Raw genomic sequence first — 54,844 nt, forward strand, 5'->3', positions numbered from 1 at the left:
GGGGGGCTTTCTAGCCTTCCAGCTGGGGAAACGTGGCCCGGCGCGGAGTTTCGACTCCGTGGCCGGGCCGTTTCCGTCGCGGGTCGCGCGGCACCTGTTCCGCCGCGTGCGGCCCGGCTGGCGCCCTACTCCGCCGCGTGCGGCCCGGCCACGACAACGTCGTCAGCCGCCCGGTGCACGTGGATGCAGTCGCCCGGGCACTCCTTGGCGGCGTCGATCACGTCCAACTTCAGGTGATCCGGGACACCTACTCGCACTCCGGGGTCGAGCTGCAACTCTCCGCTGTCATTTTTCACGTAAGCGAGGCCGTCGACGTCGAATTCGAAGACCTCCGGCGCGTACTGCACGCACAGGCCGTCACCCGTGCACAGATCCTGATCGACCCATACCCGCAGCTCTGACATCGCGCATCCTCCCCCTCGGCCAGGCCCCTGGCCATACGGACCCAACCTACCGCGCCGTAACGCGTCGGGAATCGCCGGATCAGGGGGATCGATTTTGCCTCCGCAACCGTTAGTGTGGAGAACACGACGTCAAGCCCGGGGAGGTGGGACGTGGCACGAAACGAAGATGCTGACGCGCGCGCCGAGCGGTGGGAGCAGGAGGCGCAGGACCTCTCCACGCAGGTCGAGTTCCTCCAGGAGGAGCTCGCGCTACTACGGCGCAAGCTGACGGATGGTCCACGGCACCTGAGGCTCCTGGAAGAGCGGCTCGCCGCCACCCAGGCCCAGTTGCAGCGGTCATCGGAGCAGAACGAGCGACTGGTCGCCACGCTCAAGGACGCGCGCGAACAGATCATCACGCTCAAAGAGGAAATCGACCGACTGGCCCAGCCACCCAGTGGATACGGTGTATTCCTGGGTCGATACGACGACGACACGGTGGATGTCTTCACCGGCGGCCGCAAACTCCGGGTCGTGGTCTCACCGTCCATTGAGCTCGACAAACTCCGTCGCGGGCAGGAAGTCCTGCTCAACGACGCCCTCAACGTCGTCGAGGCGCTCGGTTTCGAGCGTGCCGGCGAGGTCGTGTCCCTCAAGGAGATCCTCGAGGGCGGCGACCGTGCGCTCGTCATGTCGCACGCGGACGAGGAGCGGGTGGTCCACCTCGCGGAGACCCTGATCGGTACGCACCTGCGTCCCGGCGACTCCCTGCTGGTGGAACCGCGCGCGGCCTACGCCTACGAGCGGGTGCCCAAGAGCGAGGTCGAGGAGCTCGTCCTCGAAGAGGTCCCCGACATCGACTACAGCGATATCGGAGGCCTCGACCGTCAGATCGAGATGATCCGCGACGCCGTCGAGCTGCCGTTCCTGCACGCCGAGCTGTTCCGGGAGCACCAGCTGCGCCCGCCGAAGGGCGTTCTGCTCTACGGGCCGCCCGGCTGCGGCAAGACCCTGATCGCCAAGGCGGTGGCCAACTCGCTGGCCAAGAAGATCGCCGAGCTGCGTGGGCAGGAGAAGCACACCAGCTTCTTCCTGAACATCAAGGGTCCCGAGCTGCTGAACAAGTACGTGGGCGAGACCGAGCGGCACATCCGGCTCATCTTCCAGCGGGCCCGCGAGAAGGCCAGCGAGGGTACGCCGGTGATCGTGTTCTTCGACGAGATGGACTCCATCTTCCGTACCCGTGGAAGTGGCGTCTCCTCCGACGTGGAGAACACCATCGTCCCGCAGCTGTTGAGCGAGATCGACGGCGTCGAGGGCCTGGAGAACGTGATCGTGATCGGTGCCTCCAACCGCGAGGACATGATCGACCCAGCCATCCTGCGCCCCGGCCGGCTCGACGTGAAGATCAAGATCGAGCGTCCGGACGCCGAGTCGGCCAAGGACATCTTCTCGAAGTACATCCTGGACACGCTGCCGCTGCACGACGAGGACCTCGCCGAGCACGGCAACGCCCGCAACGCCACCGTCGCCGGCATGATCCAGGCCGTCGTCGAGCGGATGTACACCGAAACCGAGGAGAACAGGTTCCTCGAGGTCACCTACGCCAACGGTGACAAGGAGGTCCTGTACTTCAAGGACTTCAACTCCGGCGCGATGATCCAGAACATCGTTGACCGGGGCAAGAAGATGGCCATCAAGAACTTCCTGTCCTCCGGCAAGAAGGGGCTGCGCCTGCAGCACCTGCTCGACGCCTGCGTCGACGAGTTCCGCGAGAACGAGGACCTGCCCAACACCACCAACCCCGACGACTGGGCCCGGATCTCCGGCAAGAAGGGCGAGCGGATCGTCTACATCCGCACGCTCGTCTCCGGCGGCAAGGGCGCCGACGCCGGCCGTTCCATCGAGACGGCCAGCAACACCGGTCAGTACCTGTAGCACTCCCGCGGCGGCCCGGTCACCCAGGTGACCGGGCCGTTCGCCGTTGTTCCCGGGGCCTGGCGGGGCGGATGCGGGTCCCGGCCGGCCAGCCCCGCCCTTCGGGGGCAGGATTCCGCCCCGCCGACACACGGCTTCCGCGACGCGTCGGCTGAGCCGGGCCCCCGTGTGGCCGTACCGGGTCGTGCTGAGCGGCTCCCCGACGCATCGACGGAGCCCCGACGGGGCCCGCGGATCTGTGGACACGGCGGGCCGGCGCCCCGGCGATCCCGGCCATCCGGCAGCATGAGCCTCATGTCCGCCATTGACCCCGTCGAGATCGTCGCCGGGAACATCCAGCTCAGGCCGCCGCACGCGCCGGAGGGGCCCGCCGCCTGGCGGATGCTCCAGGACCCGGGGGTCGAGCCGGCCCCCGGCGTCACCGACGAGGCCACCGCCACCGCCTGGTGCCAGGGGCTGGGGGACTGGTCCGCCGGACATCAGGTCACCTTCTCGATCCTGGAGATCACCGAGGGGAACCTGCTCGGCATGGTGCACCTCAACCGCATAGACCAGACGTGGGGTACCGCCAAACTGGGCTTCCGGATCGCCCCCTGGGCCCGCGACCAGGGCATCGAGGTCGACGCGATCGGGGCCGTCTCCCGCTGGGCGTTCGGAGCCCTCGGCCTGGAACGGATCGAGTTCCTGCACCTCGCCGGCCGTGCGGCCGACTGCCGGGTGGCGGACCGCGCCGGCTACGTCCTGGAGGGCACCCGCCGGGGCGGCTCCCGCGACGACGGCGGGGTCCGGCACGACGACCACCTGCACGCCCGCCTCGCCACCGACTGACCTGCCCGGAGACGCCACCGAGGGCCGAGCGGCGGCCTGCGCCCCGGGCCGGCAGCCCGACCTCGGGGCCATTCGCCAAGCCGCGCCCCCGGCGCCCGGGCCCGTGGACCTCTCCGGACAGGTCCACCCGACCTGAGCCGTCCACCAGGGGCCGCACCCCGACCTCCCCGGCGACCCGGTCTCAGGGGAAACCCCGATCCGTGTCCGACCTAGGTCGTACCCCGCGGAGTGGGTGTGGTCCGACCTGGGCCTGATGCCGGACGGCCCGTACCGCGCCACCCTGGAGGTACCAGAGACAAAGGGGTGCGTGATGAGCGACCTGCGACAGATGTTCCGAGCGGTGGGCACGGCACTGGCCGGGGTGGTGGCGACCGACACCACGGCGGCCCCGCCGGCCGACCCCGACGTCGTGCACGAGATGTTGGCCGAACTCGGCCTCCCCGGTGATGACGACGCGGCCCTGCGCCGGTTCCAGGCAGAGGCCGGGCTGACCGTCGACGGTTTCGCCGGCCCCGTCACCACCCACGCCCTGGTCACGGCCGTCCGGGACCGGCATCACTGGGACCTCGCGGCCTGACCCGCGCTAGTGTTGCCGGCATGACGACCACGCCGGGCCACGACCGTGGGTCCGAGGCCGCCCGGATCGCGTCCCCGGACCAGCGGGAAACGAGTTCTGTGTCGGCGCGGCAGGGTAAGGCCCAAAAGCCCTACGCTGTGAAGCTTGTCCGCCACTACGAGCTTATGGAATCTCCTAAATCCCCGTAGGCTTCAGCGTAGAGTCGGCCGATTGAGGGGCGGGGTGTGCGGATGAGTGTGCGTCGCGTGATGGGTACCGAAGTGGAGTACGGCATCTCGGTGCCGGGACAGCCGGGGGCCAACCCCATGGTGACCTCCTCCCAGATCGTCAACGCCTACGGAGCCCGACCCGAGCTGACCCGCGGTGGCCGCGCCCGCTGGGACTACGAGGAGGAGTCGCCGCTCCGCGACGCCCGCGGCTTCAGCTACTCCGGCGCCCTCTACGACCCGGCCGAGGCGCTCGCCGACGAGGATCTGGGCCTGGCCAACGTCATCCTCACCAACGGCGCCCGGCTCTACGTCGACCACGCCCACCCGGAGTACTCGACCCCCGAGGTCACCGGCCCGCGCGCCATCGTGCTGTGGGACAAGGCCGGTGAGCGGGTGATGGCCGAGGCCGCGCGCCGGGCCGCCACGATCCCGGGCGCGCCGCCGATCAACCTGTACAAGAACAACACCGACAACAAGGGTGCCAGCTACGGCTCCCACGAGAACTACCTGATGAAGCGGTCCACGCCGTTCGCCGACATCGTGGCGTACCTGACGCCGTTCTTCGTCACCCGCCAGATCTACTGCGGCGCCGGCCGGGTCGGCATCGGCCAGGACGGCTCGGGCACCGGTTTCCAGATCACCCAGCGCGCGGACTTCTTCGAGGTCGAGGTCGGGCTGGAGACCACGCTCAAGCGGCCCATCATCAACACCCGGGACGAGCCGCACGCCGACGCGGACAAGTACCGGCGGCTGCACGTCATCATCGGCGACGCGAACCTGGCCGAGATCGCCACGTACCTCAAGGTGGGCGTCACCTCCCTGGTGCTGGCCATGATCGAGGACAAGGCGCTCGCGGGCGACCTCGCCATCGCCGACCCCGTGGGCGAGCTGAAGGCGATCAGCCACGACCCGACCCTCACGCACCGGGTGCGCCTGCGCGACGGCCGCCGCCTCACCGCCCTCGACATCCAGTGGGCCTATTACGAGCGGGTCCGCAACTATGTGGACGCCAAGGGCACCGACGAGGAGACCGAGGACGTCCTCATGCACTGGGAGGACATCCTCTCCCGGCTCGGTTCCGACCTGATGAGCTGCGCGGACACCCTCGACTGGGTGGCCAAACTGCGACTCCTCGAGGGGTACCGGGAACGGGAGGACCTCACCTGGGCCTCCCCGAAACTCCAGCTCGTCGACCTGCAGTACTCCGACGTGCGCCTGGAGAAGGGTCTCTACCACCGCCTGGTGGCCCGTGGCTCGATGAAGCGGCTGTTCACCGACGAGGAGGTGGCCCGCGCGGTCACCGAGCCCCCGGAGGACACCCGGGCGTACTTCCGGGGCCGCTGCCTCGCGCAGTACTACTCCGAGGTCGTCGCCGCCAGCTGGGACTCCGTCATCTTCGACGTGGGCCGCGAGGCGCTGGTCCGGGTGCCGATGCTGGAGCCGGAACGGGGCACCAAGAAGCACGTCGGTGCGTTGTTCGACCGGTGTGCGAGCGCCAAGGATCTCCTGGAGGCGCTGACCGGTAAGGGTTCGGCGTAACAGTTCAAGTCTGAACGTGCCGGGGGACTGTTTTGTCACACCGGCGCGTTAGGGTGAGTGACGCTTCTCAGGAGGGAGATCACCGATGGCTACACGTGACACCGGTGGGCAGTCGCAGTCGGGGAAGAACCGCAAGGACGACGAGGTCGACACCCCGCCACCAGCCGTCAACCCGGAGGCCGCCGAGCGCCGGGAGAAGATGGGCGAGGACGTCGACGACCTGCTGGACGAGATCGACTCGGTCCTGGAAGAAAACGCGGAAGAGTTCATCAGAGGATACGTGCAAAAAGGCGGACAGTAGACGCATATGTCCGATTCCGTATCGGACGGGAACGGTCCGGGCCCCGCTCGCGGTCGTTCCATGCGGAACTCCTGTGCCGACCTCTGCGTGAGCGGTCATCGCCCATCCGGCGGGGCCGGCCACGGCGGGTCCCGTGACGACGGGCACGCCACGGCCGGCCGTGTGGAATCGCCGGAGCGACAGGGCGCGTCATCCGGCGGCCCGAGCGGCCGCCGACCCGTTCCCCCAACGACTTCCGCGAGCGACCGCGCCCTGCCGGTGGAGCAGGGTGGACGGTCCGCGACCCGCGGTGTGCCGGCCCCCGAGCACGTTGACCACGATCATGAATTCGGTAACGTACGTGGCAACCTTTGTTTCCAGTGCAGTGGTGGGCTCGGCCAGTTCCAAGACAACGTCGGCAGCCTTCGCAAGGCGATCGAGTATCTGAAGGAGACCACGTGGCATCGGGATTTGATTCACCCGGGCGTCTTCCAGCTTTCTTCACCACTCCGGGGTCCTCGTCGTTCACCGAGTTCCTGAGCGCCGCCGCCCCGGAGATGCTCCCGGGCGGGCGCGCGCTCCCGCCGGGCAGCGCGGCCGACATGGCCCCGCACGCGACCACGATCGTCGCGGTCGCGGCGGCCGGCGGGGTCGTGCTCGCCGGTGACCGCCGCGCGACCATGGGCAACCTCATAGCCAGCCGTGACATCGAGAAGGTCTACCCGGCGGACGCGTACTCGCTGATCGGCATCGCCGGTACCGCGGGCGTCGGCCTGGAAATGATCAAGTTGTTCCAGGTCGAGCTGGAACACTACGAGAAGATCGAGGGCACCCCCCTCACCCTGGACGGCAAGGCCAACCGGCTCGCGACGATGATCCGGGGCAACCTGGGCGCCGCGATGCAGGGCCTCGTCGTCGTGCCGTTGTTCGCGGGCTTCGACCTCGACGCGGTGGACCCGGCGAAGGCCGGCCGGATCTTCAGCTACGACGTCGCGGGCGGCATCTACGCCGAGCGCGACTACCACGCGATCGGCTCCGGCTCGCTGTTCGCCAAGTCCTCCCTGAAGAAGCGGTACACGCCGGGGGTGAGCATCGCCGACGCGCAGGCGATGGCCATCGAGGCGCTGTACGACGCGGCGGACGACGACACCGCCACCGGTGGGCCGGACCTGTCCCGCCGGATCTTCCCGATCGTCATGACGGCCACCGCCGAGGGCACCCACCGCCTGGGCGACGCCGAGACCGCCGCGCTGGCCGAGGCGATCGTCGCCCAGCGTTCCGTCTGACCCCTGACTCACTGAGAGGAGCCCAGCCGTGGCTATGCAGTTCTATGCCTCACCCGAGCAGATCATGCGGGACCGCTCGGAGTACGCCCGCAAGGGCATCTCCCGGGGGCGCAGCGTCGTCGTCCTGACGTACGAGGGCGGGGTGCTGTTCGTCGCGGAGAACCCGTCGACGGCCCTGCACAAGATCAGCGAGATCTACGACCGGATCGGCTTCGCGGCCGTGGGCCGGTACAACGAGTTCGAGAACCTGCGCGCCGCCGGGGTGCGGATGGCCGACCTGCGCGGCTACTCCTACGACCGCCGCGACGTGAACGCCCGGGGCCTGGCGAACGGGTACGCGCAGACCCTCGGCGCCATCTTCACCGACTCCTCGAAGCCGTACGAAGTGGAGGTCTGCGTCGCGCAGGTCGGGGCGACCCCGCAGACGGACGAGCTCTACCGCCTGACGTACGACGGCTCCGTGGGCGACGAGGCCGGCTTCATCGCGATGGGCGGCTCGACCGAGGCCATCTCGAACAAGCTGCGCCAGAGCCACAACCCGGAGGCGGCCCTGGGCGACGCGCTGAAGCTGGCGATCGCCGCGTTGGCCAGCGTGGGCGGCGAGGGTGGCAAGCCGCGCGTGCTGGAGGGGCCCCAGTTGGAGGTGGCGGTGCTGGACCGTCGCCGGCCGGGGCGCAAGTTCCGCCGGATCACCGGTGCGGCACTCGGGCACCTGCTGGACGGCACGGGTGGGCCGTCCGAGGCGGAGTCCGCCCCGGAGAAGCAGCCGACCCCGACGGACACGGCCATGACCGCCGGTCCGGCCACCTCGATCGACCCGCCCGCCTCGGTGGAGGCGGAGACGCCGGCGCCGCGGAAGCGGGCGAAGCCGGCCGCCGCGACCCCGCCCGAGGACTCCGGGACCGCCACGGAGTCGACGGACAGCTGACGTTCGGCACGGGGTGGGAGTGCCGGTAGGCGTTCCCACCCCGTGCCGTGTCACCACGGGGTGGGAGTGCCGGCAGGCGTTCCCGCCTCGCACCGTTTCACCCCGCACCGACCGGCTTCGCGCCGACCGCACGGTGCCGCACCGTCCAGTTTCGCGCCGACCGCGAGGTGCCGCACCGACCGGCTCCGCACGGTGCCGCACCGACCAGCTCCGCGCCATGAGGCGGTGTCGCGTTCGGCGGCAGAAGGCCGGCATTTCGTGCGAGTGGCCCGTCGCCCTCCGGGGTGGCGGGCCTTCGTCCTGTCTGGAGGGTGTTGTGGGTCGGGTCACGGGTGACAGCGCGCCGGCAACACGTTAGCCTGCCCTAAGTTAGGTAATGCTAACTTGAAGGGGTGGTGGGGTGGCGTGCGGGTCTCCGACGGCCGGACCGCGCTGGTCGACAGCGTGGTCGCCGCGCGGCACCGGTACGCCGTCGAGGCCGTTCTCGGCGGGGAGGACGACCGGCTGTTCGTCGTCGTCACGCGACCGTCGCTGTCAGGACCCGTGCCCGGGGTGCCCGGGTCGACCGCTGGACCCCTGGCGGGTCCCGTGCCCGACCTCGTGGCCGGCTTCGCGTCCGGATCGGTGTCGGAGTCGACGTTCAGCCTGGCTCGCCGGTGGGAGAAGGACCTGCTCATCGCTGTGGAGGTGGGCGCCGGACTCCCGGGTGCCGGGGTCGGAGCCCGGCGCCCGGGGCCACGCTCCCGGCTGATCGACAGCCGGCAGGGGACCGCACCCGCCGGTGCCGTTCCTCCACCCGTGGACAGCGCGCCCCCACGGACGGGCGCGCCGGGGTTCCGTACCCGTCTCGGGTCTGTCGCTCTGCAGGAATTCCACCCCGGTCGGGCCGCGACCCCGGACCCGACCGGCGTGCCGGGAGCGGCCGGAGTCCGGGACTGGGGCGTTCCGGGTGAGCTCGTGCTGCCCGCCGACTCGCCCGGCCGGGTCGCCGCCGCACTGGCGACGCTGCGAGCTGAGGGCCGGCCGGCGCGGCTGGTCGTGGACACCACCGGCGCGGACCGCAGGGTCGTCGGGGAGTGGGCGTGGCGGATCGCGGAGGGGGAGCGGGGCGTGGCCGGGCTGGTGCTGGACTCCGGGGAGTGGGGAGCGGCGCGGCTGGCAGGGGTGCTGCGGGTGCTCGCGGCAGCGGTCCGGGAGCGACGGCATGGCTGACGGGTCAGGTGGGCTGGCCTCGGCGATCCGCGCGCGTGACGCCGGCCCGGGCCGGCAGCTGAGTGGGGCGTTGGCGTGGGTGGCGTCGGGGTTCGGGGCACGCGCGACAGGGAGTGGCGGCATGGCTGACGGAGTATGTGGGCGGACCCCGGCGATGCCCGGAGCCCGCGCGGTGGCGGTCGGGGAGTGGCGGCATGGCTGAACGGATGGGCGGGTCGGCGGGGGCGTGCGTGGTCGCGGTCAGGGCGGACGGCCCGACGGAACGGCGTGTCGGGGCCGACAGTCCGGTGCGGAGAACCTCGCCCGGCGTGTTGGACGGATTTGACGCCCAGGTGACGAGAAATCGGCAGAAAATAGCCGTGCGTCACGGCGACCACGTCCTGACGTACGCCGAGCTCGACGCCGCAGCCAGGTCCCAGGCGCGCAATTACGGGTTCGGATCCGGGACTGTGGTCGCCGTGGCGCGCCCGCGCGGGGTACGCGACCTGGCCATCGTGCTGGCCGTGGCCCGGGTGGGCGGCGAGGTGGCGGGGCTGGAGCCGCCGGCCCCGGACCTGGAGCTGGACCTTGAGGTCGCGCACGTCCTGCACCGCCTGGCGGGCGCTCCACAGCCGACGGCCGCCGGGCGCTGAGGCGGAACCCGGAACTCGGGACGAAGAGCCTTCATCGGGTACCGGGGGAGCCGGCGTCCGTTCGGAGTTCCGCCAGGAGTCGGATGCCGTCGGTCAGCTCGCCCGGGCTGGTTGCCGCGTACCCGATCACCAGGCCCGGGGGCCCCGCCGCCGCCAACCGCAGGCTGCTCAGCGGGGTCGGGGCCAGTCCGTGCTGCAGGGCCCGGGCGCACAGGTCCACATCGTCCACTCCGGACGGCAGGCTCACGACGGCGTGCAGCCCGGCGGCGATGCCCTCGACGGTGGCGTCGGGCAGGTACGTGGCGACGGCGGCGGCGAGCGCGTCGCGGCGGGTGCGGTACGCGCGGCGGGCCCGGCGCAGGTGCCGGTCGTAGCCGCCGCCGGTGAGGAGTTCGGCGAGGGCGAGCTGTTCGAGGGTGGGGCCGCCCCGGTCGGCGGCGGTCTTGGCCCGGGTGACGGCCCCGCACAGGCCCGGCGGGACGAGGAGCCAGCCGAGCCGGACGGCCGGCGCGAGGGCCTTGCTGACGGAGCCGAGCAGGGCGGTCACGTCGGGGGCGACGCCCTGCACGCAGCCCACGGGGTCGCGGTCGTAGCGGAACTCGGCGTCGTAGTCGTCCTCGATGATCAGGGCGCCGGTGTCGCGCGCCCAGGCGACGAGGGCGGCCCGGCGGGCGGGGGACAGCACGACACCGGTGGGGTACTGATGTGCCGGCGTGACCAGCACCGCCGCTAGTCCGGGCGGGGGCACCGTGATCCCGGAGCAGTCGACGGGCACGGGCACGGGTTCGAGGCCGTTGGCGAGCAGGTGGTCGCGGACGCCGGCGCTGCCCGGGTCCTCCACGCCGATCCGCCGGCCGGGCAGGACGGTGGCGAGCAGGGCGAGGGCCTGGGCGGTGGCCGTGGTGACCAGGAGGTGCGCGGGGTCGGCCCGGGCGGCGCGGACCCGGCCGAGGTGTTCGGCGAGGGCGGCGCGCAGCCGGGGGGAGCCGGCGGGGTCGGGGTAGTCGAGGTCGACGTCGACCATCGTGGCCAGGGCGTGTTCGTAGGCGCGCCGCCAGCCCGCCCGGGGGAACAGGGCCAGGTCGGGGACGCCGGGGCGCAGGGGCACGGGGAGGGGCGGCTCGTCGCGTACCCGGAAAGGGTCCTGGGTCGGGGTGGGGGCCAGCGCGACGACCGTGCCGGCGCCGCGCCGGGCCGACAGCCAGCCCTCGGCGGTGAGCTGTTCGTAGGCGGTGACGACGAGGCCCCGGGAGACCCGCAGGTCGGCGGCGAGGTCGCGGCTGGAGGGCAGCCGGGTGCCGGGGGCGAGGGTGCCGTCGCGCACGGCGGAGCGGAGCGCGTCGACGAGCTGGTCGCCGCGCGCCGGCCCGGTGAGGGAGAGCCCGAGCATTGGTCCCCTTTTTCACTGATCAATTGGCCCTATAAGGCGGACCAACGCGGTACTAGCGTACCCGGCATGAAGGTTCTCGGCACCGCGTTGTGCACGTCCGCGATGGTCATCCTCGGCAGTTCCGTCCCGATCAGCCGGGCGCTGCTGTCCTACCCGACGCTGGCCGGGCAGGTGCTGCGCTACACCCTCGCGGTCGTGATCCTGCTGGTCATCGCCCGCCGGCTGCCCCGGCTCCGGCTCCGGTCCGGCGTCCGGCTGGTCGTGCTGGCCGCCGTGGGCCTGGTCGGCTTCAACGTCTGCCTGCTCGCCGCCCTGCGCGAGGCCGAGCCGGCGGTCGTGGGCACGGTCGTGGGGGGTACGCCCGTCGTGCTCGCCCTGATCGGCCCGCTGCTCGCCCGCCGCCGGCCCGCCCTGCGGATCACGGTCGGCGCGGCCGTCATCGTGGCCGGGGTGGCGCTGGTGCAGGGCGCGGGGCACGCGAGTACCGCCGGGCTGCTGTGGTCCGCCGGCACCCTCGCCGGGGAGGTCGGCTTCTCGCTGCTCGCCGCGCCCCTGCTCGCGGAGCTGACCCCGATCGCCATCGCGACGTACGCGTGCCTGTTCGCCGTGCCGTTGCTGCTCGTCGCGTCGGTGGCGGCAGGGGAGACCTGGCGGGTGCCGACGTGGCCGGAGACCGGGGCGCTGCTGTACCTGGCCGTGGTGCTCACCGCGCTCGCGTTCGTCCTCTGGTACGGCGGGCTCGCCCGGCTCGGGGTGGAGAAGGCGGGCATGTTCGCCGGGCTGCTGCCGGTGGCCGCGTTGGCGGCGACGGCCGTGCTGGACGGGACGGTGCCGTCGGCGGGCGCGATGGCCGGAACGGTGCTGGTCGCGGCCGGCCTGGCCTTCGGCCTCTCGGCCCCCGCCACCGGTCGTGCGGCCCACGCGGAACCCGCCGACCGCGCGGCGCATCCGGAGCTGGCCCCGGACAGCGCGGGTCACTCGGGAGCGGCCCCGACACCGGTGGCCGACCGCGCCGTCCCGGTCGCAGCCGCCACCCGGGCCCAGGGCGACGAGGTCGGGGTGGTGCGCGGCGGCGCCGTACCCGTCGAGGTCTCTTGTCCTGGATGATTCCGTGCCGCACCGGACACCGGGCCGCGCGCCCGCTAGCATCGGCGACCATGGCCACAGTGAACGTTGAGCGGACCGACGACGGCGGGTTCTTCGCCACGAACGACCGGGGCGCGCGGGTCGCGATCGGCGGCGCGGACGACGAGGGTGTGTTCTCGCCCGTGGAGCTGCTGCTGGCGGCGCTCGGCGGCTGCGAGATCGTCACGGTCGAGCCGCTGACCGCCAAGCGCGGGCACCGCCTGGTCCGGCTCGCCGTCCGGGTCGACGCGGAGAAGGTCGAGCCGACGAAGCTCGGGCCGGTGACGGCGACCTACGAGATCGAGCTGCCGCCCGGCGACGAGGAGGCGGCCGGGGTGTTCGAGGCGGTCGCGCACCGGGTGCACGAGAAGTACTGCACCGTCGGCCGGGCTCTTCGCGAACCCACCGAAACCATCCAAATTCTCCCCTAGATTTCGGGAGTTTCCGCCCCCGGGCCGGCCGGCGTCTTGCACAGTATTGGGCATGGCGACTTGCGAGGTATGTGGGAACGACTACTGGATGTCGTTCGAGGTGCACACGGTCGGCGGGCACGTGCACGTGTTCGACTCCATGGAGTGCGCGGCCCACCGGCTGGCCCCGATCTGCGAGCACTGCCGGTGCCGGGTCCTCGGGCACGGCGTCGAGGTCGACGGCCGGTTCTTCTGCTGCGGGCACTGCGCCCGGTCCAGCGGGATGGCGCACGGCACGGAGATCCGCGACGCGGTCGGCGCGCACCCGGGCTGACCGGCCGCACGGGGCAGCGCACCCCCGGGCCGCCGGGCATGATGGCCCGATGGCCGTTTCCCTGGTGTACGAGACCCACGCCCAGACCGAGGACAACGAGGCCGGCATCGCGACCGGCTGGCTGCCCGGCCGGCTGTCGGCGTTCGGCCGCGACGGCGCCCGGGCCCTCGGGGAGCGGCACCGCGCCGCCGACGCGGTCTTCACCTCCGACCTGGGCCGGGCCGTCGAGACCGCGACGCTGGCGTTCACGGACCGACCCGTCCCGGTGTACCTCGACAGCCGGCTCCGCGAGTGCGACTACGGCACGCTCAACGGCGCGCCTGTCGCCGAGCTGGGCCCGCGCCTGTCCCGGATCGACGAGCCGTTCCCGGGCGGGCAGAGCTACCGGCAGGTCGTCGCGGCCACCGCCACGTTCCTCGGGGACCTGGCCGCGCGCTGGGACGGCCGGCGGGTCGTGGTCATCGCGCACTCGGCGAACCGGTGGGCGCTGCGGCACCTGCTGTCGGGTGTCCCGCTGGAGGAGCTGGTCGACGCGCCGTTCGTGTGGCAGCCGGGCTGGGAGTACACGGTCCCGACCGGCTGGGCGGCCCGCTGATCAGCGGAACCCGTACCACCGCGCCAGCGGCCCGCCCCGCGCCACCGCCCGCAGCCGGTCCTCCACGGCGGGCCGGTTGTCCGCCCCGGTGACGACGAGCAGCTCGTCCCCGATCCGCAGCCGGGTCCGCCGCTCGGGCACGAACGCCTCCCCGCGCCGCACCACGAGGGTGATCGCGGCCGGGGCGGGCAGCCGGAGTTCGAAGATCTCGCAGCCGTGCAGCCGGGACGTGGGCGTGACGGTCAGGTAGAGCAGGTCGGCGGCGAGCGCGTCGAGGGGCGCGGACTCGACCTCCATGTCCCGGATCGGGTCGGCCGCGGTCACCCGCAGCACCCGGCCCAGCCACGGCAGCGTCGGGCCCTGGACCAGGGTGAACGCGACGACGAGGACGAACACGATGTTGAACAGCTGTTCGCTGCCGGGCACCCCGGCGACCACGGGGATGGTGGCGAGCACGATGGGTACCGCGCCGCGCAGGCCTGCCCAGGACAGGAACGCCTGTTCCCGCCACGGCAGCCGGAACGGCAGCAGGGACACGAACACCGACACCGGGCGGGCGACGAGCAGCAGGACGGCGCCGACGATCAGGGCGGGCAGGATGGCCGAGCCCAGCTCGTGCGGGGTGACGAGCAGGCCCAGCATGACGAACAGGCCGATCTGGGCGACCCAGCCGAGGCCCTCGGCGACGGACTGCACGGCGCGGCGGTGCGGCAGCTTGGCGTTGCCGAGCACGATGCCGGCCAGGTACGCGGCGAGGAAGCCGCTCGCCTCCAGGGCGCCGGCGGCGGCGAACGCGATGATGCCGGTGCCGAACGCGGCGATCGGGTACAGGCCGGAGGAGGGCAGGGACAGCCGGCGCAGCAGCCACGCGCCACCGCCGCCGATCAGGAGACCGAGGGCGGCGCCGGCGGCCAGCTGGTACAGCATGATGAGGGGTGCGTTCCACTCCAGCCCGGTGGCGCTGAGCATGACGACGAGGATGACGGTGGGCGCGTCGTTGAAGCCGGACTCGGCCTCCAGCAGCCCGCCGAGCCGGCCCGGCAGCGGCAGGTTGCGCAGCACGGAGAACACGGCCGCCGCGTCGGTGGAGGCGACGACCGCCCCCAGCATCAGGGCCAGTTGCCAGTCGACGCCGATGAACAGCCACGCGCCGAGGGCCGTGACCAGCACGCTGATGCCGACGCCGACGGTGGCGAGCACGCCGGCGGGCAGGAGGGCGGGGCGCAGGGTGCGCCAGTGGCTGGCGAGGCCGCCCTCGACGAGGATGACGGCGAGCGCGGCGTTGCCGACGTTGTGCGCGAGGTGGGAGTCGTCGAATGTCAGGCCGAGGCCGTCCTCGCCGAGGAGGAGGCCGACGCCCAGGTAGGCGAGCAGGACGGGAAGACCGGCGCCGCTGGCCAGGCGGGCGGCCCCGACGCTGGCGAGGACCGCGAGTCCGGCGATGAGAAGGATCACGTAGAGGTTGTCCGAATGCACCCGGTCCCTTTCGTCGGCGGTGTGTGTGATCTTTTCACAGCGCTGAGAAAGCCTATTATCTTTCAGATATGACCCAGGCCCAGTGGTGGCGTCCCGACCGCTACGCCCCGGACTGGCTGGTGTTGTCCCTGCGGCCGGTGTCCGCGCCCATCCCGTGGGGCCCGACCCTGCGCCTGACCATCGCCGTCGTCGTGGTGCTCGCCGTGGGCCTGGCGACCGGCCACCTGCCGTTGGTGGTGCCCGCCGCGCTGGCGATGCTGCTGTCCTCGGCGAACGACCGCTCGGAGGCGTACCGGACCCGGCTGCTGCGGATCGCGGTCCCCGCCCTGGCCGGCGCGCTCGGCATGGTGGTCGGGATCGAGCTGCGCCACCACGTGTACGCGCTGCCCGTCCTCGTCGCGCTGTTCTTCGTCAGCGGGGCGGCGGCCGCGGCCGGCCCGGTGAGCTCCCTGGCCGGGTTGCAGTTCGTGGTGACCGGGGTCCTGGGCTACTCGATGCCGCTGTCCGGGCCACTGTGGGCCCCGCCGCTGCTGTACCTGGCCGGCGCGGCCCTCCTGCTGCTCCTCGCGCTCGCCGAGTGGCCCCTGGCCCGGCAGCGGCCCCAGCGCGCGGCCGTGGCGGCGGCGTTCGACGCGCTCGTCAACCAGCTGGCGGTGACCGGCACCCCGGCGGCGGTCCCGGCCCGGCGGTTCGTGACCGCCGCGTTCAACAACGCCTACGACAACCTGCTCGGGTACCGGCTGCGCACCGGCCCGCGCACCGACGAGGAACGCCAGCTCCTCGAACTCCTCAACGCCGGCACCCTGCTGGGCGAGTCCACCTCGGCCCTGGTGTGGGAGAACGAGCCGGTGCCGGACCGGATGGTCGCCGCCGTGTTCGAGCTGGCCGACGCGATCCGCGAGGACCGCCCGCCCCGGCTGCCGGAGAAGCTGCCCGGCGACACCCCGGGCCTGCGCTCGCTGCGGGTGGCGCTGCGCGCGGTCTCCGAGTCCGGCCAGGACCACCTCACCGGGCACGGCACTCCCGGCGCGGCCCGGCCGGACCGGATCCGGCAGGCGTACGCGAGGGTGCTGTCGCCGGCGGCGCTGATGTTCGGTACCCGGCTGGCGCTGTGCATGGGGATCGCCCTGGTCGCGGCGGACCTGCTGCACCAGGACCGGTCGTACTGGCTGCCCACCACCGTCGCGTTCGTCCTCAAGCCCGACTTCGGTTCGGTGTTCGCCCGGGCCGCCCAGCGCGCCGCCGGCACGGTCCTCGGGGTCGCCGTCGCCGGCACGGTGCTCGCGCTGGTGCCGCCCGGCTGGCCGATGGTCCCGTTCGTGGTGCTCGCCATGGCCCTGGTGCCGATCAGCCGGGTCCGGGGCTACGGCGTGATGACCGTCGCCACCACGCCCGCGTTCCTGTTCCTGATCGACCTGACCAGCCACGCCGGCTCGCGGCTGCTGGGGCTGCGGATCGTGGACACCGTGCTCGGCTGCCTGATCGTGCTGGTCGCCGGCTACCTGCTGTGGCCGGAGACCTGGCACGCCCGGATCGGGCCCCGGTTCGCCACGGCGGTGCGCGGGGTGGCCGCGTACCTCGACGGGGCGCTGCGGCCGGCCGCCACGACCGACCGGGTGCGGCTGCGCCGGCAGGCGTACCGGGGGCTGGCCGACGCGCGGACCGCCGTCGAGCAGGCGCTCGCGGAGCCGCCCCCGGCGAGTACCCGGGCGGCGGCGTGGTGGCCCGCCGTGGTCGCGCTGGAGAACGTCACCGACGCGGTCACCGGCTACGCGGTCCGGCTCGACACCGGCGCGCCCCCGCCGGACGCCACCCAGACCGCCCAGCTGTCGGCGGCCCTCAACGACCTGGCCGCGTCCGTGGTGCTGCACCACCCGCCGGCCGACCTGCCGCTGCCGGAGGTCGACGACGAGGCCGACGACGCGCTCGCCGACATCGTGGAGCACGTCCGCGCGGCCCGGCTGCTGGTGGCCGGCCCCACCCCGGAGGAAGAGCCCTAGACGGGTACTGACCTGGGCGGATCTTCCCCCGCCATCCGGCCGTTACTCGACTGTGACCTATGCCCCGCCGGGATGCGGACGGCCGGAGTCGCTGGCTAGGGTAGCGGGAAGGAAGGTTAAAAGAGGAGGTGCTGGGTGACCTGGCGGCCGTGGTGGCAGACCATCGCGCTGCTCGGCGTCTTCGGCCTCTTCCTCACGGTCAGCGTCGCCTCCCTCGCCCGGAGCCGCGACCTCGACGTCATGCTCGTCTACGTCCCCCTCGGCCTGGCCGCGCTCGCCGGCATCGTCCGGGCCCCGATGCGCGGGGTCACCCTCACGGCGGAACACCTCGTGCTGCGCCGGCTGACCAGCACCCAGACCGTGCCGTGGGCCGAGGTCGACCGGGTGGAGTGCGCGACCGTACAGGACCGGCCGTTCCTGTCGATCCACGCGCCCGTCGTGCACCGCGCGCCCGGCCGGGACCCGGTCGACACGACGGTGCTGGCCAGCTACTCCCGGGCCCTGTGCGAACGCCGGACCCGGGCCCTGCGCGCGTACCTCCACTCTGGACTCCGCTGAGCGACGGGTGGCGTCGATCCGGTGCGGGGCGTAGCCTGTGCGGCACGCCCAGCGCCACGGGAGGCGCGGACACCGCCAGGAGGTCACCGTGAACCGTGCCCGCACCGCCCTGCGCACCGCCCTCGTCGGCGCGGCCGCCCTCGCGGGACTCACCGTGGTCTCGGTCCCGGTGACCGTCGTGGCCCCAGCGCCCGTGCAGGCCGCCGCCCCGGCCGGGACGCACTGCTACTTCGTCGGCCACGCCTACGACGTCGGCGACGAGATCGACGTCGACGGCGTGTGGATGCTGTGCACCAGCCGCGGTTGGGTCCGCGAGGACTAGCCGCCCGCCCGGCTCGGCTGGGCGACCGGCACGGTGCCGGAGGTGCGGCTGGCCATACGAGCCCTGGTCGTGGCCCGGACGGCTACCGTCCCGGCGGAGATCCCGGACGGCCGGCGGCCCGGCGGCGAATCCGGACGGCCACCGTCCCGGCGGAGATCCCGGATGGCCGGCGGCCCGGCGGCCGGGGTTGGACCCGCCGCCGGGCGGCCCGTCACTCCAGCGGCACCTCTTCGCCCGTCGCGAGGTCCACCAGGCCGATCGCCTCGACGGGGCAGGAGACCGCCGCGTCCAGTACCCGCTCATCGGGGTCGATCTTCTCGTGCAGCGCCCGGGACCTGCCGCGGCCGTCGAGGTCGAAGAAGTCCGGGGCCGAGGCCGCGCACATCCCCGACCCGATGCAGGCGAAGCCATCGACGCTGACCTGCCACTGCGCCGTCATGACCACGCCACCGGCAGGGAGTGCAGGCTGCGCACGATCATCGTGGGCTTGAAGACCAGGTCCGCGTCGTCGGCGACGATCCGCAGGTCGGGCAGGCCGTGCAGCAGGCCGCGCAGGGCCTCCTGGAGTTCCATCCGGGCGAGCTGGGCGCCGAGGCAGTGGTGCGCGCCGGCGCCGAAACCGATGTGCGGGTTGTCCGCGCGGGTCACGTCGAGCCGGTCGGGGTCGGCGAACACGGCCGGGTCGCGGTTGGCCACGCCGAGGGCCGGCATCACGGGCGAGCCCGCCGGGATGGTGACCCCGCTGAGCTGCACGTCCTCGGTGGTCACCCGGATCATGCTGGACACGGAGTTGCCGAGCTGGGTGAACCGCATCAGCTCCTCGACCCCGGTCTCCAGCAGCGCCGGGTCGGACCGCAGCAGCGCCAGCTGGTCGGGGTGCTCGCGCAGGGTCAGCAGGAACATGTTGATCTGGTTGGCGGTGGTCTCGTGCCCGCCGATCAGCAGCCCGATGCCGAGGGTGACCAGCTCCTCCTCGGTGAGCTTGTCGTGCTCGTCGCGGGCCGCGATCAGGCCGGTCATCAGGTCGTCGCCGGGGTGGGCGCGCTTCTCGGCGATCAGCTCCGCGAAGTACCGGCCGAGTTCGGTGAAGCCGCCGACCATGATCGCCTGGTCCCGCTCCCAGTTGCCCATCACGGCGTCCGACCAGCCGTGGAACCGGTCGCGGTCGCCGGCCGGCACGCCGAGCAGGTCGCAGATCACCTGCACCGGCAGCGGCAGGGAGAAGTTCTCCACCAGGTCGGCGGGCTCGGGCTGTTTGCGCAGGTCGGCGATCAGGTCGGCGACGACCTCCGCGACCCGGGGGCGCAGCTCCTCGACCCGGCGGTGGGTGAACGCGCGGGCGACGAGGCGGCGCAGCCGGGTGTGCTCGGGCGGGTCCTTGGCGATCAGGGACTCGCTGGCCAGGATGCCCAGGCCCATCTGCGGCTGGTCGGGGGAGCTCGCGGTGGCGCGGCTGAACCGGGCGTCCATCATCACGGTGCGGACGTCGGCGTACCGGGTGACGAGCCAGGCGCGCTTGCCGTCGGGGAACTCCACCTGGGTGACCGGGTCGTTCGCCCGCAGCTCGGCGAGCAGGGGATTCGGGTGGTAGAGCGTGGGCGGGTCCGGCAACGGAAACGGAATGGGCATGAGAACCCCTCACATTATCGACGGTGGTTTATATATACCCCAATCGTGCCCCCTTCGGGAAGAATGAAGACATGAGTACCCCGGAGGAGTACGTCGCGGGGCTCGAACAGCCACGCAGGACGGAACTCGGCGAGCTGCACGACCTGATCCGGCGCACCGTGCCCGCGCTGGAGCCGACCATGGAGTTCGGCATGCCGGGCTACGGGAAGTTCCACTACCGGTACGCCAGCGGGCGCGAGGGCGACACCGTGCTGATCTCGATGGCGAGCCGGAAGAACCACATCTCCGTGTACGTCACGGCGCTCGCCCCCGACGGCGGCTACCTCCCCGAGTCCTACCAGGACCGGTTGCCGAAGGCGGACATCGGCAAGAGCTGCATCCGGTTCAGGCGGCTGTCGGACGTCGACCAGGCGGTGCTGGCGGAGATCTTCCTGGCGGCCGCCGAGCAGGGCGGCGCGGCGGCGGCGGGTTCGGGCGCGAGCTGATCGCGGCCCTGGTCGGAGGCGGTCCGGGCCGGGGCGGCACGGGACAGCGGGCCGGCGGCCGGCGGCATATGATCTTGCGGTGAGTCACTCCCTCGAACGCATCGCCCTGATCTCCGACGTGCACGGCAACCTGACCGCGCTCGACGCCGTCCTCGCCGACATCGACGCCCGCGGCATCACCCGGATCTTCAACCTCGGCGACTACGTCGGCAAGGGCCCGCGCGGCAGGGAGGTCATCGACCTGTGCCGGGACCGGTGCGAGGTCAACATCCTCGGCAACTGGGACGACTTCCTGCCCGACCCCGACCGGGAGTACGACAGCGAGGCCCTGGCCTGGTGGCTGGCGCAGTTGTCCGAGGGGCAGGGCGCGTGGCTGCGGGCCCTGCCGTTCAGCCACGACTTCACGATGAGCGGGCGGCGGATCCGGCTGTTCCACGCCTCGGCGGGCACCGTGCACAAGCGGGTGCGGTTCGACCACGACGAGGCGGAGTTCCTCGGGATGTTCGCCAACACCCCGGCGACCGGGGACGGCCCGGAGCCCACCGTCGTCGGGTACGGCGACACCCACGACCCGTACTACGAGGTGGACCGGCAGCGGCGCACCCTGTTCAACACGGGCAGCGTCGGCAACTGCATGGACGACCCGACCCCGGTGTACGTGATCCTGGAGGGCGTCTACGGCTCCGCCGCGGAGGCGCCGTTCTCGATCCAGTTCGTCCGGGTGCCCTACGACGTGGCCGCCGAGCTGGCCGTGGCGGAGGAGATGGGGATGCCGGAGCTGGCCGCGTACACGTCGGAGCTGCGGGACGGGATCTACCGCGGCGAGATGAACGACCCGGCCGGACCGGGCTACCACCGCCGGCCGCGCGCGTAGCGGGCCGGCGCGGGTCCCGACCCCGGCCCGTGACGGCCGGGCGGTTCAACGGCCCAGGCGCGCCGGCCCCGGCTCAGCGCGGCGCCAGCCCCGTCTCCGCCGTGATGAACGGCGACAGCAACCGTTCGACCGCCGCCGCCGTCAGCTCCGGCGCTGCGCTCGGCAGGATCGCGTGGCTGATCGCCAGCCGGGTCACCGCCTCCGACAGCAGCCCGGCGGCCTCCGGGTCCACGTGCGGCCAGGTCCGGGTGATCAGCTCGGTGAGGAACGCCGTCGCCGTGTGCAGCACGGGCTCCCCGCCGGTGGTGATCAGCGCCGTCAGCTCGGCGTTGCCGTCGTTGGTGACCAGGCTTTTGATCAGCGGGTGTTCGGCGGCGGTCGACAGGAACACCCCGAAGGCCGCCGTGACCGCCGCGTGCGGGTCGTCGGCGTGCGCGAGGACGGCCCGCTCGACGCCGTCGAGGAACCGGGCGACCTCGCGCATCACGTAGGCCTGGGCGAGCGCGGGGCGGGAGCCGAACTCGTTGTACAACGTCTGCCGGCTGACCCCGGCCACGGACGCGACCCCGGCCATCGTGATCTCACCGAACGCCCGGCCCGTGAGCAGCTCGGCGACCGCGTCGAGCAGGGTGTCGCGCAGCAGGGCGCGCGCGGCGTGGGCATACGTCATGCGCCGATCCTATTGCGGCCCCCGGTTGGTCCGGCTCAGATCCCCGCCGTAGTGGGCGAGGACCCGGGGGTCCATGACGCGGCGCCAGAGCGGGGTCACCCAGGCCAGGACGATCATCAGGGGGTACCCGGACGGGAGCTGCGGGGCCTCGTCGAAGTGCCGGAGCGACTGGTACCGCCGGGTCGGGTACGTGTGGTGGTCGCTGTGCCGCTGGAGGTGGAAGAGCAGTAGGTTGCTCGGCACCTGGTTGGAGTTCCAGGAGTGCGAGGGGCGGACCTTCTCGTACCGGCCGGTGGTCTCGCGCTGCCGGGACAGCCCGTAGTGCTCCAGGTAGTTGACGACCTCCAGGAGCGAGAAGCCGAACACGGCCTGGATCAGCAGGTACGGCCAGATGCCCGGTCCGAAGGCGGCCAGGAGCGCGGCGAACAGCACCAGGGTCATCGCCCACGAGGTGAGCACGTCGTTGCGCCAGGTCCACGGGTTGCCGCCGCCGCGCCGGAGCCGGGCGAACTCCAGCTTCCACGCCGACCGGGCGCTGCCGACGACCGAGCGGGGCAGGAACGCCCAGAAGCTCTCGCCGAGCCGGGAGCTGGCCGGGTCCTCGGGAGTGGCGACCCGGACGTGGTGGCCCCGGTTGTGTTCGACGTAGAAGTGGCCGTAGCCGGTCTGGGCGAGCGCGATCCGGCTGAGCCAGCGCTCCACGTTCTCGCGCTTGTGACCGAGTTCGTGGGCGGTGTTGATCGCGATCCCGCTGACGCAGCCGACGCTGACGGCGAGCCCGATCCGGTCGACGACGCCCAGTTCGGGGCGGGTCCACAGCCAGCAGGCGAGCACCAGGGACACGTACTGGACGGGCAGGTAGAGGTAGGTGCACCACCGGTAGTACCTGTCCGCCTCCAGGCCCGGGATCTCCGCCTCGGGCGGGTTCTCGGTGTCCTGGCCGACGATCGTGTCCACCAGGGGGAACACGACGAACACCAGGATCGGCCCGACCCACCAGAACACCGGGGAGCCGGTGAGGAGCACGCCGAGCCAGGCGCCGAACGGGATCAGGGGCACCAGCAGACCCAGGGGCCACAGGTAGCGCTTGCCGTCCTGCCAGTCGGGAGCGGTCATCGACGGACCTCTTTTCGCGAGCGGTTTACAGCAAGCTAGTACGTGTAAAGATCAAAGACAAGAGGAGATTCTCTGTCTATGTCTGGCGGTATATGCCGACGGACGGTATATTGGGCCCATGGCCCAGTCCATTCAGGAACCGACGTTTCTCATCCTCACCGCGCTCGCCGGTGGCCCCCTGCACGGCTACGGCGTGATCACCGAGGTCACCGCCCTGTCCGCCGGCCGGCTCACCCTGCGCGCCGGCACCCTCTACGCGGCCCTCGACCGGCTCACCACCGCCGGCCAGGTCGCCCCCGACCGCGAGGAGGTCGTCGACGGCCGCCTCCGGAGGTACTACCGGCTGACCGACTCCGGCGCCGCGACCCTCGCCGAGGAGGCCGAGAGGCTCGCCCGCAACGCCGCCGAGGCCACCGCCCGGCTGAGCGTCCGGACCAGCCCCGCCCCCCGACTCGCCACCACCTAGGAGACAGAGCCATGCTGGAGCGTCGTTACCGCGCGCTGCTGCGCGCGTACCCCTCTGATTTCCGTGCCGAACACGGCGACCAGGTCGTCGCCACCCTCCTCGACGGGGCCCGGCCCGGCCAGACCCGCCCGACCCTGGGCGACGCCGCCGACCTGATCGGCAGCGGCCTGCGCCGCCGGCTCGGCCTGGACCGGCACACCGGGGTGGAGACCGGGCTGCGGCTCGCCACGCCGATCGCGTTGTTCCTGATCACCTGCCTGTCGGGCGTCGAGCTGATGCGCCGGGCGTGGGAGCTGCGCGCCGGGTTCCCGGTCACCTGGTGGTTCTACTTCGTCGCCGGCACCGCGGTGGTCTGGCTCGTCGCCGCCCTCGGCTGGGCGGTGCTGCCCCGGTCGGTCGGCCGGGTGCTGACGGGCGTGGCCCTGGCGGGCACCGTCGCCGGCCAGTTCGTGTCCGGGCTGACGTCCACCACCCTGTTCACGAACGACCCGAACCAGGGCCGGAGCATGTCCCCGGCGACCTTCGGCGCGTACGTGCTGCTGGGCGCGGTCGCCTTCCTGGGCACCCGGGACTCGGTCACGCGGGTCCCCGTGCGCCTGGTCGCGGTCGCGGGCGGCCTCGGCTGGGCGGCCCTGTCGATCACGGACGTGACCGGCCGGGGCGGGATCGCCGGCGGGGTGTTCCGGTGGGACGCGGGCGACGGCAGCTACGGGTACGTCAAACTGGTCGGCTACCCCCTGCTGCCCGCGCTCTGCGCGCTCGCGGCCATGGTCGCCGCCGGGCTGCTCGCCCACCGCCGTCGGGGCGCCAGCGGGTGGTTGTGGGCGGTGGCGGTGCTCCTGCTGCCGGCGACCTGGCTCGCCATGCCCTGGTTCCTGACGTTGGACGACTGGGGGGTCGAGGGGGGCACCTTCTTCCTGAGCGGTCACGCCACGGCCCCGCTGCAGCTGCTCGCCGCGGTCGGGGTGCTGTTCCTGGCGGTGCGGTCCGGGGCGGCCCGGGCGCTCGGCGCGGGCGCGGTCACCACCGTCGCGCTCGGGGTGGGGGCGGCGGTCTCGGCGGTGCTGCTGCCGTTCCAGGTCGCGAACGGGGACCTCACGCCGATGCTCGCCGGCCACGCGCTGGTGCTGCTGGCGGCGGCGGCGTGGCGGTGGTGGCCTGTGGCGGTGCCGTACCTCGCGGTGCCGGCCTCGGCCGCGTTCCTCGCGATGGTGTGGTGGGAGCCGTCCAGGACGGGGATGGCGCTCGCGGGTGTGCTGCTCGCACCCGTGGCGCTGGCCGGACTGCGGGAACGTCCGGCCCGCCCGCCGGTGTGGTCGGTGGCCGCGGCGGCACTGCTCCTGGCGCCGCTCCTGTTCACCGTTCCCGAGATGGTGTTCACGGATCCGGCGGCGGGAGCGGCGGGCGGGGCCGAGGCGTTCGCGACCCTGTGGGGCTACCTCGCCGTCACGGTGCCGGCCCTGGTGATCGTGCCCTTCGCGCTGGCCGTGCTCGTCGGGGCGGACCGGGTGCTGCGCGCGGACCGGGGCATGCTCTGGGCGTTGGTCGGGCTGTTCGGCGGCGGGACCTGGTTCCTGCTGGTCACCCTGCACGGCGAGGTCGTGCCCACGGTGGTGCTGATCGTCGCGGCCGGGGCGGGGGTGCTGCTCGCCCGGCGACTGCGGGCCCGGGCTGTCGTGAGTGCGACGGACACGGGGACCGTCCTGTGAGGTGTCCGAGATGGCAAGATGCTGGCCTATGTCGCATCCCCTGCTGGACATCGCCGCCGTAGACGCCGTCGCGCCGTACCTGCACCGGGTCGGGGAGGTGTTCCGCACCTTCGACCAGCAGGGTTCGGGCTGTGTCGCCTACGGGGTCGAGGTCGACGCCCGGCGCTGGTTCGTGAAGACCGCCCTCACCCGGTCGGCCGACGCGTCCCTGCGCCGGGCGGTCGCGTTCCACGCCATGGTCCGGCACCCGGCGATCGTGCCGCTCCGGCACGCGATCACGGTCGGGGAGACCCTGGCCCTGGTGTACTCGTGGCAGCGCGGCGAGGTGCTGCACCAGCCCGGCTGGTCCAGAAGGGACCCGGCCGGCGCGCTGTCGCGGTTCCGCCAGCGCCCCGTCCGCGAGGTGGAACGGGCCCTCGGCCGGCTCCTCGACGCGCACCTGGCCGTCGAACGGGCGGGGCTGGTGGCCGTGGACCTCAACGAGGGCGCGCTGCTCTACGACTTCGGCACGGGCACCCTGGCGCTGTGCGACCTCGACGAGTACCGGCCGGGTCCGTTCACGCCCACCGAGCAGGTCTCGGGGGCCGTGCGGCTGATGGCTCCGGAGGAGTACCCCTTCGCACCGGATAAAGTGATCGACATCCGGACCACGGTGTACACCCTGGGTCGGATTCTCCGCACCCTCCTCGACAGCGAGGACGACGAGTCGGCGTGGCGGGGCACGGCGGACCAGTTGGACGTGGTCGGCGTCGCCTGCCAGCCGGATCCGGAGCGGCGGTTCGACAGCGTGCGGTCCCTCGTGGCCGCCTGGCGAAAGGCGACTCTGTGACCATCGAGCAGCTCCAGTTGGAGCCGCACCCCGTCGGCGGCTGGTACCGGCGGACCTGGACCTCCCCTGACCAGGGCGTTCGCCCCGCGGCGACGTGCATCCACTACCTGCTGCGGTCCGGCGAGGAGGCGCTGTGGCACTCCTCGGGCTCCGACGAGCTGTGGCTGTGGCACCTGGGCGGGCCGCTGCTCCTGCGCACCGGCGGCACCGGCGACGAGCCCGGCGACGTGACCGAGACGGTGCTCGGCCCCGACCTGGAGGCCGGTGAGGTGCTGCAACTGGTGGTCCCCGGCGGCACCTGGCAGTCGGCGCGACCGTTGTGGGACAAGGAGGTCCTGCTGTCCTGCGTCGTGACCCCGGGCTTCGAGCAGGCCGACCTCCGGGTGCACGGCTCATGAACTTCGAACGACGTTTTCCGGTACTGCACGCGCCGGCCCGCTGGGAGTGGGGCGGCCTCGACATGGTCTTCTCCACGGCCGAACCGCCCGACGCGCTCGTGACCAACATCCACGTGGTCTGCTTCGTCGGCGCGCCCGACGACGAGCGGATCGTGGTCTGCCGCGACAAGCGCGACGTGTGGTTCCTGCCGGGCGGCACCCGGGAGGAGAACGAGTCCATTGTCGACTGTGTGGCGCGGGAGCTGCGCGAGGAGGCCGGGGCGGTCCTCGCCGGGCCGCTCGGTCTGATCGGGGCGCACCGGGGGGTCAGCGACCTGCCCGAGCCGTACAAGCCGTGGCAGCCGCACCCGGAGCGGGCGTGGCTGTGGGTGTACGCCGACGTGACCCTCGACGGGGCGCCGACGAACCCCGAGGACGGGGAACAGATCCTGGAGGTACGGGCCGTGCCGGCGGCCGAGGCCCGGGAGCTGCTGACGTCCGACGGGGCGGAGTTCGCGGAGATGATCGACCTCGTGGTGGAGCTGCGGGCGCGGGACGCCGGGGCCAGCCGCGGCTGAGGTCACGAGGCAGGGGTCACTACCTGGCCGGTGGCCCCCGAGTGGCAGTTCGCGCCACTGAAGGCCTGGACGAGGCCTGTCCATAAAGCGACATACCCCGCTTTGCTGCTGCCATTGGTCTTAATATCGACTTCTCTTGACCATGGCCGCATGGCCTGGATACTGAACGGGGAGTTTCCTTGGAGATCACAGATCTCGCTGTGGCGGCATCGGCAGTGCTCGCGACTAAAGCGTGGGAATCGGTGTCATCTCGGGCCGGAGACTCCACGTGGAACACCTTGACGAGCCTGGTGCAGCGCATCCGGTTGCGCTTCAACGGAAAACAGCTCCAGGTCCTTGACGCCGCTCAGGTCTCACCTGCCGATGGCGTATCGCGAGAGACGCTGTCGAAGCTGCTTGAGGAGATGGTCACAGCCGACCAGCGTCTTCGTCGGGACCTTGAGGCGTTACTTGACCGCCTGCATGCCGAAGGCGCAGCCACGCTGGGGATCAACATCGGGCCAGGTTCCACCGTCCACAAGGCCGTATCGATCGGAACCGTCAACGGCAATGTCACGATCTAGCTGAGGGCGGCCAGTGAACGACGGTAGCCTTCAGGTAGGCGCATATGGCCCCCACTCTGTCAGGGTGAAGATGTCCTCCGCGGCAACGGCCGATGTGCCACCCAGCTTCGCGGCCCCTGGTGACATCTACATTGACAACAGCCAGGTGAAGATTATCCAGATCTCGTCGGTCAATGCGGCTCTGGCTGGACTCTCGAATCGACTGCCACGCGATGAACCGGTACTAATCGGACGGGATGAGGCGATCCGGCTCGGTGTGGACGCCCTCGATCCGTTAGATGAGCGATCCGCTGGTCTCAGTCTCATCATCACCGGAGCTGCAGGGGTGGGGAAGACGACGCTGGCCATCCGGATCGCCCACCTTCTAATTGACAAGTTCGCCGATGGCCAACTGATGCTCCGTCTGGGCGAGCGGACGACAAGCGCCCGTGGGACCGCCAGCCCCACGTTTGCCGCGCTACTGGATTTGATCGACACCGATCCGCCGAGTGCGACGGTGTCACGATCTGGCCAGCTCAGTCGAATCCATGCACTGCTGGGCCACAGGCGGATTCTCCTCGTTGCCGACGATGTGACGGACGAACAGCAAGTTCGCGACCTTGAAGAAGTTGGCTCCAGCGTCACCTTGGTCTGCACGAGCCGATCACGCCTCAGCGGCCTCGTCGAGGGAGAGCGGCGATGGCTTCGCCTCGGCCCGTTGCCGGATTTCGACGCTGCCTGCCTACTCATGGCCACAGCGGGACCAGGGCGCGTCACTGAGGATCAAGCCTATGAAATCGCCAGGCTGGCCGGTGGCCTTCCACTCGCTATCCGTATCGCGGCCGGGCGACTGCGCTCACGGCGTCACATTGCCGTTGTGACCTACATCGACCAATTGAGGCATCCATCGAAAGGACTGAAACACTGGTCGGCGGGTGACGCCTCGGTTGATGCGATCATTCGAGATTCTTTTGAGGCGCTCCCGAGTCCCATGTCTGAACTGATGCAGATGTTCGGCGCCCTTCCCGCCGCGCCGATCAATGTCCTCGCGCTCGCCGCCGCAAGTTCTGGCTCGCTGGATCAGGTGAATGACGAGTCGATCGAAACAACCGTCGAACTGCTGGACGGGCTGTTCGAACGAAATCTCATTGAGCAGTACGGACCTCGCCATTTTGGGCTTCACGGCATACTGCATCGGTTCTGCCGCCACCAATCCGATTCGGCGACGGACTTCCGCCAGCGGGTCATCGGTATAGTTTGTCTCGCGTATGCAGCAGCTGCCCAATTAGCCTTTCAGGCCGTCGATAGCGAAGACCATAACCGTCTAGAGGCGCTCAGTCCTGAGGTTGTTGCCGAAATCGATCTTGACCGGCGCGCCGTCCTCGGCTGTATCCAACTCGCCTGCGAACGCGCAATGATGCAGGAGTCACTGACTCTCGCCCACCACGCGACGTTCATCTTCCGTCATCGAGGCTTTTGGGGCGACATCTGGGAAATGCACCACACGACGCTAGGGGTCGCCCGGCAGATCGAGCATATCGGTTGGGAGATCTTCGCCCTGCGCACGCTCGCGGAGTCCGCATCGCACATAGGCGAAACGCGTGAAGCAGTTGAGCTTCTGGAACGCGCCTACCGAATAGCGAATAGCAACAACCACAGCCGCAGTGCTTGCCTGTCACTCACGGCCTTGGCTACACTCATGCTGAATCTAGGCTACCCGAGTGAAGCAATCGAACGGCTCAAGCTGGTACTGGCTGGGTGGGATCTCAATGGGGACCCTCAACTTCACGTCGAAACGCTCACGAACCTCGGCGTAGCCTACATGACAATCGCAGAATGGCGTATTGCGAAGCGATATCTGGACAATGCGGTGCGCCTTGCCGACAAGAGATCCGTGACAGTTCCCGAGGTTGCGCGGCGGGCTCTAGCCAGACTGTATAGCGCTACAGGGCATCCGAATCTTGCGCGACAAGAGGCTGCTGAAACACTTCGAATTGCTCAACTGGCTGGAAATCGCGGTGCCGAAGGTCTAGCGCTGATTACCGTGGGCCAGTACGAGGACGAGAGCGGTAACACCCTAGCTGCCCGAGACTACATGGTCCAGGCTGCAGAGATATTTCGGGCAATAGGCGACATTCCATTCCTCTGCCGGAGCCTCGAACACCTTGGCGAATACAGCCAAAAGCTTGGCGAGTCCCCTGCGGCGATCGAATGCTTTATTGAATGTCGTGACCTCGCCCGGAGTATCGGCGATGCTATGCGCGATACGATGTCCTCGCTCAACCTGGCCGGCATCTTCAGTGGTATTGGGCAAGTGGGCCGTGTGGAGGAGTTCCTTTCCGAGGCCAAGGAGTCAGCTGATAGTTCCAAGAGTTTTGTCCTGGTAATGCGAGTCAAAGCCTCCCAGGCCGACTATCTCTTGGAGAACGGCAACGCGCATGAGGCGGAGCCTTTGCTTCGCGAGATCCTCGACTCTCCGGAGCTCTTTTTACACCGCGAGGAAGAGTGTCTGTACCTAATTCATCTCGCGGAGGCGCTTCTACGCCAAAATCAATTGGCGGAAGCGGAGAATGAGATTCAACGTGCACTGCGGGCTGTAACGGTGACTGACGCACCCCGAGTGCACATGCTGGGTCATCGCAGCCTGGCCACCATACTCTCCCGAAGTGACCTGTTCGACGAGGCGCTCGAAAGCGCGCGCATCAGCGTCGCTCTCGCCAATGATGTCGCCAGTGACGGCGACCGAATGGAATGCCATGCCGCCTTGGCGACCACCCTGGCTCGTATGGGCAATTGGGTGGAAGCGTTGGCGGAGTACGAAGTTGCGATACCGATTGCCGGCAAACTGAAAAGCTTCCGACGCTTGACCGCTTATAAGGCCAATGCCGCCAGTTGTCGGAACTTCCTGGGTGATTCAGCGGCCTCCATCGACGAACTAAAGAGCTTGCTTGAAAACGCCAAGTTGCTCAACATGCCCGAGCTTGAAGCGGTGTCCCACAGTAACATCGGAGCATGGCTCGCCGAAAACAACAGGGCTGATGAGGCTGTTCCTCATTTCGAACAAGCCTTGCGGCTCGCCCGGTCGGGCAAGGATGTCCATCTGCAGGCGACGTGTCTGAAGCATCTTGCAAAAGTCTCCGGAGCGCCATACGCTCAATCCGCCGTGGGTCTTGCGCGCCAGGCACGAGAAGCATTCGAATCATTGCGCGATTGGAAGTCTGCCGCTCAAGTTCTGCCCCTCGAACTCCCTGTCAATCTCGCACTCGAAGACCCCTTTGGGCAATTCTGGAGCAGCCTAGAGGCGCTCGGTGCTCGGAAGGGAACAATTGCGGCCTTCCGATCTCTATTCCTTGTGGATGACACGGCCGATGTGAATGCGAAATCCTCCAGGCGTCGGCGAATTCAGGTGTCCGAAGAAGTTCGGGGCGCGATGAACCTGCCTGAAATAGGCGAGATCATTGATCGAATGGAGACATCGCGACAATCGTGTTTCGCCTGCCACCTGCCTGTATCCCTGGTCGGCACAGCAAACTTAATCCTTCAGCTGTCACCCTGTGACGACGGCCTCGTTCTGCGCTTGGCCCATAACCGCTGTGCTCAGTCGATGGTCATTGTTGACCCTGAGCTTGAGATCGACAAGTCGGTCCGGATGGAAATTGAATGTGCTATCCAAGGGGACGACCCGTCGCTTGCTCAGATAGTTGTGGACAGTTATGGAGGATTTGGTGCGGTCGAGGGTCAAGGTGTCACGGACGTGTGGCTTGATTCACTCAAAAGCGCTGGATTTTTCGATGTTCGAGACTTCGGATCGTTAGGGCAGAGACAGTTCAGGATAGATGAAACTCTTATTCATAGCGCGGCAAACGGACTCTCGGCCATCCTGAACGGCGACAAAGTCACTGTTGCAGCGAAAGGCCTGGAATTCATCTCGAATGCACCTCTGAGTTTTATCTCCGATTGGTATCAGGCTTGCCGTACGGGAATTCTTATCATAATGATCGGGCGAAATCTGACAGGTATGTCCTGGGAGGACCCCGCCAATCTTCTTCGCGCTGCAGAAAAAGGAAAGTTGGTAATGTCGGTTGTTCCGCTCAAGGTGGTGCCGCCGCCGCAGAACAGTACATGTGTGTGCACTCCCAGCTATGGAACAAAGTTCAAGCACTGTTGCGGGCGGACGCGCTGAGGGGGTACCGCTGACTGCTGCACGACTGCTCGATAGTGATGTGGCCGCTGAGACTGGCTGCTGTGCAGAACGCGCTCTTCCAGCTCAATATGGCGGTGAGTAGCTTTATGCGGGAGCGGACCTGGGGCCAGCGGCCTGAGTCACCGCGGACGGCGGCCGGGTCGACCTGGTGGCCCTGGAGGCGCCGCCCGCCGTGCTCCGGGCCCGCAACCGCGCCCGACCGGCCCCGGTGCCCGACGCGGTGATCGGCCGGCTCGCCGCGAAGTGGGAGACTCCGGACGTCACGGAGGCGCACAGCGTGACCTGGATCGACAACGCTTGACGTCCGCGACCGGGGCTCCCATCCTGGGGTTCTCGCCGTCGATCACCCGGGGGACACGTGCGCCGAGTCGCGACCATCGCCACGACCGTCTATTTCAGCCTGATCATCCTGCCCGCCACGGCCTTCGCGAAGGGTGGCGGCAGCGGGGGTCGGGGCGGCGGCGGCAGCAAGAGCGGCGGCCGGTCGGGCGGCTACCGGTCCGGCGGCGGATCCGGCGGCCACGGCGTCAGCGGCTCCTCGTCCAGCTACCCGAGCTTCATGACCTGGCTGTGCCTGGGCCTGGTGTCCGCCGTGATCCTCGGCGTGGTGGTCTGGGGCATCAGGAAGAAGAACGCCATTCGCTAGCCAGCACCGCGTAGACCATCTCGTCGGTCCACTCGCCCTTGACGAACTCGTTCTGCACGAGGTGGGCCTCGCGGCGCATCCCGAGCCGTTCCAGCAGCTTCGCCGAGGCGGTGTTGCGGCCGTCGATCCGCCCGTACATCCGGTGCAGGCCCAGGCCCTCGAAACCGAGCCGGAGCAGCGGGGTCGCCGCCTCCAGAGCGAGACCCTTCCCGTGGTACGCCGGGTGCAGGGCGTAGCCGATCTCGCCCTGGCGGTGCTCGGCGCTCGCCCACTTGAGGACGACGGTACCGATCACGGTGCCGGTCTCCCTCAGCTCCACGACCAGGCCGACGAAGTCGCCCTCGGCGGTCAGGGCGGTCCGGCCGGCGCGTTCGGTGATCATCGTGGCGACCTGGTCGCGGGTGCGGGGGACCGAGTAGACGTAGCGGTGCATCTCGGGCAGGGACTCGAAGGCGTACAGGTCGTCGACGTCGCCCGGGGCGTACGCCCGCAGGAGCAGTCGGTCCGTCTCGATGGGCAGGTCGGGGATCATGGGGCAACCCTAGACGCCGACCGCGACGACGGCATGGGACTTTTGTCGGCGTTCGCCGGCCGGGGCACGCGACCGTGGACGCGCCCTCACCCGCCCGCCGGGACCAGGACCCGGGTCCTTCCGCGTACCCCCAGGGAGAACGCGGTGGCGGCGAAGCACAGCGCCCCGGCGACGTACCAGGCCGCGTCGTAGTGGCCGAACGAGTCGCGGATCAGGCCGGCGCCCACGGCCGCGACCGCCGCGCCGATCTGGTGGGCCGCGAACACCCAGCCGAACACCACGGGGCCGGCCTCGCCGAACACCTCCCGGCACAGCGCCACGGTCGGCGGCACGGTCGCCACCCAGTCCAGGCCGTAGAACACGATGAAGATCAGCATGTTCGGCCTCGTGGTGGCGGCGAACAGGCTGGGCAGGACGAGCAGGGACAGGCCGCGCAGCAGGTAGTACCAGGCGAGGAGTTTGCGGGAGTCCATCCGGTCCGACAGCCAGCCGGCCACGATCGTGCCGACGATGTCGAACACGCCGACGAGGGCCAGCAGCCCGGACGCGGTGGTCTCGGCCATGCCGTGGTCGTGCGCGGCCGGGATGAAGTGCGTGCCGACCAGGCCGTTCGTGCTGGCCCCGCAGATCGCGAAACCCCCGGCGAGGAACCAGAAGGAGCGGGTCCGCGCCGCCGTGCGCAGCGCTCCCACCGCACGCCGGGCCGCTCCGCCCGGAGCCAGCGGCACGACCGGCGGTTCCTCGGTCGCCCCGTACGGCAGCACGCCCACGTCGCGCGGCCGGTCCCGGACGAAGAACCAGACCAGGGGTGCGACCGCGAGCGCGGACCCGGCGACGCTGAGCGCGGCGACCCGCCAGCCGTTCTCCTGGGCCAGGAACGCCAGCAGCGGCAGGAAGATCAACTGTCCGGTGGCCCCGCCGGCCGTCAGCACGCCCGTGACCACGCCCCGGTGCTTCGTGAACCACCGGCCGGTGATCGTGGCGACGAGCGCGAGCGCCATCGAGCCGGTACCGAGCCCGACCAGCACGCCCCAGCACAGGATCAGCTGCCAGCTCGACGTCATGAACACGGTCAGCCCGCTGCCGGTCGCCACCAGCACCAGCGCCCCGGCGACCACCCGCCGGACCCCGAGCTTCTCCATCAGGGCCGCCGCGAACGGCGCGGTCAGGCCGAACAGCAGCAGGTTGACGGAGACGGCCGCCGAGATGGTGCTCCGGGACCAGCCGAACTCCTCCTGCAACGGGGTGATCAGGACGCCGGGGGTGGCGCGGAAGCCGGCCGCCCCGACGATGGCCACGAGGATGACGGCGGCGATGACCCAGGCGCGGTGGAGTGTTCTCACCCGGTCATCCTCCGTGCCCGGGGCCCGGCGGGGGAGTGGCCCGAAAGCCAATGTGTGAAAGAATCGGGCCATGAGACCGCACCGGGTGGCCGTCGTCGCCCTCGACCTGTTCGTGGCGTTCGACCTGGGGACGCCGGCCCAGGTGTTCGGCGCGGCCCGCGAGCGCCCTCCGGTGGGCGGGCCGGTCGGGGACGGCGCCGCCGGTGACCGTGCCCGGGACCGACCGGAGCCGGGTCACGCCGACCTGGCCACCCGGGGGAGGCCTGACGCTGGCCACGTCGGAGATGCCGTCCGCCCGGGCTCCGGGCGCGGGCGGAGCGCGGACCCGGTGTCGAACCCGTGGGGTGTCGGCCAGGTCTCCCGGGGCGCCGACAGTGGGGAACGGTCCGGTTGGGACACCCCGGGCGGACGGTCGGGAAGCCGCTGGGAGAGCCGGCGCGGGGACGGCGTCGAGGGCCCGGGTCGCGACGGAGGGCGGGGCACGGGTCGCGGGGACGGGCGGGCCGCGGGCCGCGACGGCGGTCGGGGCGCGGGTCGCGGGGACGGGCGGGCCGCGGGGCGCGGGGACGGGCCGGTCGCGGGGCGCGGCGGCGGCCCGGGAGCCCTGGAAGGAGGCCCGGGCCGGCGGGAGGCCCCGGGTGGTCGGGGTCGGTGGTCGCCGGCGGAGGACCGCGCGGAGGAGGCCGCTGAGCTCGCGGCGAGCGGGGTGTGGGTGCCCGGGGCCGACGGGTGGTCCGATGTCGACCCCATGGGGCTGGGCGCGCCCTACTACGAGGTGGTCACCGTCGGGCTCGGCCCGGTGCGTGCCGCCGGGGGCGGGTTCACCGTCGTGCCCGACCTCGGGCTGGAGGCGCTGGCCACGGCCGACACCGTGATCGTGCCCGGGGTGCACGGCCGGTCGCAGCTCGTCCGGGACGGCGGGACGCCCGGGCCGGTGCTGCGGGCGCTGCGGGAGTTCCCCGGGCGGATCATGTCCATCTGTACCGGGGCGTTCGTGCTGGCCGAGGCGGGGCTGCTCGACGGGCTGCGGGCCACCACGCACTGGGACTACGCGGAGCTGTTCCGGGCCCGGTACCCACATGTGGATCTTGATCCTGATGTGTTGTTCGTCGACGGCGGGCGGGTGCTGACCTCCGCCGGGGTGGCCGCCGGCATCGACCTGTGCCTGCACGTGATCCGGTCCGACCACGGCAGCGAGGTCGCCAACCGGGCCGCCCGGCGGTGCGTGGTGCCGTCGTGGCGGGACGGCGGGCAGTCCCAGTTCATCGAGCGGCCCGTGCCCGAGACCGGGGACGCCAGCACCGGGCCGACCCGGGGCTGGGCGCTGACCCGCCTGGAGGACGACCTCGACCTGCGGGCCATGGCCGCGCACGCCCGGATGAGCGTGCGCACGTTCACCCGGCGGTTCCGGGAGGAGACCGGACTCAGCCCCGCCCGGTGGCTCGCCGCCCAGCGCGTCGAACGGGCCCGCCAGCTCCTGGAGACCACCGACCTGTCCGTCGACCGGATCGCCGAACGGGCCGGGTTCGGCACCGCCACCTCGCTGCGCCAGCACCTGCACGGTGTCGTCGGGGTGTCCCCGGCCGCGTATCGGAGCGCGTTCCGGCGGTAGCCCCCCGGCCGGTTTTTCGGGTGCGGCGCGGCAGGCGGGCTGCGACGATGCGGGCATGACCTACTGGCCCGTCTCCGACCTCCGACTCTCCGTGGGCGAGGTCGTGCTCACCCCGACCGTCGACGCCGACCTGCTGACCCTGGCCGACCTGATGCCCCCGGACGTCGAACTCGACCCGGGACTGCCGACGTTCGGGCTCGCCGAGGGGCGCTCGGGCCGGGCCGTGCACCAGTACTACTGGCGCCACCTCGGCACCTGGCGGCCCGAGAGCTGGTGCCTGGACCTGACCGTCCGGGTCGGAGGGCGGATCGCCGGGGCGCAGAACCTGGAGGCCGCCGACTTCGCGACCCTGCGGACCGTGGAGACCGCGTCCTGGCTGGGGACGGAGTTCCGGGGGCTGGGGATCGGGAAGGCCATGCGGGTGGCGGCGTTGGCGCTGGCGTTCGACGGGCTCGGGGCGCTGGTCGCCGAGACCGAGGCGTGGCACGACAACGCGGCGTCGCTCGGGGTGTCGCGGGCCGTGGGGTACGTGGACAACGGGCTCGGACGGCACGCGCGCGACGGGGTCGGGGCCGATGACATGGTGCGGATGCGCATGACGCGGGAGGTGTGGGAGGCACGGCACGCCGGGACCGTGGACGTGGTGCTGCCCGAGGGGGCGCGGGCGTTCTTCGGGGTGTGACGGGGCGGGGGCGCGTCGCCCGGCGGGCGTGGCGTGCCCGGTCCGCGCGGCCTGCCCGGAGTCTGCGGCCTGCCCGGTCCGCGCGGCCTGCCCGGAGTCTGCGGCCTGCCCGGTCCGCGCGGCCTGCCCGGAGTGCGCGGCGGGAGGCGGCCCCCACCGGCCGCCGCCCGCCGCCCCCGATCACGTTGTCCGCGTCATCATCCAGAAGTCGCGCGACAGCGTGGAGTCGGTCAGATACGGGTACGGCATCGTGAAGTAGCCCCGGTCGCCCCAGCGCTCGCCCCACGAGTTGCGCACCAGGAACCGCATCGTCTCGTCGTCGTAGCCCACGCACAGCACCGCGTGCCCGCCGAGCATCTGCTCGGAGTCGACGTCCGGCATGGGTACCGTGCCGGTGCCGCTGACCTCGGGGGACTCGAAGCTCTCGTACACCGCGAATCCGAAGACGATCGGGTAGCCCTGCGCGAGGCAGCTCTTCAGCTGGCGCAGGGTCTGGGGCACCCGCTTGTAGGCGGTCACCCGGTGGTCGAGCGCGGTCTCGTAGCAGCTGGCAGGGGGCCGCTCCGTGAACCGGGCGATGTCGTAGGGCCAGTCGGGCTCCGGGCAGACGCCCTGCTTGGCCACGGACTTGATGCCGTCGCGGATCATGGCGCCGCTGTCGCTGTCGACGGTGCCGAGGATGACCCGCTCGTTGTAGTAGACGAACAGCCGGGACGGGGTGAAGATCTCCAACCCGTGCTTGATCAGGGTGTACTCGAACCCGGTGCCGATCGCGTTCGCCGTACAGCTGCCCAGGGCGCCCTGGTCGTAGATCGCGGGTGGACACTGACCACGGAGGTCGACCTTCGCGGGCAGCGGGGTGGTGGTCGGGGCCGCCGAGAACAGGTGGTCCCGCTGATCGGGCAGGTCAGGGACCCAACCGTAGATCGCATTGCGGGGAGTGGTCATGAGATCACGATCCGCTTCGGATCTCGATCGCGCCAGTCCCCTGTGCAGGAGCCGACACAGTCCTTACCCGACGGGCGGCCGGGACCACGCGAATGCCGCGGATCGGGCCGAGTTCGCCACGCGTGCCCGCACCCGGCGCCTAGGTGAACGGCGTCATCTCCCACGCCGCGCGGATCGCCCGCCCCACCGCCACGGCCCCGGGCGTGTCCCCGTGCACGCACAGGGACCGGGCCGCCACCTCGACCACCTCGCCCGTGACCGCCGTGACCCGCCCGTCCCGCGCGATCCCCAGCGCCTGCGCCACGGCCGCCTCCGCCCCGAGCACCGCGCCCGGCGTGCCGCGCGGCACCAGCGTCCCCCGCGCCGTGTACCCCCGGTCCGCGAACGCCTCCGCGACCGTCGGCAGCCCGGCGGCCCGGGCGGCGGCGTGCAGCTCCGAGCCCGGCAGCCCGAGCACCGGCAGCCCGCCCCCGGCCCGGACGATCCCGGCGACCACCGCCGCGGCCTGCGCCGGGTCGTCGACCACCCGGTTGTAGAGCGCGCCGTGCGGCTTGACGTAGCTGACCGTGCTGCCGGCGGCCTCGGCGAAGACCCGCAGGGCCCCGATCTGGTACGTGACCTCGTCGGCCAGTTCGTCCGCCGGGACGTCCATCGCGCGGCGGCCGAAGCCGGCCAGATCGCGGTAGGACACCTGGGCGCCGATCCGCACCCCGCGCGCGGCGGCGGCCCCGCACACCCGGCGCATCGTGGCCGGGTCGCCGGCGTGGAAGCCGCAGGCCACGTTCGCGCTGGTCACGACGTCGAGGAGCGCGTCGTCGTCGGTCAGGTGCCAGCGGCCGAAACCCTCGCCGAGGTCCGCGTTGAGATCCATCGGCCCATTCTGCACGCCCGGCGGGTACCGGCAAGTCGGGCATATCCGAGTAACCCACTGTGATGGAACTTCGGGGAATCGGCCGGCAAAAGCAGGTCAGGGTCCTGTAATGTCCGTGTTCGTCACTTGACCATCGACACAGAATGTGACCACCATCGCGGATGGTCGATCGCAGGTTCTGGGCCGGACTCACCTCCGCCGTACTCGTCGCGTCCGTCGCCGCCGGCTGTGGCGGCCCCGCGACGCCCGAGCGCGGCGCCGTGACCCTCGAGGGCGAGGTCGTCGTCGGGGCCGTCCTGGAACTCACCGGGCCCGGCCTCCCGATCGGCACCGTGCACCGCAACGCCCTCAAGGTCACGGTCGACCAGATCAACGAGGGCGGGGTACTGGTCGACGGCAAGCGGCGCACACTGCGGCTCGTCGTCAAGGACAGCGCCAGCGACCCGGCGAGGGGCGCCGCCGCCGCCCGCGAACTCGTCACCAACGACCACGTGGCCGCCATCGTCGGCGCGAGCACCACCGCCGTGACCATGGCCATGGTGCCCGTCGCCGAGGAACTGGGCGTGCCGCTCGTGTCCCTGGCCGCCAGCGACGCCATCGTCACCCCGGTCGCGGCCCGGAAGTTCTGCTTCAAGGTGTCCCCGAACGGCGGCGACATCGCGGCCGCCATCGCCGACAACGCGCTGCGGATGGGCGCGAAGAAGATCGGCCTGTTGACCGCCAAGGGCACCTACGGGGACATCGTCACCCAGGTCATGACCGGCGCGCTCGCGATCCGGTCCAGCGACGGGCTGAGCCTGGTGAAGGGCGAACGGTTCGCCGAGGACGGCTCCGACGTGACCGACCGGCTGGCCGCGCTCCTGGAGGCCAAACCCGACGCGATCCTGCTCGGCGCGCTCATGCCCGGGGCGGCGCGCGCCGTGTCGGCGATCAAGGCGTCCGGGTACACCGGGAAGATCTTCCTCGACCCCTCTGCGGGGGCCGACCAGTTCCTGTCCGGCCCGACGGCCGCCGACGCCGAGGGCATGTTCATGGTGCACCCGGCCGTGCTCGACCCGAACAGCATCGCGACCACCCCGGCGGGGCTGGCCCAGCAGGAGTTCCGGCGGCGGTACATCCAGGAGTACAACACGTACTCCGGGGTGGCGCCGAGCGCGTACGACGCCCTGCGCATGATCACCGAGGCGATGACGAGCACGAAGGGCACCGAGCGGGGTCCGCTCCGCGACGCCCTGGAGAACACGCACTACGACGGGGTGGCCGGCAACTACGTGTTCGGGCCGGACCACCACGGCGGGGTGGACAAGGGGACGCTGACGACGTTCGTGGTGCGGCTCGGCGGCTGGCAGCTCCTGTACTGACCCGGCCCGGGTGGGCCACGCGACCGGCTCCGGCGGGGCCGCGCGCGGGGCACCGGCCGGGCGACAATGGGGGATGCGTGTTCACTCCGAACCCTCCGTCGAGGCCTTCGCCCAGCAGGTGCTGCCCTGGCTGGGCCGCGACCCGGTCCGCCACAACATCGCCGCGAACCTCATCGCCACCCGCGCGGCCGGCGAGGTCCCGGTCGAGGAGGGCGCCGTGTGGCTCGGCGTCCACGACGGCGACGACCTCGTGGGCGTGGCCCTGCGCACCCCGCCGCACCCCCTGCTCCTGACCACCGTCGACCCCGACGTGGTGGCCGCCCTGGTCGACTGGTGCGCGGAGCATCAGCCCGCGCTCCCGGCCGTGGGCGGCCCGGCGACGGCCTCGGACGAGTTCGCCCGGCTGTGGGCGGAGCGCACCGGGGTGAGGGCGGCGGCGACGAGGGGTACCCGGCTGTTCCGGCTCGACGCGGTCGTCCCGCCGGTCGGGGTCCCGGGCACGCTCCGCCAGGCTGTGGCCGGTGACCGCGAGCTGGTGCTGACCTGGGTGGCCGCGTTCATCCGGGAGGCGGTTCCGGACGAGGACGTGTCCCACGTGGCGGCCACGGTGGACCGGCACCTCGACGCCGGGGAGGTCTGGCTGTGGGAGGACGGCGGGCCGGTCTCGATGCTGTGGGTCAGCCCGCCGGTGGCGGGGGTCGCCAAGGTCAGCGGGGTCTACACGGCGCCGGGGTCGCGGGGCCGCGGCTACGCCAGCGGGTGCGTCGCGGCCGTCAGCCAGCGGATCCTGGACGACGGCGCGGTGTGCAGCCTCTACACGGACGTGGCGAACCCGACGAGCAACAAGATCTACCAGGCCATCGGGTACGTGCCGGTGCACGACCTGCGGGTCTGGCGGTTCGGCGGGGCGCCGGTGGGCTGAGGGATCCCGGCTGGGAGGCGGGCCGGCGCGGCCAGGGGGACCGTGGCGCGGGGCGGCCCTGCGATCCCGGCTGGGAGGCGGGCCGGCGCGGCTGAGGTCGACCGTGGTCCGGTGGGCGGCGGCGGGCCGGCGCGGTCGGGTGGGGCTAGCGGTCGGCCAGGAGGCGGGCTTCCTCCTCGGGGGTGATGCCCCAGTCGATCGGTTGCTCGCCGGTCGCGCGGTCCCAGGCGAGCACGTCGCGGATCGTCGTCTCAAGGGGCGTGACCGGCATCCCGGCGGCCCGGGCCCGCGCGGCGCTCCGCTGCTGCCCCGCCCACACCTCCACCGGCCGGACCAGCGGGTACATCGGCCCGACCGCGTCCTCGGGCACCGGCACGACCTCGATGTCGACCCCGGCCACCCGGGCGCACAGCGCGATCACCTCGCCGAGGGCGACGGTGGGCCCGACGGCCGTGTACGCGCCGCCCCGGTCGTCCCGGAGCAGCCGCACGACGAGGGCCGCCAGGTCGCGCGCGTCGATGATCTGCACCGGCTGCTCGGGCCGCCCCGGCAGCGCCACCCGGCCGCCGCGCGCGACCCGGCGGACCCAGTACGTGAGGGTGTTCTGGTTGTCGTTCGGGCCGGCCACCTTGCCGGGGCGCACGATCGTGGCCCGCTCCCCGTACCGCGCGACGACGTCCTCCTCGCAGGCCACCTTGTTCGGCCCGTACGTCGCCTCGTCCAGGTGCTCGGTGTGCCGGACGGCCGGGCGCAGGGGAGTGTCCTCGTCGTTTCCGGGGGCCAGGCCGGTGAGGGTGTAGACGGCGTGGCTGGAGACGAACAGGTACCGCCCGACCCGGTCGCCGAGCGCGTCCATCGCCTGGTCGACGTGCCGGGGCACGTACCCGCTGGAGTCCACGACCGCGTCCCAGCTGCCGTCGGCGAGGGCCGCGTAGTCGCCGGTGTCGCGGTCGCCGATCAGCCGGGGGACCTCGGGGAACAGGTCCGTGCCCGTCTTCCCCCGGCCGAAGACCGCCACCTCCGCGCCGGTCCGCAGGGCTTCCTCCACGATGGCGCGTCCGACGAAGGACGTCCCGCCCAGTACCAGGATCCGCATGGGTGGAATCTAGCCCTCGCGCATCCGGGCGTGCAGGGACTTCGGGGCCACCATGAGGTACGCCTCCGTCACCACGTCGCGGATCTCGTCCCAGTTGACGGGCACGTCGAGGTACACGCCCAGCCAGCCGCGCCCGCCGACGTAGGGCGGGCGGAAGTACAGGGCCGGGTCCTCGGTGACCAGCGCCTCCTGCGTGCCGGGCGGGGCCGCGCACCAGAACCCCAGCCGGTTGTCGTGGTGGTGGTCGGCGAGGGTCACGAACACCTTCCTGCCCCGGATGAACCAGGTCGGCTCGCCGTGGGACAACCGCTCCGTCGTCTCGGGCAGGGCCAGGCAGAGTTCGCGCAGTCTGTCGACGGGATCCATGCCCTCATTGTGTACTCCGGTGAATAGTCGCACTCGGTGATCAATGGTTAACTGGTCTGATGCAGATCACCACCCGTCGTCGGGTGCTCGGCGCGGGGTTGCGCGGCATCCGCGAGCAGGCCGGGTTGAGTGCGGAGCGCGCGGCCGAGCTGTCGGGGTACACGCCGGTGCGGGTCGGGGCGGCTGAAGAGGGCTCCGATCCGGCCATCCGCAGCTCAGCGGCAAAACTCCTCGATGTGTACGCGGTCCCGGAGCCCACCAGAGCGCGCATCCTGGAGCTGGCCCAGGAAGCCAACGTCTCCGGCTGGTGGAACCGAGCCGGCGATAGCGAGTTGCCCCCAGGATTCGCGGCATATCTGGCGCTTGAGTCGACAGCTGACAGCATCAAGCTCTATGAGAACCGGATCATGCCGGGGCTGTTCCAGACGGCCGAGTATGCCCGGACACTGATGCGTTCCTTCAGGCCCGCCCACGATCCGCGCCGGATCGAGAACCTCATCCAGGTGCGCATGGGCCGCAGGGCCATCTTTGACCGACCGAATGCGCCCTACGTTCACGTGATCCTCTGTGAGGACGCGCTCTGGCGGGGAGTCGGTGGCGCGGATGTGTCCAGGCGGCAGCTAGAGGCCCTGGCTGACTGGATAGACGCCGGAGCGGTCACCGTGCAGCTCCTGCCGGCCATGGTTCCCGACGCGGGCCACAACGCGCCGTTCCATCTATTCGGATTTGATCGGCCGCGAGGGCAGGTCGTCGCAGTCGAGAGCGTTGTCGGAGTCCTCTACCTCGATAGCCCGGAAGAAGTGCTCCCGCACCGTGCCGAGTTCGATCACCTGACAGCGTGTGCCTTGTCGCCGAGCACCACGCGCCGCATGATCGGGGAGACGATCGAATCCCTGGAGAGCCGGGAGCCCTAGTTATGACGGACCTTCACCCCTCAACCTGGCGAAAATCCAACCGGAGCAACGGTTCCGGAGGCGCCTGCGTCGAAGTCTCGCTGGGCAATCCTCTGGTAGGTGTGCGCGATTCCAAGGCTCCGTTGGACGGCATCGTGACCGTGCCGTCCACTGACTGGGCCGTGTTTCTCGGGGCCGTGCGGTCCGGGGAGTTTGGGGCGGCCTAGGTGCCGGGCCCGAGCTGATGCGCGACGGGTCGGGGCCCCACTCGTAACCATCAAGGATTTTGTGGTTTGTCTCTTCCGGGGGGCGTCTGTGTTTGCGAGACGGATGACGCCCCCCGGAAGGACGGGTGGGTGGGCTGCGTCGGCCCACCACTGCCGGGGATGGGTGCCCCGACACCGAGAAAGCTACGCCGGGCCGCATGAATTTTTCATGACGCGGACTGCATTTTCGGCTCCGGGGCCGTCTGACCTGGCAAAACTGTCGCAAACTATGGCCACTGTGGACTGATCGACCGCATCGTTCGTCGGGTGCCGCGGTCCTCGGCCGTGGAAATGTCGGTGGCCGCTGTTACGGTCCGCGGGCTGACGTGCCGAGAGGGGACAGGCCATGGGGGCCTCGATGTGGAACTACTACGTGCCGTTTCAGGCGGATGTCCCGGCTGCGCTGGAGGCTCTGCGACACCGGGTCTTCGCGGAGCACGACTACTACTGGTGGCCTGACACCCGTCCCGACAGCATCGCCGAGCTGTGGGCGCACGAGCACTTCGAGGCGGCCGGCACGCACTCGATTCTCGACATCGAGGAGATCGGGGCCGCCGGTGCGCGCGACGAACGCGGGCGCCTCCTCCCGCTGTCCGCCGAGGAGGCCGCGCCCGTCTTCGGCACCGGGGAGCTGACCCGGGCCGCCTTCGACGAGGTCTTCGAGCGCGACGCCGTGATAGACGTCGAATTCCCCCGCTGGAGCGGAAGGTACGCGGTGCTGTACCGCGACGGCCACCCCCACGAACTCGTCTTCTGGGGCTACTCGGGCGACTGAGCTCGTCCTTCGCGCACCCGGTGTGTGCCGTCGACCAGCTGCGAATGTCGTGGCGGCGCCGGTCCGGCGGACGTACAGTGCCCGGATGGTGGCCTTCGACGACAGTGCCCGGGGTATGCATCCGGAGGACTTCACGCTGCTACATTACGGCCATCTCCACCTGTTTCGTAACACCTGGGCGCTCAGTCGCCTCACGACAGACCTCGCCGAGCTGGGGTACGAGATCGCCGAGGTCGACGCGGCGGTGTGCGCTGACGCCGACGACCTCCGCGAAGCGGTCATCGCCGCGATCGCGGACTGGCCGACAGGCTACGGGCGGGAAACGTGGCCGGGCTTCAACGACGGGCTCATGGACCACCTGCTCACCGCAGAACGACCGTATCTCGTACTCGTCCTGAAGGGCCTTGACCAGGCACGAGCCAGAGACGCAGCCGCGGTGGCGGGCCTGCTGGACCGCCTCGCCTCGATCGCTCGCTGGCATCTGCTCTTCGGCCGGCGACTGATCTGCCTGATCCACACCGACGACATGGACCTCGAGATCCACGGATTCGGCGGCGAACACGTCAGATGGAGCCGGCACGAGTTCCTGATCCGGTACCGCGCCGGCCGCCTGCCACCCTGGATCACGGCAGCTGCGGAAGCGGGCCCGGCCGTTCAGTGATGTACGGTCCACGACCGGCGTGATGCCGTCCCGGCACGGCCGGTCGTGTCGTACCCCCGGCCTAGGGTGGCGGCCGTGAAGCTGACGATCGAACGTGCCGACCTGCTCGACGCCGTGGCCTGGGCGGCCGGTGGGCTCGCGGCCCGGCCCGTGCTGCCCGTCCTCGCCGGCCTGGTGCTGCGCGCCGGCGACGGGCTCACCGTCTCCGCGTTCGACTACGAGGTCTCGACCGCCGCCACCGCGCCGGCGACCGTCGCCGAGCCGGGGGAGCTGTTGGTGTCCGGGCGGCTGCTCGCCCAGATCGTCAAGAGCCTGCCGGCCGGGCCCGTGGTGCTGACCGCCGAGGGGGCCGGGCTCGTGGTGGGCTGCGCCGTGGCCACGTTCACGCTGGCCGCGCTGCCGATCGAGGACTACCCGGCGCCGCCGGTCCCGCCGCCCGTGGCCGGCACGGTCGATCCGGTGCTGTTCGCGGAGGCCGTCACCCAGGTGGTGCTCGCGGCGAGCCGGGACGACACGGTGCCGGCGTTCACGGGCGCGCGGCTGCGGCTCGACGGGGAGACGCTGACGCTGTCGTGCATCGACCGGTACCGGATGGCGGTCCGGCACCTGCCCTGGGCGCCCGTCCGGCCCGGACTGGAGGCCACGGCCCTGGTGCCGGCCCGGACCCTGGCGGCGGTCGTCCGGCAGCTGACCCCGGGGACGCCGTTGACCCTGCGACTGGTCACGGAAGGCGGCCGGCCGGGGGCGGACGGCTCGCCGGGTGCTGCCGGGGCCGGGCGGTCGGGTGCGGACGGCGGAGGGCAGCCTGGTTCGGAGAGCGACAGCCGGTCGGGTGCGGACCGCCGGCCGGGCTCGGACGGTGACGGGTTGCTCGGGCTGGAGAGCGGGGCCCGGCACACCGTGGCCCGGCTGCTCGACAACCCGCTCGCCGACTACGTGGCCCAGTTCCCGGCCAGCGGCGCGATCCACGCCCGGGTCGCGACCGGCGCGCTGCTCGACGCGTTGAAGCGGGTCGCCCTGGTCGCGGCCCCGCAGACGCCCGTGCACCTGGCCCTGAGCCCCGGGCTGCTGCGGCTGGCGGCCCGGACCGGCAGCGAGGCGCGGGCCACGGCGAGCGTGCCGGCCGAGTACGACGGGGAGGAGCTGAGCATCGGGTTCAACCCGCGGTTCCTGCTCGACGGGCTGGCGGTGCTGTCCGGGGAGACGGTGCGGATGACGTTCAGCGGGCCGGGGAAGCCGGCGACCCTGACCGACGGCACGGACTTCCGGTACCTCCTCGCGGCGGTCCGGCTCCCCGCCGGTTACACGGAGGTCGGGTGAGGCTGGTCCGACGGCGCGTCAGCCGGCGCGCGCCACCCGGCCGAGGGGCGGCGGGGTTGCCTGGTGTGAGCGGGTTCCCGGTCGTGACAGTGGCCGTGGGGGCCCGGGGCGGGGCTTGTTAGGGTCCGGCGGTGAGACTGGGATTGCTGGGTCCGGTGGAGTACTGGCACGACGACCGGCCGCTCCCCCTCGGGCCCCCGATGCAACGCGCCGTGCTGGCCGTCCTCGCCCTCGACGCCGGCCGCCCGGTGTCCGTGGACCGGCTGGTCGACGGCCTGTGGGGCGAGGACTCCCCGGCCCGGCCGCAGGGCATGATCCAGACGTACGTGTCCCGGCTGCGCGCCCTGCTGCGCCCCGTGGGGACGACGATCACCCGCCGGGGCGCCGGGTACGCGCTCGACCTGCCGCCCGACCAGGTGGACCTGCACGTGTTCCGCCAGCGCGCCGCCGAGGCCCGCGCGGCCGGGGACCGGGCCGGCCTGCGCGCGGCGCTGGACCTGTGGCGGGGCGAGCCCCTCGCGGACCTGCCCGGCAGCGACCTGGTCGACCGGGTCCGGGCCGGGCTGACCGAGGAGCGGCTGACCGCGCTGGAGACCTGTCTCGACCGGGAACTCGATGCCGGCCTGCACCGCGAGGTCCTGGCCGAACTCTCCACCCTGACCGGGGCGTACCCGCTCCGGGAGGAGCCGCTGCGCCTGCTGATGCTGGCCCTGTACCGGGGCGGGCGGCAGGCCGAGGCCCTCGAACGGTACGACGAGGGGCGGCGGCTGCTGGCCGACGAGCTGGGGCTGGAGCCCTCGCCGGAGCTGGCCGCGCTCCAGGGCCGGATCCTGCGCGGCGACCCGACCCTGACGTCCACGCCGCCCGCGCCGGTCGTCGTCGCGGCCCGGCCGGTGCCCCGGCTGCTGCCGTACGACGTGCCGGACTTCACCGGGCGCGGCGCCGAGGTGGCCCGGCTGGCCGCGCTCGCCGCCCGGGCGGCCACCACCGTGGTGATCTCCGCGCTCGACGGGATGGGCGGGGTCGGCAAGACCGCGACGGCCGTGCACGTCGCGCACAGCCTGGCGGGCCAGTTCCCGGACGGGCAGCTGTTCGTGGACCTGCACGGGTTCACCTCCGGCCGCGCGCCGCTGGAGCCCCGGGCCGCGCTCGGCTCGCTGCTGCGCGCCCTCGGGATACCCGACGGGGCCATCCCGCACGAGCTGGACGAACGCGCGGCCCTGTGGCGGGGCGAGCTGGCCGACCGGCGGGTGCTCGTCGTGCTGGACAACGCGGCGAACGCGGCGCAGGTCCGGCCGCTGATCCCCGGTACCCGCGGCTCGTTGGTCCTGATCACCAGCCGGCGCCGGCTCGCCACCGTCAGCGGCGCGGTCCCGGTGTCCCTCGACGTGCTGTCGGACGCGGACGCGCGGGCGCTGTTCACGGGCATCGTGGGGGACCGGGCGCTGGCCGAGCCCGACGCGACCGGGGAGGTGCTGGAACTGTGCGGGCACCTGCCGCTCGCGCTGCGGATCGCCGCCGCCCGGCTCGCGCACCGCGACCGGTGGACGGTCGCCCAGCTGGCCGACCGGCTGCGCGCCGAACGGTGCCGGCTCGCCGAGCTGGCCGTCGACGACCAGGACGTCAGCGCCGCCTTCCGGCTGTCCTACGCCGACCTGGCCCCGGCGGAGCAGACCCTGTTCCGGCTGCTCGGGGCACACCCGGGACCCGACGTCGACGTGTACGCCGCCGCCGCGCTCGCCGGGGTCCCGTACCGGGCGGCCGAGGACCTGCTCGACGGGCTGGTCGACGCGCACCTGCTGACCCAGGGCGCGGCGGGCCGGTACACCCTGCACGACCTGTTGCGGTTCTTCGCCGCCGACCTGGCCGGCCCCGCCGAGCGGCACGACGCCCTGACCCGGCTGTTCGACCACTTCCGCTACACGGCGTCGCGGGCCATGGACCGCTACGACACCCAGGACGCGCACCTGCGGCCCGCCGTGGCGCCGAGCGGGTCCCCGACGCCGGACCTGGTCGACGGGGCCGCCGCCATGGCCTGGCTGGACGCCGAGCGGGTCAACCTGCTGTCCGCCGCCGACCACGCCGCGCACCACGGCTGGCTGGAGCACACCGTGGACCTGTCGCTGATCCTGACCCGGTACCTCGACACCGGCTCGCACAACCGGGAGGCCGAGGCCCTGCACCGCCTGGCGCTGCGGGGTACGGACCCGGCCAAGCGCGGCCGGTCGCTCAGCTTCCTGGGGGTCACCTGCTGGCGGCAGGGCCGGTACGGCGAGGCCCACGAGCACTTCCGGGCGGCCGTGGCGCTCGCCCGGGACGCCGGGGACCGGGCGACGGAGGGCAACATCCTGAACAACCTGGGCGTGGTCCTCGTGCGCCTGGGCCGGTACGGGGAGGCCGTCGACCACCACGAGCGGGCCGCCGTCATCGCCCGGGAGACCGGGGACCTGATCGCCGAGGCCCGGGCCCTGAGCAACCTCGCGATCGTGCACAAGCGCCTGGGCCGGTACCCGTCGGCGCTGCGGGAACAGGCGGCGGCGCTGGACATCTTCCGCCGGGCCGGCAGCCGGACCGCCGAGGGCATCACCCTGCAGAACATGGCCACCCTGTACCGGATCCTCAAGCGCTACGCCGAGTCCCTGGAGCACTACGCGCAGGCACTGGTGATCGCCGAGGAGTACGGCGACCGGGGCAGCCAGGCCAACGCGCACGACGGCATCGGCATGGTGCACCAGGAACAGGGCCGCCACGACCTCGCCCGGGACAGCTACGTCCGGGGCCTGGAGCTGGCCCGCGAGACCGGCGAACGGTACTTCGAGACGAACATCCTCAACGCGCTCGGCGAGAACCTGACCGCCACCGGCGAGCCCCGCCAGGCCCTGCTCCGGCACGGCGAGGCCCTCGTCGTGGCCTCCGAGCTGGGCGAACGCGCCGAGCAGGGCCGCGCGCACCAGGGCTCCGGGCACGCCCACCGCGCCCTCGGCGACACCGGGGAGGCCCGCCGGCACCTGAGGGCGGCGCTGGAGATCTTCACGGACCTCGGAGTACCGGAGGCGCAGGCGGTGCGGGACACGCTCCGGGATCTCTAGGATCACCGCATGGCCACCACCGCTCCGGACATCGTCCGCCGCCGATTGTCCCCGCTCCTCGCGCCGGATCCGGTGTCCTGGGTGTGGACGGCGGCCGTGGCCCTGGTGGCCGCCGTGCTCCGGGTGCTCGGCCTCGCCACGCCCCGGGGCCAGCAGTTCGACGAGCAGCACTACGTCAAGCACGCGCAGACGATGCTCGACCGGGGCATCGAGTGGAACACCGAGAACGACTACCCCGACTTCGTGGTGCACCCGCCGCTGGGCAAATGGTGCATCGCGGCAGGGGAGGCGCTGTTCGGGCGCAACGAGTTCGGCTGGCGGTTCGCCGGGGTGGTCGCCGGGGTCGCCGCCGTCGTGGTGATCACCCGGCTGGCCCGGCGGATGTTCGGCTCCACGGTGCTCGGCTGCGCGGCCGGGCTGCTGATGGCCCTCGACGGCTTCCAGTTCGTGCTGTCCCGGTTCGCGCTGCTCGACATCTTCCTGCTCGCGTTCCTGGTCGGGTCGTTCGCCTGCCTCGTCGCCGACCGCGACCACCGCCGGGCCCGGCTGCTCGTGGCGCTGGAGACCGACGCCCGGCCCCGGTTCCACTGGTGGTGGCGGCTCGGCAGCGCGGCGCTGCTCGGCTGCGCGCTGGGCGTGAAGTGGAGCGCGGTGTTCCACGCGGTCGCGTTCGTGGTCCTGATCGTCGTCTGGGAGTACCGGGGCCGGTGGTCCGCGACCCTGCCCCGCCCCCGGATCCTGGGCCTGCTCGGCGGCGTGTCCGCCTACGTCGGCGCGACGGTCACCGTCTACCTGGCCACCTGGGCCGGCTGGTTCGCCAGCGACAACGCGTGGGACCGGCACTGGCTGCGCGACCAGGGCCGGGGGGAGTGGCCGGTGCTCGGGGCGCTGTACAACCTGTACCGGTACCACGTCGACTCGCTGACCTTCCACACCGGACTCGACAGCGGGCACCCGTACCAGTCCTGGCCGATGCAGTGGCTGCTGCTCAGCCGGCCGGTGCTGTTCGCCAGCGGGTCGGCGTCCGGCTGCGGGGCCGACCAGTGCTCCTCGGTGGTGCTGCTGCTCGGTACCCCGATCCTGTGGTGGTCCTTCCTGCCCGCCCTGGCGGCGCTCACCTGGCTGGCGATCAGCCGCCGGGACTGGCGCGCCTGGACGATCCTCGTCGGCGCGCTGGTCGGGATCGTGCCGTGGTTCGCCTTCACCACCCGCACCATGTACTACTTCTACGCCGCCCCCAGCGAGCCGTTCCTCATCCTGGCCGTCGTGTTCGTCCTCGGCGCCGTCGCCCGGCGGTGGCGGTCGGTGGGGGCGGCCGCCGTCGGCGCGTACCTGGGCCTGGTCGCCGTCTGCTTCGCGTACTTCTATCCCGTCCTGACCGGGACGCCGATCAGCAACGCCGCGTGGTGGGCCCGGATGTGGCTGGGCAGCCACTGGGTGTGACGGCCTGTCCGGTCCTTTCGGGAATGTGCCGGGCCTTGATCACCGGCCGGCCACGGTCGTGGCACAGCTTGCCCCGAGGGCCTCGAACGCCTGGTCGGGAGCCGTAGCCTTCGGCGCATGTTGCTGGTCACCGGAGCTAACGGTCAACTGGGCCGACGGGTCGTCGCCCACCTCCTCACGCGGATCCCCGCCGCCGAACTCGCCGTCAGCGTGCGCGAACCCGCCGACGCCGCCGACCTGGCGGCCCTCGGGGTCTCGGTGCGCCGGGGCGACTTCGACGAGCCCGACACCCTGCCGGCCGCGTTCGCCGGGGCGCACCGGATGCTGCTGATCTCGTCCGGCGCGAACCCGCACGCGCTGCGGTTCGCCCACCACGAGGCCGCCACGGCGGGGGCGGTCGCCGCAGGTGTGGGCAGCCTGGTCTATACGAGTCTGAGCACCGCCAGCCCGGCGAGCATCGGGGAGGTGCACCGCAGGACCGAGGCCATGATCATCGCGTCGGGGCTGCGGCACACGTTCCTGCGGCACCCGCTCTACACGGACAACTTCCTCAACGGGGTCCTCGACGAGCCCGGCCTCGTCACCGCCACCGGGGACGGCCGGGTCGCCAGCGCGCTCCGCGACGACCTCGCCGAGGCGGCGGCCGTCGTGCTCACCGACGAGAACCACGACCGCGACGGGTACGACCTCACCGGCCCCACCGCCTGGACCCAGGCCGAGCTGGCCGCCGAACTGGCCGCGGTCACCGGCCGGGAGTTCGCGCACGAGGCGGTCGCGCCGGAGGAGTACGCCCGGCTGTTGCGCGCCGAGGAGGTCCCCGAGGGGCTGGTGGGCGTGCTGCTGGACATCCACGCGACGATCGCCGGCGGCGGGTTCGCGGAGGTGACCGGGGATCTGGAGAAGCTGCTCGGGCGGGCGCCGCGGACGATGGCGGAGGCGGTGCGGGCACTGGCCTGATCAGGGGTCACCGGCCGGCACGGGGCACGGAGATGGACCGGGGGTTCGGTCACGGTGCCGGCCGGAGTCCCGGTGTGCCGGTCGGGTCACGGCCCCGGCCGGTACCAGAGGAGCGGCAGTTCCCGGACCTCGGCCCGTTCCGGGAACCGGGCCAGCACGGTGTCGGTGGCCGACACGAGGACCAGTTCGTTGTGCGCCGGGCCGGCGATCCGCAGCAGCATGCCCCCGTCGGGCTGGAAGAACGCGTTCAGCAGCCGGCCGGGCACGGGCAACGCGACCACGCCACCGGTCCGGGTGTCGAGGACCGCGTTGCTCCACAGGTCCCGCAGGTCCCCGCGGCCGGCCCGCGGGTCGTCGACGGTGACCGCGACCCGGCCGGCGTCCCGGGAGACGCCCTGGACGTCGGAGACCTTGTGGACGGTCGCCCGGGGCTCGGACCCCGGCGGGTGCACCTGGACCTGCGGCACCGGCCGCGACAGCTGGGTATCCAGGTCCACCAACGACATGCCGTCGAGTTCGGGTCCGACGCGGGCCAGGGTCCGGCCGTCACCGGACCAGTGGTACTGGCAGCCGCCCCGGAACGTCCGCGGGACCACGGTGCCGTCGCCGAGGGTGAGGACCGCGAGCTTGTCCGCCACCCCCGTCGACCCGCCCGTCGCCGGATCGAGCTGCCGCAACGTGATCAGCAGCCGGGTCGAGTCCGGCGACCAGGCGGGCTGCGAGCAGATCGGGAACACGCCACCGCGCACCGTGGTCCGGGTCCCGCTCTCCAGGTCAGCCAGCAGCAGCCGGTCCTCCTCGACCCAGGCCGCGCGGGTCCCGTCCGGCGACACGGTGAGCGACCAGCCTGCGTGCATGCCGGCCGCCGACGGCCGGTCGACGGTCAGGAGCTGACGCGGGACGTCCCCGCGCACCGACCACAGCACCGCGGGCCGGTCGGCGCGGGTCGCGGCCTGGTCGAAGTAGAACAGCGTCCCGAGAACGGGTGCGACCGCGACCGGGGTGGGCCGGGGCGTGGGCGGGCCGGCGCAGCCCGCGAGCAGCACCGCCAGGACCAGCACACGGATCCGCATCGCAGCCCCCTGTCCACAGGGGTCACACACTACGGCGGCGTGGCGGATCCGGCTGCCCCGCGACACGGGCCCACCGGCCGGCACGCGGCCCGTCCGTCGGCACCGGGTCTCCGCGCCCGTCCGTCGGCGCCGGCCCGCTGTGCCGTGACGGGGCGCTAGCCGTCCAGCCCGTCGAGGTACTCCGCCACCCGCCGCACCGTCTCCTCCTCGGGGATGAGGGGGCAGGTGGTGCAGTACTCGCCGGTCCACCGGGGCGTCTGGTACGTCAGGCAGCAGGTGCCGCGCCGCTTCCAGGTGACCCGGCCGCACCCGGCGGTCACGTCGATCCAGCTCACGGAGAGGCGCAGGACGGGCGGGGCGACGGCGAGGACGGCGTCGACCTCGGAGCGCAGGTCGGCAGGGTCGGGGCCGAGGTCCGGGGCGCCCGGTGCTCCCGGCGCCGTGCCGCGGGCCCGCCGGGCCGCCTCCGCCCGGGACGCCACGAGCGCCGCCCCCGCGAACCGGTCGGCGGCCTCCATCCACAGTGCCCTGCGGCTGCGCCGGGTCAGGGCCGAGATCCCCTCGACGACGGGCGTGAGCAGGTCCGCGTAGGACGCCCCGAGTCGCGCGTGCAGCTCCGGGAGCGTGCCGACCGCCTCGGTGCCCGGGTGCCCGAACGCCGGATCGCCGGGCAGGACGAGCAGGGTGCCGGTACCCGTCAGAGCGTCGAAGCCCTCGCCGTCGGACCGGAGCGCCACGCTGTCGGGGGCCAGGAGCAGGCCGCGCCGGTCGGCGAAGAGCAGGCCCGCGTACCCGGCGGCCAGGATCGAGAAGAACTCGCTGGCCAGCATGATGGCGGCGGCGGTGCGCGCGGGGCGGGTCCGGCAGCCGCCGCACGCGGTCCGGGCCCGGTCGAGCAGCTCGGCCAGGGACTCCGGGGTGAGCAGCGTGCCGAGCGGGACCAGGTCGGGGGCGTCGGGCGGCAGGGTCCGGTAGAAGCCGCTGAGGGCCCAGGCGCGGGTGAGCGCGTCGGCCACGTCGAGCCGGGGCGCACCCATCACGACGGTCACGGCCACCTCCTTAAGGTGAGGCTACCCTAATGATCCCCGTCGGCGGGAGAGTGTGAACGGCCACGTGACCCGTTTCTGTGGCCCGGCCCGCCCTCAGGCCCGGGCCGGGCGGGCGCGCGGGGGCGCACGCGGCATCGGGCCCGTGCCGGACGAGGGCGGCGGGGGTCGTGCGCCCCAGGCCCGTGCCGGCGCCGACCCGTGGGCGTTCAGCCGCGCGGCGACGGCCGTGACCGGCGTGCGGGTCCGGTGCGCCGTGGCCGGGGCGTGCCTGGACTGGTAGGAAAGTGTTCCAATCCGGCACCGTGCCTGTTCGGGCCACGTCCGTAGCCCCGGATTCCGCCGGGAAACGGTTGTGCGACCGGGGACGGTCGGGCCACAGTGGGACGTGATCACCGTCCGCAGGTTCCGCCCGGCCGACGCGCCGACCGTCTGGGCGTTGAACAACGTGCACAATCTCGGGGCGACGGCCGACGACTCCGTCCCCCTGGCGCTGCCGCCCGAGAGCGCCCCGCCGGCCGCGTTCCCCGACCTCGGCGACATCGCCGGCTCCTTCCTGGAGTTCCTCGTGGTCGAGACCGACGGCCACCTCGTCGGGATGGGCGGCCTCAAACCCAGGAGCGACACCCACGCGGAGGTACTGCGGGTCCGCGTCCACCCGGCCGTCCGCCGCCGCGGGGTCGGCCGGGCGCTGCTGGCCGCGCTGGAGGACCGCGCCGCCGAACTGGGCTTCCGGGGGATGTTCCTCGACACGACGACCAACCAGCCCGAGGTCGTCGCGTTCTACCGGGGCCTGGGCTACACCGAGGCCGGCCGTTCGACGTTCCCGCACTGGACCCTCGTCTACTTCACGAAGGAACTCTGACCGGAAGCTGCCCCGCGTCCGCGGGCTGGGGCGGATCCGGGACCCCGGGGCGGCCCGGCTGGGAGAATGGAGCCGGCGTCGCGTACCCGGATCGGGGAGGTTGTCGTGGGTGAGCGGGAGAACCGGCGGATCCTGGAACGGCTGTTCGGCGGCGACGGGATCATGGCCCTGTCCGCCGAGGACGAGTACGCGGTCCGCGCCGAGGACTACGTGATGGACATGCCGCAGTCCGGCGAGCGGATCGTGGGCCGGGACGCGATGCGGGAGATGCAGGAGGCGTACCCGGCCCCGCCGAGCATCCGGGTCCGCCGGATCGTCGGCGACGGGGACCTCTTCGTCATGGAGGCGGTCAGCGACTACGGCGGCGACATCTACCACGTGTCGAACATCGTGGAGTTCCGCGACGGCCGGATCGTCCGCGAGACCCGCTACTACGCGGCCCCGTTCCCGGCCCCGGACTGGCGGTCGCGCTGGACCACCCGGATGGACGCGCCCGGCACCTGACCGGCCAGGGTGCCGGAGGTGTTCTCCCGTGCCGGGCCGGCGGGCGGCGGGCCCGGCACGGGAGTGGTCGAA

General features: G+C 71.8%; 58 protein-coding genes and 1 pseudogene (1 of these 59 only partly in view). 44 read left to right on the forward strand and 15 right to left on the reverse strand.

Annotated elements, in window-relative coordinates; all coding sequences use genetic code 11:
* Positions 1–14: the 3' portion of a hypothetical protein gene (locus PT931_RS27250; protein WP_363724298.1), read on the forward strand. Its footprint begins 544 nt before the window's first position; only the last 14 of its 558 coding nucleotides appear in the window; its start codon lies off the left edge, out of view; its stop codon occupies positions 12–14.
* 111 nt (positions 15–125) lie between these two features.
* Here the strand turns inward: PT931_RS27250 and PT931_RS27255 are convergent, their stop codons facing one another.
* Entirely contained in the window at positions 126–404 is a 279-nt protein-coding gene (locus PT931_RS27255; RefSeq protein WP_363724296.1) for a ferredoxin, read from the reverse strand.
* A gap of 150 nt (positions 405–554) precedes the next feature.
* Between PT931_RS27255 and arc the strand changes: the two genes are divergently transcribed.
* The 10 genes from arc (at position 555) to PT931_RS27305 (ending at position 9,812) form a co-directional block, all read left to right on the forward strand.
* A complete protein-coding gene (arc, locus tag PT931_RS27260; RefSeq protein ID WP_363724294.1) occupies positions 555–2,321 on the forward strand; it encodes a proteasome ATPase in 1,767 nt (588 codons plus the stop codon).
* Positions 2,322–2,615: 294 nt separating this feature from the next.
* Positions 2,616–3,149: a GNAT family N-acetyltransferase gene (locus PT931_RS27265; RefSeq protein ID WP_456248563.1), complete on the forward strand. Its 534-nt coding sequence runs from the start codon at positions 2,616–2,618 to the stop codon at positions 3,147–3,149.
* Between the two features lie 310 nt (positions 3,150–3,459).
* Positions 3,460–3,726, forward strand: coding sequence for a peptidoglycan-binding protein (locus tag PT931_RS27270; RefSeq protein ID WP_456248564.1), 267 nt, complete (start codon positions 3,460–3,462; stop codon positions 3,724–3,726).
* A 230-nt stretch (positions 3,727–3,956) separates the two neighbouring features.
* Entirely contained in the window at positions 3,957–5,474 is a 1,518-nt protein-coding gene (gene dop, locus PT931_RS27275) for a depupylase/deamidase Dop (protein WP_363724284.1), read from the forward strand.
* Positions 5,475–5,559: 85 nt separating this feature from the next.
* On the forward strand, positions 5,560–5,775 hold the full coding sequence (locus tag PT931_RS27280) for a ubiquitin-like protein Pup (protein WP_456248565.1): 216 nt from the start codon (positions 5,560–5,562) through the stop codon (positions 5,773–5,775).
* A gap of 60 nt (positions 5,776–5,835) precedes the next feature.
* On the forward strand, positions 5,836–6,294 hold the full coding sequence (locus PT931_RS27285; protein ID WP_456248566.1) for an endonuclease domain-containing protein: 459 nt from the start codon (positions 5,836–5,838) through the stop codon (positions 6,292–6,294).
* The gene (gene prcB, locus PT931_RS27290; RefSeq protein WP_363724278.1) at positions 6,213–7,040 is read left to right on the forward strand and encodes a proteasome subunit beta; all 828 of its coding nucleotides are present in this window, start codon (positions 6,213–6,215) and stop codon (positions 7,038–7,040) included. The genes PT931_RS27285 and prcB overlap by 82 nt, the downstream gene beginning before the upstream one ends.
* Positions 7,041–7,068: 28 nt before the next feature.
* The gene (prcA, locus tag PT931_RS27295; protein WP_456248567.1) at positions 7,069–7,968 is read left to right on the forward strand and encodes a proteasome subunit alpha; all 900 of its coding nucleotides are present in this window, start codon (positions 7,069–7,071) and stop codon (positions 7,966–7,968) included.
* Positions 7,969–8,373: 405 nt separating this feature from the next.
* On the forward strand, positions 8,374–9,180 hold the full coding sequence (locus PT931_RS27300) for a hypothetical protein (RefSeq protein WP_456248568.1): 807 nt from the start codon (positions 8,374–8,376) through the stop codon (positions 9,178–9,180).
* Positions 9,181–9,539: 359 nt separating this feature from the next.
* Positions 9,540–9,812 (forward strand): hypothetical protein, encoded by a 273-nt coding sequence (locus PT931_RS27305; protein ID WP_456248569.1) that lies wholly within the window; start codon positions 9,540–9,542, stop codon positions 9,810–9,812.
* A 31-nt stretch (positions 9,813–9,843) separates the two neighbouring features.
* Here the strand turns inward: PT931_RS27305 and pdxR are convergent, their stop codons facing one another.
* Positions 9,844–11,202 (reverse strand): MocR-like pyridoxine biosynthesis transcription factor PdxR, encoded by a 1,359-nt coding sequence (pdxR, locus tag PT931_RS27310; protein ID WP_456248570.1) that lies wholly within the window; start codon positions 11,200–11,202, stop codon positions 9,844–9,846.
* A 66-nt stretch (positions 11,203–11,268) separates the two neighbouring features.
* Between pdxR and PT931_RS27315 the strand changes: the two genes are divergently transcribed.
* From PT931_RS27315 to PT931_RS27330, 4 genes are read left to right on the forward strand one after another with little or no spacing between them, the layout of a single operon-like run.
* Entirely contained in the window at positions 11,269–12,309 is a 1,041-nt protein-coding gene (locus tag PT931_RS27315) for an EamA family transporter (protein ID WP_456248571.1), read from the forward strand.
* A gap of 50 nt (positions 12,310–12,359) precedes the next feature.
* A complete protein-coding gene (locus PT931_RS27320; RefSeq protein WP_363724268.1) occupies positions 12,360–12,758 on the forward strand; it encodes an OsmC family protein in 399 nt (132 codons plus the stop codon).
* A gap of 52 nt (positions 12,759–12,810) precedes the next feature.
* Positions 12,811–13,071, forward strand: a complete 261-nt coding sequence (locus tag PT931_RS27325) for a Prokaryotic metallothionein (protein WP_456248572.1) — start codon at positions 12,811–12,813, stop codon at positions 13,069–13,071.
* Between the two features lie 49 nt (positions 13,072–13,120).
* Positions 13,121–13,666 (forward strand): histidine phosphatase family protein, encoded by a 546-nt coding sequence (locus tag PT931_RS27330; RefSeq protein ID WP_456248573.1) that lies wholly within the window; start codon positions 13,121–13,123, stop codon positions 13,664–13,666.
* Here the strand turns inward: PT931_RS27330 and PT931_RS27335 are convergent, their stop codons facing one another.
* A complete protein-coding gene (locus PT931_RS27335; protein ID WP_456248574.1) occupies positions 13,667–15,142 on the reverse strand; it encodes a potassium/proton antiporter in 1,476 nt (491 codons plus the stop codon).
* A gap of 68 nt (positions 15,143–15,210) precedes the next feature.
* Between PT931_RS27335 and PT931_RS27340 the strand changes: the two genes are divergently transcribed.
* The 3 genes from PT931_RS27340 (at position 15,211) to PT931_RS27350 (ending at position 18,022) form a co-directional block, all read left to right on the forward strand.
* Complete coding sequence (locus PT931_RS27340; protein ID WP_456248575.1) at positions 15,211–17,142, forward strand: FUSC family protein; 1,932 nt, start codon at positions 15,211–15,213, stop codon at positions 17,140–17,142.
* A 135-nt stretch (positions 17,143–17,277) separates the two neighbouring features.
* Positions 17,278–17,700: a hypothetical protein gene (locus PT931_RS27345; RefSeq protein WP_456248576.1), complete on the forward strand. Its 423-nt coding sequence runs from the start codon at positions 17,278–17,280 to the stop codon at positions 17,698–17,700.
* An 88-nt stretch (positions 17,701–17,788) separates the two neighbouring features.
* Positions 17,789–18,022, forward strand: a complete 234-nt coding sequence (locus PT931_RS27350; RefSeq protein ID WP_456248577.1) for a hypothetical protein — start codon at positions 17,789–17,791, stop codon at positions 18,020–18,022.
* A 211-nt stretch (positions 18,023–18,233) separates the two neighbouring features.
* Here the strand turns inward: PT931_RS27350 and PT931_RS27355 are convergent, their stop codons facing one another.
* Positions 18,234–18,461: a ferredoxin gene (locus tag PT931_RS27355; RefSeq protein WP_456248578.1), complete on the reverse strand. Its 228-nt coding sequence runs from the start codon at positions 18,459–18,461 to the stop codon at positions 18,234–18,236.
* Positions 18,458–19,651: a cytochrome P450 gene (locus tag PT931_RS27360; protein ID WP_456248579.1), complete on the reverse strand. Its 1,194-nt coding sequence runs from the start codon at positions 19,649–19,651 to the stop codon at positions 18,458–18,460. The genes PT931_RS27355 and PT931_RS27360 overlap by 4 nt, the downstream gene beginning before the upstream one ends.
* A gap of 71 nt (positions 19,652–19,722) precedes the next feature.
* Here PT931_RS27360 and PT931_RS27365 point away from each other — a divergent pair, with 71 nt between their 5' ends.
* Positions 19,723–20,136, forward strand: a complete 414-nt coding sequence (locus PT931_RS27365) for an iron chaperone (protein WP_456248580.1) — start codon at positions 19,723–19,725, stop codon at positions 20,134–20,136.
* Positions 20,137–20,215: 79 nt separating this feature from the next.
* A complete protein-coding gene (locus tag PT931_RS27370; RefSeq protein WP_456248581.1) occupies positions 20,216–21,010 on the forward strand; it encodes a metallophosphoesterase family protein in 795 nt (264 codons plus the stop codon).
* A gap of 73 nt (positions 21,011–21,083) precedes the next feature.
* Here the strand turns inward: PT931_RS27370 and PT931_RS27375 are convergent, their stop codons facing one another.
* Together PT931_RS27375 and PT931_RS27380 are read right to left on the reverse strand one after the other, a co-directional pair.
* A complete protein-coding gene (locus tag PT931_RS27375) occupies positions 21,084–21,680 on the reverse strand; it encodes a TetR/AcrR family transcriptional regulator (protein WP_363724248.1) in 597 nt (198 codons plus the stop codon).
* A gap of 9 nt (positions 21,681–21,689) precedes the next feature.
* A complete protein-coding gene (locus tag PT931_RS27380; protein WP_456248582.1) occupies positions 21,690–22,796 on the reverse strand; it encodes an alkane 1-monooxygenase in 1,107 nt (368 codons plus the stop codon).
* 118 nt (positions 22,797–22,914) lie between these two features.
* Between PT931_RS27380 and PT931_RS27385 the strand changes: the two genes are divergently transcribed.
* The 9 genes from PT931_RS27385 (at position 22,915) to PT931_RS27425 (ending at position 32,147) form a co-directional block, all read left to right on the forward strand.
* Positions 22,915–23,262, forward strand: coding sequence for a PadR family transcriptional regulator (locus PT931_RS27385; protein WP_456248583.1), 348 nt, complete (start codon positions 22,915–22,917; stop codon positions 23,260–23,262).
* A gap of 11 nt (positions 23,263–23,273) precedes the next feature.
* Positions 23,274–24,971 carry a hypothetical protein gene (locus PT931_RS27390; protein ID WP_456248584.1) on the forward strand — a complete coding sequence of 566 codons (1,698 nt, stop codon included), beginning with the start codon at positions 23,274–23,276 and terminating at the stop codon, positions 24,969–24,971.
* Positions 24,972–24,999: 28 nt separating this feature from the next.
* Positions 25,000–25,800: a serine/threonine protein kinase gene (locus PT931_RS27395; protein ID WP_456248585.1), complete on the forward strand. Its 801-nt coding sequence runs from the start codon at positions 25,000–25,002 to the stop codon at positions 25,798–25,800.
* Positions 25,797–26,198, forward strand: coding sequence for a cupin domain-containing protein (locus PT931_RS27400; protein ID WP_456248586.1), 402 nt, complete (start codon positions 25,797–25,799; stop codon positions 26,196–26,198). Before PT931_RS27395 ends, PT931_RS27400 begins: the two co-directional genes overlap by 4 nt.
* The gene (locus tag PT931_RS27405) at positions 26,195–26,755 is read left to right on the forward strand and encodes an NUDIX hydrolase (RefSeq protein WP_456248587.1); all 561 of its coding nucleotides are present in this window, start codon (positions 26,195–26,197) and stop codon (positions 26,753–26,755) included. The genes PT931_RS27400 and PT931_RS27405 overlap by 4 nt, the downstream gene beginning before the upstream one ends.
* A 179-nt stretch (positions 26,756–26,934) precedes the next feature.
* The gene (locus PT931_RS27410) at positions 26,935–27,318 is read left to right on the forward strand and encodes a hypothetical protein (RefSeq protein ID WP_456248588.1); all 384 of its coding nucleotides are present in this window, start codon (positions 26,935–26,937) and stop codon (positions 27,316–27,318) included.
* Between the two features lie 145 nt (positions 27,319–27,463).
* Complete coding sequence (locus PT931_RS27415; protein WP_456248589.1) at positions 27,464–31,480, forward strand: NB-ARC domain-containing protein; 4,017 nt, start codon at positions 27,464–27,466, stop codon at positions 31,478–31,480.
* Between the two features lie 169 nt (positions 31,481–31,649).
* Positions 31,650–31,802, forward strand: a complete 153-nt coding sequence (locus PT931_RS27420) for a hypothetical protein (RefSeq protein ID WP_456248590.1) — start codon at positions 31,650–31,652, stop codon at positions 31,800–31,802.
* A 57-nt stretch (positions 31,803–31,859) separates the two neighbouring features.
* A complete protein-coding gene (locus PT931_RS27425) occupies positions 31,860–32,147 on the forward strand; it encodes a hypothetical protein (RefSeq protein ID WP_456248591.1) in 288 nt (95 codons plus the stop codon).
* On the opposite strand, the gene PT931_RS27430 is transcribed toward PT931_RS27425, so the two are convergent.
* Both PT931_RS27430 and PT931_RS27435 read right to left on the reverse strand, forming a co-directional pair.
* Entirely contained in the window at positions 32,122–32,679 is a 558-nt protein-coding gene (locus PT931_RS27430; protein WP_456248592.1) for a GNAT family N-acetyltransferase, read from the reverse strand. The genes PT931_RS27425 and PT931_RS27430 overlap by 26 nt on opposite strands.
* An 86-nt stretch (positions 32,680–32,765) precedes the next feature.
* Entirely contained in the window at positions 32,766–34,073 is a 1,308-nt protein-coding gene (locus tag PT931_RS27435) for an MFS transporter (protein WP_456248593.1), read from the reverse strand.
* Positions 34,074–34,785: 712 nt separating this feature from the next.
* Between PT931_RS27435 and PT931_RS27440 the strand changes: the two are divergent.
* Both PT931_RS27440 and PT931_RS27445 read left to right on the forward strand, forming a co-directional pair.
* A pseudogene (locus PT931_RS27440) lies at positions 34,786–35,634 on the forward strand (helix-turn-helix domain-containing protein); the annotation flags it as partial.
* Between the two features lie 55 nt (positions 35,635–35,689).
* Positions 35,690–36,316 (forward strand): GNAT family N-acetyltransferase, encoded by a 627-nt coding sequence (locus PT931_RS27445; protein WP_456248594.1) that lies wholly within the window; start codon positions 35,690–35,692, stop codon positions 36,314–36,316.
* Positions 36,317–36,496: 180 nt separating this feature from the next.
* Here PT931_RS27445 and PT931_RS27450 read toward each other — a convergent pair whose 3' ends face one another.
* Both PT931_RS27450 and PT931_RS27455 read right to left on the reverse strand, forming a co-directional pair.
* Positions 36,497–37,264 (reverse strand): C1 family peptidase, encoded by a 768-nt coding sequence (locus PT931_RS27450; protein ID WP_363724222.1) that lies wholly within the window; start codon positions 37,262–37,264, stop codon positions 36,497–36,499.
* Between the two features lie 139 nt (positions 37,265–37,403).
* Positions 37,404–38,135 (reverse strand): LamB/YcsF family protein, encoded by a 732-nt coding sequence (locus tag PT931_RS27455; protein WP_456248595.1) that lies wholly within the window; start codon positions 38,133–38,135, stop codon positions 37,404–37,406.
* A 161-nt stretch (positions 38,136–38,296) separates the two neighbouring features.
* Between PT931_RS27455 and PT931_RS27460 the strand changes: the two genes are divergently transcribed.
* Positions 38,297–39,496 carry an ABC transporter substrate-binding protein gene (locus PT931_RS27460; protein ID WP_456248596.1) on the forward strand — a complete coding sequence of 400 codons (1,200 nt, stop codon included), beginning with the start codon at positions 38,297–38,299 and terminating at the stop codon, positions 39,494–39,496.
* A gap of 73 nt (positions 39,497–39,569) precedes the next feature.
* The gene (locus PT931_RS27465; RefSeq protein WP_456248597.1) at positions 39,570–40,418 is read left to right on the forward strand and encodes a GNAT family N-acetyltransferase; all 849 of its coding nucleotides are present in this window, start codon (positions 39,570–39,572) and stop codon (positions 40,416–40,418) included.
* Between the two features lie 145 nt (positions 40,419–40,563).
* Here the strand turns inward: PT931_RS27465 and PT931_RS27470 are convergent, their stop codons facing one another.
* Both PT931_RS27470 and PT931_RS27475 read right to left on the reverse strand, forming a co-directional pair.
* Positions 40,564–41,514: an NAD-dependent epimerase/dehydratase family protein gene (locus PT931_RS27470; RefSeq protein ID WP_456248598.1), complete on the reverse strand. Its 951-nt coding sequence runs from the start codon at positions 41,512–41,514 to the stop codon at positions 40,564–40,566.
* A 9-nt stretch (positions 41,515–41,523) separates the two neighbouring features.
* Positions 41,524–41,880, reverse strand: coding sequence for an MmcQ/YjbR family DNA-binding protein (locus tag PT931_RS27475; protein WP_456248599.1), 357 nt, complete (start codon positions 41,878–41,880; stop codon positions 41,524–41,526).
* 59 nt (positions 41,881–41,939) lie between these two features.
* On the opposite strand from PT931_RS27475, the gene PT931_RS27480 reads away from it, so the two are divergent.
* The 8 genes from PT931_RS27480 (at position 41,940) to PT931_RS27515 (ending at position 51,284) form a co-directional block, all read left to right on the forward strand.
* On the forward strand, positions 41,940–42,794 hold the full coding sequence (locus tag PT931_RS27480; RefSeq protein ID WP_456248600.1) for a helix-turn-helix domain-containing protein: 855 nt from the start codon (positions 41,940–41,942) through the stop codon (positions 42,792–42,794).
* Positions 42,795–42,796: 2 nt separating this feature from the next.
* Entirely contained in the window at positions 42,797–43,000 is a 204-nt protein-coding gene (locus PT931_RS27485) for a DUF397 domain-containing protein (RefSeq protein ID WP_456248601.1), read from the forward strand.
* 385 nt (positions 43,001–43,385) lie between these two features.
* A complete protein-coding gene (locus PT931_RS27490; protein WP_456248602.1) occupies positions 43,386–43,814 on the forward strand; it encodes a hypothetical protein in 429 nt (142 codons plus the stop codon).
* An 85-nt stretch (positions 43,815–43,899) separates the two neighbouring features.
* Positions 43,900–44,475: a hypothetical protein gene (locus PT931_RS27495; RefSeq protein ID WP_456248603.1), complete on the forward strand. Its 576-nt coding sequence runs from the start codon at positions 43,900–43,902 to the stop codon at positions 44,473–44,475.
* 75 nt (positions 44,476–44,550) lie between these two features.
* The gene (locus tag PT931_RS27500) at positions 44,551–45,795 is read left to right on the forward strand and encodes a DNA polymerase III subunit beta (protein ID WP_456248604.1); all 1,245 of its coding nucleotides are present in this window, start codon (positions 44,551–44,553) and stop codon (positions 45,793–45,795) included.
* 131 nt (positions 45,796–45,926) lie between these two features.
* Positions 45,927–48,884, forward strand: coding sequence for a tetratricopeptide repeat protein (locus PT931_RS27505; protein WP_456248605.1), 2,958 nt, complete (start codon positions 45,927–45,929; stop codon positions 48,882–48,884).
* Positions 48,885–48,893: 9 nt separating this feature from the next.
* Entirely contained in the window at positions 48,894–50,327 is a 1,434-nt protein-coding gene (locus tag PT931_RS27510) for a dolichyl-phosphate-mannose--protein mannosyltransferase (RefSeq protein ID WP_456248606.1), read from the forward strand.
* A 117-nt stretch (positions 50,328–50,444) separates the two neighbouring features.
* Positions 50,445–51,284, forward strand: a complete 840-nt coding sequence (locus PT931_RS27515) for an NAD(P)H-binding protein (RefSeq protein ID WP_456248607.1) — start codon at positions 50,445–50,447, stop codon at positions 51,282–51,284.
* A gap of 86 nt (positions 51,285–51,370) precedes the next feature.
* Here PT931_RS27515 and PT931_RS27520 read toward each other — a convergent pair whose 3' ends face one another.
* Positions 51,371–52,357 (reverse strand): hypothetical protein, encoded by a 987-nt coding sequence (locus tag PT931_RS27520; protein WP_456248608.1) that lies wholly within the window; start codon positions 52,355–52,357, stop codon positions 51,371–51,373.
* Positions 52,358–52,512: 155 nt separating this feature from the next.
* A complete protein-coding gene (locus PT931_RS27525; RefSeq protein WP_456248609.1) occupies positions 52,513–53,406 on the reverse strand; it encodes a hypothetical protein in 894 nt (297 codons plus the stop codon).
* Between the two features lie 64 nt (positions 53,407–53,470).
* Between PT931_RS27525 and PT931_RS27530 the strand changes: the two genes are divergently transcribed.
* The 3 genes from PT931_RS27530 to PT931_RS27540 all read left to right on the forward strand — a co-directional run bounded on the left by PT931_RS27530 (position 53,471) and on the right by PT931_RS27540 (position 54,772).
* The gene (locus tag PT931_RS27530) at positions 53,471–53,686 is read left to right on the forward strand and encodes a hypothetical protein (RefSeq protein WP_456248610.1); all 216 of its coding nucleotides are present in this window, start codon (positions 53,471–53,473) and stop codon (positions 53,684–53,686) included.
* A 72-nt stretch (positions 53,687–53,758) separates the two neighbouring features.
* Entirely contained in the window at positions 53,759–54,268 is a 510-nt protein-coding gene (locus tag PT931_RS27535) for a GNAT family N-acetyltransferase (protein WP_456248611.1), read from the forward strand.
* A 105-nt stretch (positions 54,269–54,373) separates the two neighbouring features.
* Positions 54,374–54,772 (forward strand): nuclear transport factor 2 family protein, encoded by a 399-nt coding sequence (locus PT931_RS27540; RefSeq protein ID WP_456248612.1) that lies wholly within the window; start codon positions 54,374–54,376, stop codon positions 54,770–54,772.
* The last annotated feature ends 72 nt before the right edge of the window (positions 54,773–54,844 follow it).

The organism is Longispora urticae, from assembly GCF_053902585.1.

What these genes read in the sequence shown, in the direction of transcription:
- PT931_RS27380 (WP_456248582.1), bottom strand. Translation starts at nt 22,796, where the DNA reads ATGACCGCTCCCGACTGGCAGGACGGCAAGCGCTACCTGTGGCCCCTG.
- PT931_RS27470 (WP_456248598.1), bottom strand. Translation starts at nt 41,514, where the DNA reads ATGCGGATCCTGGTACTGGGCGGGACGTCCTTCGTCGGACGCGCCATC.
- PT931_RS27385 (WP_456248583.1), top strand. Translation starts at nt 22,915, where the DNA reads ATGGCCCAGTCCATTCAGGAACCGACGTTTCTCATCCTCACCGCGCTC.
- PT931_RS27340 (WP_456248575.1), top strand. Translation starts at nt 15,211, where the DNA reads ATGACCCAGGCCCAGTGGTGGCGTCCCGACCGCTACGCCCCGGACTGG.
- PT931_RS27405 (WP_456248587.1), top strand. Translation starts at nt 26,195, where the DNA reads ATGAACTTCGAACGACGTTTTCCGGTACTGCACGCGCCGGCCCGCTGG.
- PT931_RS27320 (WP_363724268.1), top strand. Translation starts at nt 12,360, where the DNA reads ATGGCCACAGTGAACGTTGAGCGGACCGACGACGGCGGGTTCTTCGCC.
- PT931_RS27360 (WP_456248579.1), bottom strand. Translation starts at nt 19,651, where the DNA reads ATGCCCATTCCGTTTCCGTTGCCGGACCCGCCCACGCTCTACCACCCG.
- PT931_RS27495 (WP_456248603.1), top strand. Translation starts at nt 43,900, where the DNA reads ATGGTGGCCTTCGACGACAGTGCCCGGGGTATGCATCCGGAGGACTTC.
- PT931_RS27365 (WP_456248580.1), top strand. Translation starts at nt 19,723, where the DNA reads ATGAGTACCCCGGAGGAGTACGTCGCGGGGCTCGAACAGCCACGCAGG.
- PT931_RS27390 (WP_456248584.1), top strand. Translation starts at nt 23,274, where the DNA reads ATGCTGGAGCGTCGTTACCGCGCGCTGCTGCGCGCGTACCCCTCTGAT.
- PT931_RS27485 (WP_456248601.1), top strand. Translation starts at nt 42,797, where the DNA reads ATGACGGACCTTCACCCCTCAACCTGGCGAAAATCCAACCGGAGCAAC.
- PT931_RS27510 (WP_456248606.1), top strand. Translation starts at nt 48,894, where the DNA reads ATGGCCACCACCGCTCCGGACATCGTCCGCCGCCGATTGTCCCCGCTC.
- PT931_RS27475 (WP_456248599.1), bottom strand. Translation starts at nt 41,880, where the DNA reads ATGGATCCCGTCGACAGACTGCGCGAACTCTGCCTGGCCCTGCCCGAG.
- PT931_RS27395 (WP_456248585.1), top strand. Translation starts at nt 25,000, where the DNA reads ATGTCGCATCCCCTGCTGGACATCGCCGCCGTAGACGCCGTCGCGCCG.
- PT931_RS27355 (WP_456248578.1), bottom strand. Translation starts at nt 18,461, where the DNA reads ATGACGGCGCAGTGGCAGGTCAGCGTCGATGGCTTCGCCTGCATCGGG.
- PT931_RS27285 (WP_456248566.1), top strand. Translation starts at nt 5,836, where the DNA reads ATGCGGAACTCCTGTGCCGACCTCTGCGTGAGCGGTCATCGCCCATCC.
- PT931_RS27255 (WP_363724296.1), bottom strand. Translation starts at nt 404, where the DNA reads ATGTCAGAGCTGCGGGTATGGGTCGATCAGGATCTGTGCACGGGTGAC.
- PT931_RS27490 (WP_456248602.1), top strand. Translation starts at nt 43,386, where the DNA reads ATGGGGGCCTCGATGTGGAACTACTACGTGCCGTTTCAGGCGGATGTC.
- PT931_RS27265 (WP_456248563.1), top strand. Translation starts at nt 2,616, where the DNA reads ATGTCCGCCATTGACCCCGTCGAGATCGTCGCCGGGAACATCCAGCTC.
- PT931_RS27520 (WP_456248608.1), bottom strand. Translation starts at nt 52,357, where the DNA reads ATGCGGATCCGTGTGCTGGTCCTGGCGGTGCTGCTCGCGGGCTGCGCC.
- PT931_RS27450 (WP_363724222.1), bottom strand. Translation starts at nt 37,264, where the DNA reads ATGACCACTCCCCGCAATGCGATCTACGGTTGGGTCCCTGACCTGCCC.
- PT931_RS27270 (WP_456248564.1), top strand. Translation starts at nt 3,460, where the DNA reads ATGAGCGACCTGCGACAGATGTTCCGAGCGGTGGGCACGGCACTGGCC.
- PT931_RS27460 (WP_456248596.1), top strand. Translation starts at nt 38,297, where the DNA reads ATGGTCGATCGCAGGTTCTGGGCCGGACTCACCTCCGCCGTACTCGTC.
- PT931_RS27315 (WP_456248571.1), top strand. Translation starts at nt 11,269, where the DNA reads ATGAAGGTTCTCGGCACCGCGTTGTGCACGTCCGCGATGGTCATCCTC.
- PT931_RS27445 (WP_456248594.1), top strand. Translation starts at nt 35,690, where the DNA reads ATGACCTACTGGCCCGTCTCCGACCTCCGACTCTCCGTGGGCGAGGTC.
- PT931_RS27430 (WP_456248592.1), bottom strand. Translation starts at nt 32,679, where the DNA reads ATGATCCCCGACCTGCCCATCGAGACGGACCGACTGCTCCTGCGGGCG.
- PT931_RS27280 (WP_456248565.1), top strand. Translation starts at nt 5,560, where the DNA reads ATGGCTACACGTGACACCGGTGGGCAGTCGCAGTCGGGGAAGAACCGC.
- PT931_RS27465 (WP_456248597.1), top strand. Translation starts at nt 39,570, where the DNA reads ATGCGTGTTCACTCCGAACCCTCCGTCGAGGCCTTCGCCCAGCAGGTG.
- PT931_RS27325 (WP_456248572.1), top strand. Translation starts at nt 12,811, where the DNA reads ATGGCGACTTGCGAGGTATGTGGGAACGACTACTGGATGTCGTTCGAG.
- PT931_RS27330 (WP_456248573.1), top strand. Translation starts at nt 13,121, where the DNA reads ATGGCCGTTTCCCTGGTGTACGAGACCCACGCCCAGACCGAGGACAAC.
- PT931_RS27480 (WP_456248600.1), top strand. Translation starts at nt 41,940, where the DNA reads ATGCAGATCACCACCCGTCGTCGGGTGCTCGGCGCGGGGTTGCGCGGC.
- PT931_RS27375 (WP_363724248.1), bottom strand. Translation starts at nt 21,680, where the DNA reads ATGACGTATGCCCACGCCGCGCGCGCCCTGCTGCGCGACACCCTGCTC.
- dop (WP_363724284.1), top strand. Translation starts at nt 3,957, where the DNA reads ATGAGTGTGCGTCGCGTGATGGGTACCGAAGTGGAGTACGGCATCTCG.
- PT931_RS27455 (WP_456248595.1), bottom strand. Translation starts at nt 38,135, where the DNA reads ATGGATCTCAACGCGGACCTCGGCGAGGGTTTCGGCCGCTGGCACCTG.
- PT931_RS27515 (WP_456248607.1), top strand. Translation starts at nt 50,445, where the DNA reads ATGTTGCTGGTCACCGGAGCTAACGGTCAACTGGGCCGACGGGTCGTC.
- pdxR (WP_456248570.1), bottom strand. Translation starts at nt 11,202, where the DNA reads ATGCTCGGGCTCTCCCTCACCGGGCCGGCGCGCGGCGACCAGCTCGTC.